Here is a 57671-nt window from a genome sequence, read left to right as displayed (position 1 = left end):
GGTCAATATGCATGAAGCGAAGTCCAATCTATCCAAACTTGGCGAAAAGGTTTGGCAGGGAGAACGCGTTGTCATTGCTAAGGCAGGTAAACCTTACCTCGATCTCGTGCCGCATAAGGCACAGTTGAAACCGCGCAAACCGGGGCGCTTCAAGGGGCAGATCAAATTGGCACCTGACTTCAACGAAGAGATTAAAGAAGTTACCTCAGGCTTTGAGGGGGAGGAATGAGACGTCTTCTCCTCGATACGCATGCTCTTTTATGGTGGCTTGGTGGTGACGCGCAGTTAGGGGCCAAAGCGCAGGCTATAATTGCAGATCCTCATAATGAGGTTTTTGTAAGTGCCGCCAGCTCTTGGGAGATTGCAATCAAGCAGAACCTCGGAAAGCTCGCAGCTCCCAAAGGACTGGCCAGTATCATTGAAGAAGAAGGTTTCTTGGGCTTGCCAATCTCACTCTTCCATGGTGAGCAGGCTGGCTATCTCCCAGAGCACCACAAAGATCCGTTTGACCGAATGCTGATCGCACAAGCACAGGCGGAAGGTTTGGAGATTGTGACTTCAGATGAGAAGTTTGAGGCTTATGGAGTGCGGTTGGTGGGAGCTGAGGAATAAAAATGTCTGGCTGATGAAGCCAGACATTAAAGAAGCTTCTTGAAGTTTTTCTTGTTATCGATTCAGTACAATCACCGTAGTTAACAAAACTGTCTAACAGGGCGTATCGTTCTAACAAACAAGACTTCTACCTTGGCTTGGGAGATTCCTGCTCTTCCTTGATTGACCGTTCAGGAGGAGGTGGTGGAGGAGGTGGAGGGTTTTTGGGTTTTTCATCGGTCATCTTCTAGGTCTTTCTCTACTGGTTTCCGTTCCGGTGTCCAACCTTCTCGAATGACGCGTTCAGGTGGCGGCGGTGGAGGTGGTGGAGCTTTGTCTTTGTCCTTGCCGGTCATTTTGTGTTCCCTGCTGAACTTGGGTTGGTCAGCTCTATTTTGTAAGTACTGTCATGGAACTCTTTTTTTAAACTTCCTAAATGAAAGCATCCAAATGTTATTAATGTCAGGAATAGTGATAGGCTCAAGAAGCGATTGGAAAAATGAATATTATAAGATCTATTGTCATTACTTTTTGAATTTGTATCGGTGCAAGTAATGTACTTATCAATTAGGTAGTTATAGATAGCATTGCTTGTCAGATTTTCAGCGTCTTCATAGTCTGCATAGTGTTTCTCTAAAGTCTTGGCGTACTCTCTTGTAGCTCCTGAACTCGGAAGAAACCGGTACTCAGAGCCATGCCATGCAAATATTAGATAAGTAATGCTAAACGACAAGAGTATAGCGTTTAATATCATTAGTAAAATCCAGGCAGTGTAGAAATCTGCGCTCGTCGGAGTGACGTTGGATAACATGTAAGAAAGTACGCCAATGTTGGAAACTATTATGGCTGCTGGAATCTGTATGCGTGAGTTGATACTTTCTCTCATTTGGATTTCATGAAAGTAAAGCTCTTTATAGATCTCAAAAATATCAATATGTTTCATGATTCGTGGAATGCTATATGTTGTTTTAAAGATAATAACCCAGAAACTAGAGCGTTAAACTGAGAATATTTAATCAGTTTATATTTTTCTTTTAGAAGGTTCTGGCGTCAGCAAAATAAAAAACGCCCGACTGGGTGAGCCGGGCGTTTTTATTATTTGTGATCTTAAAGAAGCTTAGTCTGCCTTGCCCCAGCCGCCGCTGGTTGGGGGGACGACTGTGATTGCTTCGCCTGCTTCCAGAATTGTCTGGTCGCAGCCTTTCAGCTCTTCCATCTGGCCGGAATTGCGGCGCACGTAGGTGCGGCCTTTCTGGCCATCTTCGCCGCCTTGCATGCCTTTGGGTGCTATGGTTCTGTGGGATGCGAGGATTGCGCAGTCCATTTTCTCCAGGAAGCGGATGGTGCGTTTGGTGCCGTCACCCGCATGCCACTTGCCTTTGCCGCCTGTTTCCTTGCGGATGTGGAAGTCTTCCAACAGCACAGGATAGCGGAACTCCAGAACCTCAGGATCAGTGAGGCGGGAGTTGGTCATATGGACGTGAACGCCATCAGTGCCGTTGAAACCGGGACCAGCCGGAGAGCCGGAGCAAAGGGTCTCGTAGTACTGATAGGTGTCGTTGCCGAAGGTCAGGTTGTTCATGGACCCTTGCGAGTTCGCCATGGCACCAAGGGCTGCGAACAGCGCGTTGGTGATGTGCTGTGAGGTTTCCACGTTGCCTGCCACAACAGCTGCCGGATAATGCGGACGCAGCATGGAGCCTTCTGGCACCACAATGTTGATTGGGCGCAGGCAGCCTGCATTCATCGGGATGTGACCTTCGACCATGACGCGGAAGCAGTAGAGAACTGCGGCGCGGGTGACGGGTTCCGGTGCGTTGAAGTTGTTTTCTTTCATCTCGCTGGTGCCAGTGAAGTCCACGGTTGCTTCGCGCTTGTCCTTATCAACGGTGATCTTGACTTTAATGGTTGAGCCCTGATCCGTTGGGTACTCGTAGGAACTGTCTGCCAGTGCTTCGATCACGCGGCGGACGCTTTCTTCGGCGTTGTCCTGCACGTGGCCCATGTAGGCTTGCACGGTTTCCAGACCGAAATGGTCTGTCATCTTGCGCAGTTCCTGAACGCCCTTTTCGTTTGCTGCGATCTGGGCTTTCAGGTCAGCCACGTTCTGGTGAACGTTACGAACCGGGTATTTGTGGTTGGTGAGCAGCTCGACCAACGCTTCTTCACGGAACTCGCCCTGATCCACCAGCATGAAGTTGTCGAACAGGACACCTTCTTCATCCACTGTTGTGGCGAGCGGGGTCATGGAGCCTGGAGCGGAACCGCCGACATCAGCATGGTGACCACGGGAGGCTGCCCAGAACAGGATTTCGTTGTTGGCATCGTCGAAGACCGGAGAGACAACGGTGATGTCTGGCAGATGGGTGCCGCCATTGTATGGGGCGTTGAGTGCGAACACATCGCCCGGTCTGATCTTGCCTTTATTGAGAGAAATGATCGCCTCAACAGAACGGTCCATGGACCCCAGATGCACCGGCATGTGCGGGGCGTTGGCAACCAGTGCACCGTTTCGGTCAAAGACTGCGCAGGAGAAGTCGAGGCGTTCTTTGATGTTTACGGAGTAGGCGGTGTTCTGCAGGGTCACACCCATCTGCTCTGCGATGGACATGAAGAGGTTGTTGAATACTTCCAACATCACCGGGTCGGCGGTGGTGCCGAGAGCGACTTTCTTCTCCAGCGGGATGGTGCGGGTTAGAATGATGTGGTTTTTGGCGTTGACCTCAGCATGCCAGCCCGGTTCCACGACGATGGTTGCGTGTGGTTCCATGATGAGGGCAGGGCCTTGCAGCTTCATGCCCGGCTGGAACGCATCACGCTTGAGGATGGAGGCATCCTGCCATTTGCCGTTCGCGTAGAACTGGGTTTGCTCTGCAATGGCAGGGGCGTTTGCTGCCAGCGCTACGTCTGGCTCCTGCAGGCCAGCGCCGCCGCCAATGGCTTCCACTTCGAGAGCTTCGACCACAATGGTCTTGTTCTCGTAGGCAAAGCCGAACTGTTTGATGTGGTTCTGAGTGAAGGACGTGATCATAGCGTCGAGATCACCTGTGTTCAGATCCACAGCGATTGGTGTGTCGGTGCCGTCGTAACGCAGGTGCGCGCGTGGGAGGACGGTGAGTTCGTCTTCCGCAACACCCTGATTTTCGACTTCGCTCTTGGCGTCTGTTGCAAGACGCTGAGCCAGTTCTTCCAGAGCGGAGAGGTTGTCGGTGTTCAGCTCTTTGACGACTGCTTGTTGGCGGGTGGCGCGGATATCCGCAAGGCCCATGCCGTAGGCAGAGAGGATGCCGGAGAGCGGGTGGACGATCACGGTTTTCATGCCGAGGCTATCGGCCACCATACAGGCGCTCTGGCCGCCAGCGCCGCCGAAGCAGGTGAGGGCATATTCGGTGACATCATAACCGCGCTGAACGGAGATCTTTTTGATGGCGTTGGCCATGTTCTCAACAGCGATCTTCTGGAAGCCTTCTGCGACTTCCTCGCCGGTTCTGCCATCACCGATTTCAGCGGCCAGTGCGTTGAACGCGTCTTCGACTTCTTCGATTGCCAGAGGCTCGTTCTGGTTTGGGCCGAAGATTTTCGGGAAGTAGTCAGCGTTGAGTTTTGCTGTCATGACGTTGGCGTCGGTGACGGTGAGCGGGCCACCGCGTCGGTAACACTTTGGACCTGGGTTTGCGCCAGCGGAGTCGGGGCCAACCTGGAAGCGACCGTCTTTGTAGTGGAGGATGGAGCCACCACCTGCAGCCACTGTGTGGATCATCATCATTGGTGCGCGCATGCGAACGCCAGCCACCTCGGTCTCAAACGCACGCTCAAACTCGCCGTCGAAGTGGGAAACATCCGTGGAGGTGCCGCCCATGTCGAAGCCGATGAGCTTTTCGAAGCCTGCCATTTTGGAGGTTTCAACTGCGCCAACAACGCCGCCAGCCGGGCCGGAGAGAATAGCGTCTTTGCCCTGGAAGAGGGAGGCGTCGGTCAATCCACCGGAGGACTGCATGAACATGAGACGGCAATCGGTGTTCTGGATGTCGAGTTCATTAGCAACCTGATCCACATAACGGCGCAGGATTGGAGAGAGGTAAGCGTCAACCACAGTCGTGTCACCACGGCCAACCAGCTTCATGAGCGGGGAGACTTCATGGCTGACGGAAATCTGCGGGAAGCCGACTTGCTTGGCGATCTCCGCCAGCTGCTTCTCGTGCTCAGGGAAAGCGTAGGCATGCATCAAGACGATGGCGATGGAGCGTGTGCCATCAGCGTAGGCTGCTTCGAGCTGGGCTTTGATCTGGTCAAGGTCTGGAGCTGCTTCAACAGTGCCATCAGCGCGGACGCGTTCATCTGCTTCCAGAACCTGATCGTAGAGGAGCTCTGGTTTGATGATTTCTTTGGCGAAGATGTCCGGGCGGGCTTGATAGCCGATTTCCAGAGCGTCGCGGAAGCCTTTGGTGATGAGCAGAAGGGTGCGGTCACCCTTACGTTCCAGCAGTGCGTTGGTCGCGACTGTGGTGCCCATTTTTACCGCCCGGATCTGGTCGGATGGGATGCGGGTGTCTTTGGCAACGCCCATGAGATCGCGAATGCCCTGAATGGCGGCGTCTTTGTAGGCCTCAGGGTTTTCGGAGAGGACTTTATGGGCGCGTATTTCTCCTTGAGGTGTGCGTGCAACGATATCTGTGAAGGTGCCGCCGCGGTCGATCCAGAAGTCCCACTTGCCCATTGTCATGTTTTGTCCCACCTCGATTTGAAATCTTATTCTGTGATACATCTACAAAATGTAGACATATTGTCAATGTGAATATGCGAGAGTCAGGAGAAACGCAGCGATTGGTATTGAAATTTACGTGGATCGGTCTTTTAAGAGAGGTTGTGTGATCTACGTAAACTCTCGACATTATGTTGCGCGAGATGATGCGAATCTGCGCAATTCTAACTTGGTGGTTGTGAGGTCGAAAATGAGTGATGCTTTAGAGCAGAAAAATACTGGCGGGCTGGGCGTTGGACCGGTCGTGTCCTCATCGCACCTTGCATCAGGTGAATTGCCTGCACTGTCTGAAGTGGAATTTGCGGTGACGATGATGGTGAATGCCTATCATCGTTGGATGGTGCGATGCATGGCAGCTGCAGGGCAGGAGGGGTTATCCCCTCTGGAAACGCTTGTGCTTCACTCGGTCAATCATCGTGAACGCTCAAAAACGCTGGCTGATCTGTGCCTCGTTCTGAACATCGAGGATACGCACACGGTGTCTTACGCTTTGAAAAAACTGGAGAAGGCTGGCCTAGTGCAATCCGGTAAGCGCGGTAAGGAGAAAATTGCCGAAATTACTGAGGAAGGGTGTGCGCTTTGCGATGCTTACAAGCAGCTGCGTGATGCCTTGCTGGTGAAGCCTGTGAAAGAACTTGGACTTGATGAAGCCGAGTTGTCCCGGCTTGCATCTGTTTTGCGTAGTGTGTCAGGTCACTATGACCAAGCCGCGCGGTCCGCTGCTGCGATGTAACCTGATCGCAGCAGGTATCTATCATTGCTTACTTAATCGACATGCTCATTGTGGGCGAGACCTGTGTCTCCCATGAGCAGTTTGATCCATCCGGGCATTTTGCCGGTTCTGCGCAGCGCACCATCTATGGAGAATTCTCCCCCTCCTGTCGTAGTGAAGCTAAGATAAGACGCAAACAGGATTAGCGGCAGCTCCCATGAGACGGCTGTAGCAAAGGAGACAAAACCGTGCTCCAGTGCCCCGCTCAACGTTGCTGCAAACAAGATATAGGCGGCTGCGAAGAAACAGGAGAGACGGGTGAGCAACCCGAGGCCGATACCAATTGCAATGGCCAGTTCTGCCAAGCCTGCGGCATCAATAATCATTGCAGGGTCGGGATAACCGAGTAGGGAGAAGAACTCTACATGCTCCATGTAAGGGAGAGATCCGGCAAACAACTTGTCGGTGAAGTGTGGCACCATCACAAAGCCAACCAGAATGCGGAAGAAGGTGAGTTGCCATTGCCAAAGTGTCAGGCCGCGGCCTGCTGTCTCAAATGAGTTGCGCTGGATTGTGCTGAGGAACCAGATGAGATTGACGAAGAAGGCAAAGGCAAGAGGCCAGCTGAGCAGGTATGCATAATAGAGTGAGGCAATCCGCCAAGCGACGAGTTGGCACAGCAACATGCACAAAAAGCCGAGTGTGAAGTTTTTCGGCACGACGATCACGACAAAGAAGAACGCCAGTGCAAGCCAGATCAGCATGGGCCGGAGTGCAGATTCTGGAATAGGTGACATGAGCACTTCCAGAGAGATGAGTGCTACGACGCCCAGCAAGAGAGCTGTGATGAGGGATTGAAGCAGCTGGAAGAACGACAAATAGTGGAAGGGCCGTGCAGTCTCAGCAAGATCCTCCTCTTCGCTCATGTCCTCAGTGTTTGCATTGCTCTTGTCTGCCATAGCTACCTCACAGCGAATCCCAAGCGTGGGTCATTTGTGTCAAGGTAGCGTGCTGCACCTAGCGAGAGATATCCTGCTATTCTCGCTAGGCTTATTTGAGAGGTTATCCGACGTAGGCAGCTTCGATCTGCTTGGCCTCTTGTGTTCCAAGCGTGCAGCGGACATTTGCGTGCGGATTGGCCGGATCAACGTTAGATGGTTTGCCGAAGTAATAACCTTGAACGATATCGCAGCCGCCGGCTCGCAGGATTTGGGCCTGCATTTCTTCTTCAACGCCTTCTGCTGTGATCAATACGTCAAGTGAACGGCCAAGACCGATAATCGCAGCAACGATTGCGTCGGTGTGGGCATCCTTGCCGATGTTCATGATGAAGCTGCGATCGATCTTAATTTTGTTGAACGGGAAGCGAGAAAGGTAGCTTAGGGAAGAATAGCCAGTGCCGAAGTCATCCATGGCGATGGAAACGCCCATGTTCCCGATTTTCTTGAGTGACTTCACCACGCTGGTGGTATCGGCAATCAGAAGGCTTTCGGTGATCTCGATCTCAAGGCGCTCAGGTGCCAGCCCAGATTCTTCGAGGGCTTCTGAAATCTTCTGCTCGATCAATCCGGTCTTGAACTGTGCAGGCGAGAAGTTGACGGCGACTTTCAGGCTTGGGTCAGCCCAGCTTGCCGCATCAGTGCAAGCCTTTTTGAGCACGTATTCGCCGAGCGCTTCAATAAGGCCTGTGTCTTCTGCGATCGGGATGAAGACTTCTGGTGAGATGCGGCCCTTTTCCGGATGGACCCAACGTAGCAGGGCTTCAAAGGCTTTGAGTTTGTTGTCTGCCAGACCAACCTGAGCTTGATACACGACTGAGAACCCGTCGAGCTTTAGGGCACGGATCATCTCTGTTTCCAGCTCGCGGCGACGTTCCAGCTCTTCATCCATGCTGGACTCGTACCAGGTGTAAGTGGAGCGTCCACCATTCTTGGAGCGGTAAAGCGCCAGGTCTGCGCAATGAAGGAGGCGGGAGGATCGCCATGCTGCATCGGTTGCCTGAGCGATGCCCATGGATAGGGAAATCTGGATCTCTTTGCTGTCGATGACGCAACTGGAGTTGGTGGTTGCCATGGCACGCTGGGCAAGCACGGTGATGTCGTGGCTGGTGTATTCCCCTTCGATCATCACGGCGAACTCATCGCCAGAAAGACGCGAGACGAGGTGATCGGTGAAGACGAGCCGCAACCGGTCCGAGATGATTTGGAGAAACGTATCGCCAGCCGCATGGCCGTGGTTGTCGTTCACTTCCTTGAACTTATCAACGTCAATGGCAATGACGTATACATTGGAAGCTGTGATGGATGCCTTTCGAAGTGCTTTGTTCAACTCGTCCGAGAAAACCGCGCGGTTTGGCAAGTGCGTCAGTGGGTCATTATGCGCGAGGAAGCGGATTGTTTTGGAGGTTTTCCAGCGATCATGCAGCCCTTTCCAGGCGAACATGATGGAGGCGATTGCTACGACGAGGACCAATAGGAATGCAAAGGCCGACCCGAAGGCGATTGCATCCATAAACACGACGGTGTTGAGTGCTGGTTTTGTGGTGAAGATAAAGCCACCACGGGCTTTGTTGTCATCATTCACATAAGGAATGACGACGCCAAATTTTGGTATCCGCCATTCAAACCAGTTGAAGTTGGAGTAGATCACCAACTGTCCTGAGTTGAGCGCTGAGTGCCATGCGTCATAGGCGGAGGGGTCGGACAGAATTTCGTTGACTCGGTCACTGGTCATATCCCGCGGGTGCACGGCCAATGGGCGGCCGGGAACGTTGACGACCAGCAGTTCGAATTCTTCAAACTGCTCGACCAGAGCTTGCTTAACCGCAGTGGCTTTGGTTGCTGGCAGTTTCCAACTTGGAGAGATGATTTCGGTGGTTGGGGCCGCGCTGGAACCGCGCAGGCCAAAGTTTAACGGAGAAGAGACATCCTTTTGTCCTGTGTCTTCACTGGGGGGTGCCTCAAGAGGATGGTGTGATTTGATGATATTCTTTGCTGTGTCGAATTCTTTTTGAGCTTCACTCTTGAATAAATAATATAAAGTCGCTTGGTCAATGGCATAAAAGCTTGTGGCAATGGCACCAATCACAGCAAACACTATGCCGGCGTAAAGTAATTTACGATGTGGAGGTATCGTTTCCACTTGAAATCCCCATCCCGAAACGCACGAAATAATGTGCGCTGGCAGCAGGCAACTGAGAAGTTAGTTGGCGCTGTTACCTGTATGTGTACTTAATTAATAGCGAATATATCTGTAAAACATTACCCATGTGTTTCATGGGGTCATATTTTGAGGGCAAGCTTGACTGAGGCTTGAACTGAAATCTGGTAATGGGCACTTATAGATAGCAGTGGGCAAATAAAACCCAAGGGAAACAAACTATTCAGATTGATAAATAATTTGTTAGGTATAAACCTGATTTGCGGTGACTAATTATTTTGCTGTCTATTCAGGCAAAATTGTCAGGCAGATTGAACAGAGAGCAGGATGCCAATGAATTTTTGGGGCAGCTTTGATAAGATTGTAGGCGCGTTGCAAACCGGTGGTGCTCAATTGGTTGATCGGCTGCAACAGCTCGTTCAATCGGTTGGTGAAGCACGCCGGAACGTTGCCTTTACGGTCGCTATGATTGCCTTGTCTGCAAAAATGGCAAAAGCCGATGGTGTTGTGACCCATGACGAAGTGATCGCATTTTACGATCTGTTTGAAATGCCAGCGGGTGAGGAGCGCAATGTTTCGCGGCTCTTTCAACTGGCTCAGCAGGACGTGGCGGGCTTCGAGACCTATGCTTCCAAGCTCTCGGTGTTGTTTGCAGAAGATGAGACGACGCGCACGGATGTGCTGGATGGCTTGTTTTATATAGCCAAGGCAGACGGCGTTATTCATGAAAGAGAAGTTGCCTACCTGAGCCGGATTGCTGAAATCTTTGGAATCGATGCTGTTGGCTTCTCGCAGATTAAAGCCCGTCATATAAGAGGTGACGGAGATCCATATCTGGTTCTTGGCATTGATATGGCGGCGAGTGATGAAGAGGTGCGTTCCTGCTATCGCAAGCAAGTCCGGGAAACACATCCTGATCGGTTGATCGGTCGAGGTGTCCCTGAAGAGTTCGTCAAGATTGCCAGTGATAAGCTGGTTGCATTGAATAAAGCGTATGAGCAGATCTGCGCGGAACGAGGAATATGAGCGTTAAAACTGAATGCGCAGTGCCTGCGCGTCTTCGTCCATCTCCCAATCACAATGAGCGCCGCGCTCCAACTGTTGATATGCTGATCTTGCATTACACAGCGATGGAAAGTGCCGAGAAGGCTATTTCCTGGCTGTGCGATCCGCGCTCTGAAGTTTCCTGCCACTATCTGGTTGATGAGCTGGGTATGGTTACGCAGATGGTACCGGAAAGTCGCCGGGCCTGGCATGCCGGTGTTTCCAGTTGGAAGGGCGAGGATGACCTTAATTCTCGCAGTATCGGAATCGAGATTTCCAATCTGGGAGATCAAGAAGAGGGAACGCGAGGCTATCCTGATGCGCAGATCGAGGCCGTGATCGCTCTTGCCAGGGATATCTGCGAGCGCAACAGTATTTCACCAGAGCGGGTGCTCGGGCATTCTGATGTGGCTCCGTCCCGCAAACAGGATCCGGGTCGTCATTTCCCCTGGGCGCGATTGGCTGAGGCTGGTGTTGGGCATTATATTGAACCAGTGGAGCTTGAAGCTTCGAGCTTCTTTCAGGAAGGTGATGAAGGGCAGCCGATTGAAGCTCTGCAGTCGCTTCTGGGGCTCTATGGATATGATGTATTGGTCAGTGGTGTGTTTGATGAGAAGACCAAATACGCAGTTGTAGCGTTTCAGCGTCACTTCCGTCCTGCGAAAGTTGACGGAATTGCTGATGCGCAGACCATTGCGACACTGCATAGCCTACTAAAAAAGCTAAAATCCTTCTGATTGTGATAGATGTCATTGAAATATCAGCAAAACAGGGGCTAATACGTAATTGAAATACGATTTGATTACGTAGCGGAATGTCTCTGTTTTGTTGAAAAGTTTCCTTAAGTAAGGCTGATATGCCCTGTGTCAGCCTTTTTTGTGCCATAAACTAAGGTTTATGCCAGTTTTTAAACATTAAAATTGTAACTTTTCGTGATCAGACCTGTCTGATTTTCGTCTCATCTTCTGAAGATAAACACTCCTGCTCAAAACATGATTGCCAGGAAATGAAGATGAACCTTACAAAAATAAAAAATAACGTAGTAATCCCCGTTCTTGCTGCAAGTGTTATGCTCGGCGGTGTTGTGAATACCAATGTCTTCTCAGATGAAGCTGAAGCAGCTACAAAAAAGGGAAGCTACGTCAAGCTGATCGAACAGAAAGCCAAGAAGCACGGTGTCCCGCACCATATCGCGAAGGCTGTTGTTGAAGTGGAAAGTAACTTCAACGCAAGAGCCCGCGGCCGTGCTGGTGAAGTTGGTCTCATGCAGATTAAGCCATCGACCGCACGTGGTATGGGTTATCGCGGCTCGACCAAGGCTCTTTATAAGCCAGAAAACAACATTGAATGGGGCATGCGATATCTGGCTGGTGCTTATAAGCGCGCTGGCGGAGATCTGTGTGGAACCATTTTGCGCTATAACGCTGGCCATTATGCCAAGCGTATGAACCGGATTAGTGCCAAGTATTGCAAGCGCGTTAAGGATATTATTGCACGCAGCTAGATGCATCTTGCATATTCGGGCGGGGGACGGTAAGTTCCCATTCAAAGTTTCTTAGAATTTTACGAATGTCTGACCGACGGTCAGTCTGTCTGCAAGGACATATCAGGGTGGTTGACCGGGCAAAGTCAACCACCCTAACTTTTAAAATTTTAGGCGAATTCCCCGAAAATTAGGCGAACTTTCGAGCTGCATTTGTTGGCGAAGCGGGCACCTTCACGCCATCCAGTAGTTTCCCATCATCAATAGGCTGACCGAGTGACGTTGTGACCGGAACAACGCCAGCCCAATAGGGCAGTGCGTAATCTTCCTCATCGTCAACTGGTGCGCCCTGACGGATTTTTGCTGAGGCATGTTCAATCTCGATTGCGATAACACCTGTCGAGATCTGTTCTTTCTCCGTCATCGGGCGGACCTCATCCCATCTGCCAGGCAGAAGGTGCTCGGTGATGGCCTTGAGGGAGTCCCATGCTTCCTGATGATCAGTTACCAGGCGGGCGGTGCCGTGAATGACGGCGGTTCGGTAATTGACGGAGTGGTGGAAAGCTGATCGTGCAACAACAATGCCGTCGATGAGTGTGAATGTCAGGCAGACTTGGGAGTCTTTGCTCATCTTCTTCACGATCCGCGCAGCTTTGGCGCCGTGAATGTAGATGGTGCGGTCCATAACCGCAAAAGCCATGGGAATGACCATCGGGCGGTCTTCATCCATGAAGCCAACATGGGCGACAAGGGAGCTCTCCAGAATTGGGAGGATTGTGTTCCAATCATAATCCGCGCGCAGACTTGTTCTGACACGAGCAAATTTAGGTGGCTTGGTTTCACGAGTGCTGGTGTTTGGTGCTGCTTCGAGTGTCATTTCTGCTGTCATTGTCTTAACCGTTTCTGGTCCCCGGTTTTGAGCGAAAACGGCAATATGGGACCAGTTGGCCCGGCAAGTGGTTTGAGTTTTTGCTCTGACTGCTTGCCGGGTTTTCTGTTTCATTTGTGCACCTTACCTCCGCTGCGGGGCGAAGAAGTATTGCGCTGATACGTATTCTCTGTAAAACTGGTCCTGCATATAGATCCGCTTAATCTAATTATGGGGTGCCAGTTGTTTGAGTATGTTGTGATGATCAATCGCGAGGTCAGCACTCCGCTATCGAGTCAGATTTATCAGCAGTATCGGAATGCAATTCTGAAGCGGCGTGTTCCTGAAGGAGAGCGGTTACCCAGCTCACGTCAATTGGCGACCAGCCTTTCTGTTTCTCGCAACACAGTGAACACGGCTTATGACCTGCTACGCTCAGAAGGTCTGGTGGACGTGCGATCTGGTGCTCGGCCTGAAGTCGTGGCCTTACCTGAGGTTGAAGGGGCTGTTGCTGAGGGTACGGTTCGTGAAACGGCGTCACCGCTTTCATCGCGTGGTAAGCGATTTTCTCTTAATCATCGTTACACCAGCCCGTCGGGGCGGGGTGTTTTCATGCAACCGGGTGAGCCTTCGCGAGAGTTGTTTCCCAAAGAGCAGTGGGCACGGAGTTTGCGACGTGCAGCGCGATTGCTCAATGGCAATGCCCTTGGGTATGAACACACTTCTGGCCTGCCGGAGTTGCAGCGGGTGCTGGCGCAATATCTAGCGCAGGAGCGCGGCGTGGTTTGCTCACCGGAGCAGGTTCTTGCATTCCCAACCACACAGTCGGCACTCTCGCTGATGTCCCAGTGTTTCTCAGAGGAAGGGGACGTGGCACTGCTTGAGGAGCCGGGGTATCTGGGCGCGCGATCTGCCTTCTTTGCTGCCGGACTAAAAGTACGGGCTTTAACAGAGATTGATCAGACTGAGCGTGCCTCGTTGATCTACGTGACGCCCTCGCACCAATACCCAACTGGCCGGCGTATGGAAATGGGCGAACGGTTGATGCTGTTGAAGCAAGCTCATGACAAAGGTGCGGTGATCCTGGAAGATGATTATGACAGTGAGTTTTTGTTTGAAGGGCGGCCTATTGCAGCATTGCAGGGGCTGAGCGACCGTCACTCCGTGATCTATATAGGAACCTCTGCAAAGTCTCTGATGCCGGGGATCCGACTTGCTTATGCTGTTGTCCCTAAAGAGCATGTGGTGGGGTTGGAGCTGGCGCAGCGGGCATCGGGTGCATTGGCGAATGTGCATGTGCAGATGGCTTTTGCAGACTTCATTGAGAGTGGGCACTTTCGGGCGCATCTGAATAAGATCCGCAGTGCATATCATGAAAACGGTGCTGCTCTTTGCCAACTTATTGGAGAGCGTTTTGGTAATCAGGTTGGTGTGTCCATGCCAACGGGAGGTCTGCAAACCTGTCTTTATCTGCCAGAGACTTGTGATGATGTTGCGGTTGCAGACCAGATGAACCAGAGAGGCTTCGGGGTTAATCCGCTTTCCGTATTTTATCTGGGTGCCCCTCAAAAGGGGCTTGTTGTCGGTTTTGCTGAGGCTAATGAAAAGCTGCGGTACGGGTTTGTTCAAGCCCTTGAGCAGGCGATGGAAACAGCTTGAGATCGTGTGCAAGCGTAATTCTTTGCTTGACCTTTTTCCTTAGGCTCCGTAGTTCAGGTGCACCAGTCGGCCGGACGGTTGCTGCTACAAGTGCTGAAAGGCCGTAGTGGAGGAAAGTCCGGGCTCCATGGAGACACGGTGCCGGATAACGTCCGGCGAGGGTGACCTTAGGGAAAGTGCCGCAGAAAGCAAACCGCCAGTGCATGCATTGGTAAGGGTGAAAGGGTGGGGTAAGAGCCCACCGCGTTTTTGGCAACAAAAACGGCATGGTAAACCCCACCGGGAGCAAGACCGAATAGGGGCGGCGCGGAAGTTTACTTCCAGTCATGTTTCCAGACCTGACCGCCCGGGTGGGTCGCTAGAGGTGTTCAGTAATGGGCATCCCAGATGAATTGCCGTCGCGTACAGGGGTAACACCTTGTGCCTTACAAAACCCGGCTTACAGGCCGACTGGTATTTTCCCAAAAAAGTAAGCACCGCTTTGGGAGGCGGTGCTTTGAAGGTGGTGGCAAACGTTGAGGGCTTTGCCACTATGTTTGACCTGAGAAGTCTTGAGCTAGTTGGGTTTAGATGCGGATGACGAGTTTGCCTTGGTTGGAGCCGTCGAAGAGTTTGTTGATGGCTTCAGGGGCTTGTTTTAGGCCGTCAACGATATCGAGGCGGTATTTGATCTGGCCTTTTTGAGCGTAGGCGCTCAGTTTCTCAAAGATTTCGCCGAAGCGGTGTTGCTGGTCGATGATCACGAGGCCTTTCAAAGTGAGGCGCCGGGCTATGGCGCGGACCAGATGTGGGCCGACGGATGGTTCTGTGTCGTTGTAGATGGAGATCAGGCCACACAAGGTGATCTTGCCGCCGATCTTCATGTTGTCGAGAGCAACTTCAAGAATTTTGCCGCCTACATTCTCGAAATGACGATCGATGCCGTCCGGTGCGTATTTTGCAATCATCTCTTCGAGGTTTTCGGTCTTGTAGTTGATGACTGCGTCGAAACCCAGTTCGTTCAGGAGCCAGTCTTTCTTCTCATCAGAACCAGTAACGCCGATGACCTTCAGGCCTTCTGCCTTTGCGATCTGGCCGACGAGGGAGCCGACGGAGCCTGCTGCGCCGGAAACCAGGAGGGTCTCTCCAGCTTTCGGTGTGTCGATCAGCTCCATGAAGCCATGGTAGGCGGTTGCGCCGGGTAGGCCGAGAAGACCCATGAAGTGTTCCAGTGGGAGATCGTCAGGCAGAGGGACCAGATCTTCACCGGTGGTGACGTAGTACTCACTCCAGCCAAACATGCCGTTCACTCGTGTGCCAACCGCAAAACTTGGGTTGTTGGAAGCTTCTACGATGCCGACGCCAAAGCTGCGCATGGTTTCGCCGATGCGGACTGGTGGCATGTAGCTGCCTTCATCATCGTCCAGCCAGCCGCGCATGGCCGGGTCCAGAGACATGTAGACCTGCTTGACCAGAACTTCGCCGTCTTTCAGGTCTGGCAGGTCTTCCTGCAGTACGTTGAAGTCGGTTGGCTTGATCATTCCATTTGGGCGGGATGCTAATGTAACTCGTGTGTTGTTCATATCATTTTCGCGCACAGCGCGTACCTAATTGTTTTATTGGAAGGTTTGATTGATCCAGAGCTGAGAAAACTGGTCTGGATCAATCCGTTTGGAAGTGTGGAAAGGATTATGCTGCTACGCGGAGGCCGGAGTATTTTTCCACGTAGTCTGCGTTGCTTTTGAGAAGCCCACGAAGCCCCTTTTTGAATTGGAACTTCATCAAAGGTGTCAGAAGTTTGCCGAGGATGCCCATCTTCGGAGTGAAGCTCATGGTCATGGTGATACGGGTTTTGTCTGGACCTGTTGGCGTGAACTCGAAGATTGCTCGGCCATCTTTAAAAGGTGCGTTGGTGTCGTAGATGTCGATGGTTATGCGCTCGTTCTCCAGATATTCGGAGATGCGTTCTTTCAGGAAAGTTTTGCCATCGGTGAAGTCGCATTGACGAACTGCGCCAACACCGGTTTCCTGCTTTTTGCCGAGCAGGTATGAGGCGCGCAGGCCGGGGTGGAACTTGTCGATATTGCCGTAATCGTTCCAGCTGTCCCAGACAGTGGAGACGGGGGCATTTATGGTTTGGTGAACTGCAATCGAAACCATCTGAACTCTCCTCATATGTGTTAAGGGGAGGCAGACAAAACAGAGGCCAGAAACCCTCTTGCGTCATTGGGGGACGGGTCTTGTCTGCTTCCTTGAGAGAATAGATAGCGTGGCTGATTTTAATCCGGTAGGTAGATAAATATGGACATGATGGTTCAAAAATGGACCATAGGTCAGTGGTGTTGCTATGAAGGTCCGAAGATTTAGGCAGATTGCCGTGTTGGGGTGATCACCAGTTCGCGGATGTTCACATTTTGCGGTTGATTGTAGGCAAATAGCGTGGCGTCGGCTATGTTTTGTGGGTCAAGTGCGCCGCCTATTTGTCGCTTCTGTTCTTCGTAATATTCGCGGATTTTTGCATCGCGCGTGCTGGAGGGGAGAGGTGTTTCTACCAGACCTGGCACGATGGTGATGATACGGACGTTGTGACCGGCCACCTCTTGCCGCAGTGCTTCACTGAGACCGTGAACAGCAACCTTGGTGGCCCCGTAGGCCGCGCGCATGGGGAAGGGCTTCTTGGCGGTCATAGAGCCGATGTTGATGATGGTGCCTGAGCCACGTTGGTACATTGCTGGCAGTACTGCGTGGATGCCGTTGAAGACGCCGCGCAGGTTCACGTCGATCATGGTCTCCCAGTCTTCAGGGTTCTGGTCTTTAAGCTCGCTCAAGAACATGCAGCCTGCGTTGTTGATGATGGCATCTGCCGGGCCTAACGCCTGTTCTGCATGGCGGATTGCTTTGATCATATGCTCGCGGTTTGTGACGTCGACTTTGCTGCAGATCGTATTGGGAAGGTCCATTGCCATCATGGGTTCCTTGTACAGTGCCAAGAGCAACAAGGGGTGCCCGTCTTTGCTGAAGGTTTTTGCAAGGGCTGCCCCGATGCCCGAACTGGCACCTGTGATCACAACAAGAGGCTTTGTCATGGGTCTGTTTATGTTCCGGTCATAGTGAGCGAGATGATCCTTCAATCCATTAGCCAAAATTGTTTTCTGAAGCTTGTTGGGAGCGCCTAAAGTTTGCTTCTATTCGTTGGTGTGCAACACTTAGCGCGTTGGGGATTACTGTTTTGCTGGAGGGGGGAATGTTATTGGGGGAGCTGGGTTCCACTTTAAAGCCGGAGATGGTGGTGATCCCTGCTGGTGTTCTGCATCAGAAAGATGATCGCAAAAAGGAGCGATGGACAGCTCAGATCCAGTCGTTTGCCGCCTCAAGGTATCCGGTTACTCAGGGGCTTTATGCAGCTGTTCTGGATGAGAGACCTGCTCAGTTTAGTGGCGATGACCTGCCTGTTGAGTCTGTCAGCTGGTTTGATGCGATCAGGTTTTGTAACCGCCTTTCTGAAAGCTACGGTCTGAAGCCTTCCTATCTTGTGCATGAGGATGGAGTGGTTGAACGATGCACCGTAAGTGATGGGTTTCGCCTGCTTACAGATGCTGAGTGGGAGTATGCCTGCCGGGCTGGTTCTCAAGGGACACGCTATGGTCCGCTTGAAGATATTGGGTGGTTTGCCGGAAACTCCTCTGGAACTTCGCAGGCTGTCGGGGGCAAGAAACCGAATGAGTTTGGGCTCTACGATATGCTGGGCAATGTCTGGGAGTGGTGCTGGGATCTGTATGATCCGGTTGTTTATGGAGAGTATCGCGTGTTTAAAGGCGGTGGTTGGGCAGATGATGAGCGCGGTTGCCTTGTCACCAACAGGCGGCGTAGTCATCCCACCTTTCGCGTTGAGGATCTGGGCTTTCGTATTGCGCGGTCTATGAGGTTGACTGGTTCAACCTGATCAAGTACCCATAAATCAAATCATGTATACAATGGAATACAATAATGGATTTTTGGGTTTGGGTTTCTTTTGTGCTGATTTCCGCGGCGAATATTGTCACGCCGGGGCCAGCGATCCTCAACACGGTGCGGCGGGCTGCGCAGTTGGGGATGAGCCGAGTTTTTCCGACTATCCTAGGTAATACGCTGGGGCTTGCGATTGCAGGTGCATTTTGCGCGGGCGGTGTGGTGAGCTTTGTGCTCACCTCTGAGGTTTTGTGGAGCTTGTTCCGGTGGTTAGGCGTTGGGTATCTGGTCTGGCTTGGGCTGAAGTTTATCTTCAAGCGTGAGGAGATTGATTTATCGGGTGATGTCAGCGTTTCTGTTTCTGGACTGACGCTCTTTTGGGAAGCATTTTTACTGGCGGTGACCAATCCCAAAGCGATCCTGTTCTTTGTTGCACTGTTCCCGCAAGTCATGAGCTCTGAGCTGGCCTTGCTGCCACAAGCGAGCATTCTGGTTGCAACATTTTGCGGCATATCTGTTCTGTCTTTGAGTGGCTATTCTGCGTTGGCCTCGTTGTTGCGGGCGCGCTTTATCACTCAGGCGCGGTATCGCCGATTCCGTGTTTTATCGGGCTTCGTTCTTTTTGGGTTTGCAGGGAAAATTGCAAGTGAAGTGCGGTAAAACCGGTTTGCTTTTGCTCTTATGGCAGTGTTCCAACTTGAAAGTTGAGGGGGCTTCGCGCAGATAGAAGGTAACTGCAAGGAGATCTTCTATGAGAACAGAATTTGATCAGGAACTGGAAGAACGCCTCGTTCGCTATGCGGCTATTGATAGCCAGAGCGATGAGACGTGCTCGGAGTCCCCAAGCTCTCAGATCCAGCTTGATGTACAAAAGGTGCTGCGTGCTGAGCTGATGGAGATTGGTGCCAGTGACGTTGAGCTGACCGAGTACGGCGTTGTTCTTGCCACCATTCCTGCGACTATCGAGACGAATGGGCCCGTGATTGGCTTGCTTGCGCATGTGGATACGGCCCCAGCCTACCATGCTGAAGGTGTGAAGCCGCGTGTTCATCGTGCTTATGATGGCTCAGCAATTTCCTTCCCGGATGCCTCTGAGCTGTCCCTGTCTCCTGAGAACTCCCGTTATCTTGGTGAGAAGATTGGTGATGACATTATCACTGCCAGCGGAAGCACTTTGCTGGGCGCTGATGACAAGGCTGGTGTTGCGATCATCATGTGTCTTGCACGTCATCTGCTTGCAAACCCGCAGATCCCTCATGGCAAGCTGCGCATTGCGTTTACGCCGGATGAAGAAATCGGGCGTGGTGTTCATGACAAGCTGCCGGGTGCTCTGGGTGCAGATTTCGCTTACACGCTGGATGGCGGCAAAGTGGGCGAGTTGAACTATGAGAATTTCTGTGCTGATGGCGCGACAGTAAAGATCACTGGTGTTTCCGTGCATCCTGGTTATGCGAAGGATAAGCTGGTCAATGCGTTGCATCTGGCAGGCAAGATCATCACCATGCTGCCGCAGGCCACGATGACACCTGAGACCACCGATGGTCGTGATGGCTTTATCTTTGTTGCCGACATGGTGGGCAATGCAGCTGAAGCAGAGTTGCATTTTGTGCTGCGTGATTTTGAGTTGGAAGGTCTTGAAGCAAAAGCTGATTTGCTGGAGCAGGTGTGTGCGGCTGTGCAGGCGAGCGAGCCGCGTGCTTCCATCTCTTGTGAGGTGAAAGAACAGTATCGCAACATGCATCATTGGCTGCGGGATGACATGACCCCAGTTGAGCTTGCAAAGGCAGCTTATGAGGACATGGGCTTGAGCGTATCTGCCAAGCCGATCCGTGGCGGAACTGATGGTTCTGTGCTGACTGCGAAGGGTACATCCTGTCCGAACATCTTTACGGGCATGCAGGAAATCCATGGCCCGTTGGAATGGATCAGCGTGCAGGATATGGCATGTGCGACACAGGTATGCCTTAAGCTTGTTGAGCGTGCAGCGAAGTAAACTGAACTTAGCAATCACGTCCTGAGAATAGGAAACCGCCGGCTACTTGGTCGGCGGTTTTTTCTTTGTCGTTTTTCGTCTGTCTGATGCCTTGAGCATGCGTTGGAAGGAGGGGCACTCCATGTGACTTGGGGCGGGGCAGTCGGCCACGTGGTGCAGGACATCGCGCAGGGCTGTAAGCTCCTTGATTTGCTCATCAATCAGATCAGCACGTTCACGGATCTGCTCTCGCGGGATCTGAAGCTGCCCTTTTTCTGAAAACATGCCTGCAATCTCTGTCAGCGAAAAACCACCTGCCTTGGCGAGTGTGATCAGAGAGAGTTTCGTCAGGATTTGCGGCTCGTACTGACGTCGGAGACCGTGCCGCGTTATGGACTGAATGAGCCCAACTTCCTCATAATATCGCAGTGTGGAGGGCTTCACGCCTGAGCGTTCGGTGATCTCTCCAATATCCAGCAGTTTCATACTTGACCTCAAGTTGACTTGAAGTCGTATCCTGATCTCAACAGGGTAATTTTGCAAGAGGATAAGCAAATGAAACAAGTGCACGTGGAGCCCGAACAACAGGTCTGGAAAGACCCCAGAGCAATTGCTCTTTTAATGGCGGCTACTTTAACAGTCATGGCGAACGCAACGATCAGTCCTGCACTTGCTGGATTGGAGGAGATGTTTCGGGATGATCCGAATGTTCTTTGGTTGTCCCGACTTCTGGTCTCAACGCCGTCGCTGACTGTTATTATCTGTGCCCCGCTGGCTGGAGTGATTGCAGATCGCTACGGTCGGCGGGCACTGTTGCTTGTAGGTGTTTTGCTGTTTGCTGTGATGGGAAGCGCTGGCATGGTCCTGCCGGATCTGACGAGCATATTGGTGAGCCGGCTGGGACTTGGCATTGCAGTTGCCATGGTGATGACGGCGCAAACAGCTTTGATCGGTGACTACTTTGTCGGCAACCAGCGCAGCTCGCTGATGGGATTACAGACTTCTGCTCGCAACTTTGGCGGCTTTCTCTTTATCTCAATGGCTGGATTGTTGGCCGTCACCTCTCCGCGGTTGCCGTTTGCAATTTATGGGCTCGCGCTGCTCATGGTGCCGTTCTTGTGGCGCTATATCAGCGAACCAGTGAAGCATTCTGCTGTTGCAAAGAAGGTTGCAAGTGCAGAAGACGATGGATCTCCGGCTTGGGTCTGGTTGTTGGCAGCGCTGGCTTTGCTACAAATGCTGACCAATATGATCTTCTTCCTCATGCCGACACAGTTGCCGTTCTTTTTGGATGCTCAAGGTTATGACAGTGCGAGTATGACAGGTGCTGCGCTGGGCGCGTTGATGTTGACTGGTGGCACAGCGGCTCTGCTTTATGGGCGGATTAAAGCACGTGTTGGTTACAGTGGTGCATTTACGTTGGCCTATGGGTTTATGGCGATTGGGTTGATGTTGCTGACCTTGCAGGAAACCTGGAGTGTGTTCCTTGGAACGGCCTCTATGGGGGCCGGGTATGCGCTTGCGATGCCGAACTTTCCGGCGATTGCACTTCAAGTGGCTCCGAGTTTCCGGCGTGGTATGGCAGGTGGGGTGCTGACTTCCTCCGTTTTCCTTGGCCAGTTCCTCTCTGTTTTTGTCAGCATTCCTTTGATTGCTGCGGTTGGATTTGCCGGGACGTTTCGGATTGTAGCCACTGTGCTGACCTGTATGGCGCTTATCGGCTTACTCGTCTTTATCTGGCGCTCAGTCCGCCGTGCGGCAACTGCGTTTGTGCGAATGGAAAACTGAGTGTGATGAGCTTACGAGAACGTCAGCTTTTGAATGTGTTATGCGCATTTTTTGTTGATGCTCTCGCTCGCTCTGGAATAGTACGTAGACCGCGCAAATCGAAGCTGTCATGGTGCTCCGATTGCCGCAAAATATATGCGGCGGGATGAGCGCTTAAAGCAGTGAGAGCGAGCCGGAATAAAGGTAAGCAGCTTTAGGCGATGTAATGCCTTTGACATGTAAGAGCAAAGGCATAACTGAAAGCAGTGCCTTTTGAGGCCTTATCTTGGAATAGCCGCATGAGTGATTTGCCGGTTTTAGGCGCAGCAATGTGCGTCAAACATCTTCCCCAACATCGTGAATGGTTGCTGGAACTGCCTCGGGACCTTGAGCTGCAGGATTTCTATAATTGGAACTTGCTGGACAACGGGTGCGATGATCTGGTCGCAGAAGCAAAGAAGCTTCTGAATGGACATGAGGGGCGTCTTGGTTTGCATGGCCCGTTCTGGAACTTAGATCTATCTGCGGCTGATCCGCTGTTTCAGCAGGCTGTCCGCAAGCGGTTGGATCAGGGCATCGAACTGTGCGCCAAGATGGGTGCAGACCAGATGGTGCTGCATAGTCCTTACACGATCTGGGATCACAACAACCTCGATCTTTATGACAATGGTCGCCAGATGAAGCTGGAAATGATCCATGCAAACCTGAAGGACGTTGTTGCCAAAGCGGAGGACATGGGTTGTGTCATCGTGTTGGAGAACATTGAAGATCTGGATCCGTCCTACCGATTGGAGATCCTGAAGAGTTTTGAGAGCGAAGCTCTGGCGCTTTCAATTGATACCGGCCATGCTCACTACATGCACTCCTGTTATGGCGCGCCACCGGTTGATTACTTCATCAAGTCAGCGGGTGATGCTTTGCAGCACGTGCACATTCAGGACATTGATGGCCATGCTGACCGTCACTGGAATCCGGGTGAGGGGTCTATTCCGTGGGCGCCTCTGTTTGCGGAACTGGCAAAACTGAAAAGCAACCCACGCCTGATCCTTGAGATCATGGATGAGACCACTTTGCGCAAGGGTGCAGATTATCTGGTTGGGCTTGGTCTCGCCAGATAACGGCTTAGTTTGCGTCTTCTGATGAGGTTTGAGGTCGGCAGAGCTGCCGGCCTCCTTTGTTTGAGCGATCAAAATAACCAACAAAACCAATTGTGATCGTGGTGCGTGACGTGTCTTTCCGGCAGAAATTATCGACTCAGAACAATCGTGGGTAGGTATGGGAAATTGCCCCACTGTGCTCTGAATGGGCATGGAATTTCATGGCCCGACATGGGAAAAACGGAGTTTTGCCAAGGCTGATAGGTTAAAATCACTAGAGCTAATCGGCGAAATTCTTTCTTCGCCCTTTGTAAAAACTGTGAGTACTTCTGGTTGTAATCGCAATTTGGATGCGTGTAACTCGCAGAAATCCCTGCGTAAACTCCTATCAATACTTCGTTTACCATAATTGGTGATAACTACCAGATGTTAAGGGGCATTCTTTTCGGTTTGGGCTGGTGGGTTCATTGACGTCCCATGGCATCCCATGGTATCCCATAGGCTCCCGGGATATTCCGGTTTGTACTTCAGTAATCTTGTTGTTTTTGCCTGATTTGAGCGCTGGCTCTCCAAGGAGTGGAGAGTTGTTTGATGTGCCGATGACAGATCAAGAAGATCTGGCTCATTAAAGAGAGGACCAATGGCTGGTTTTGTTTCGCACTTCACCAATCGGGTGGATGCAAAGGGTCGTGTATCGATCCCTGCGCCCTTCCGTGCGGCGTTAGCGAAAGACGGCTTTGAGGGACTCTACTGCTTCCCATCTCCTTTTCAGGAGGCGGTTGATGCAGGTGGTAACGGACTTACAGCTGAAATCCAAAAACGACTTGATGCGTTTTCGACGCTCTCAATGGAGTACGACGCTCTGTCCACGGCGCTTTATGGTGCCAGTGAAACCCTGAAGATTGATCGGGATGGCCGGATTGTTCTTTCTGAGATGATCCGCAACCACACCGGCATTGATGGCGAAGTCACCTTTGTTGGGCAGGGGTTTAAGTTTCAGATTTGGGAACCTGTGAGGTTCGCCAAGCACCGCGACGAGGCCATGAAGCGGGCGCTTGCAGTATTGTCCTCCGGCGGTGCGCCGGGGACAGCAGCCGGAGGGGCACTATGATGACGGGCGGCGACGGAGACAAATCCGGTATCGCTGGCGGACCAGCGCGTCACATTCCAGTCCTTCTGGAACGGGTGCGGGAGGCAATGGCCCCCGCGCCGGGTGATGTGATTATTGACGGCACGTTCGGTGCTGGTGGTTACTCCAGGGCTTTTCTTGAGGCTGGAGCCAGTGTGATTGGCGTTGACCGGGATCCGGATGCGATCCGTGACGGTCGCGTTCTGGAACAAGGGTCTGATGGGCGCTTGCAGCTGGTTCATGGTCAGTTTGTTGATCTTGAGGATCATGCACGTGCGCTTGGCTATGATGCTGTCGATGGCGTGGTGATGGATCTTGGCGTGTCTTCCATGCAGTTGGATCAGGCGGAGCGTGGTTTTTCGTTCCGGTTTGATGGGCCGCTGGATATGCGCATGGAACAGGATGGTCCAAGTGCGGCGGACGTGGTGAATACCATGGAGCGCAAGGACCTGACACGTATCATCGGAATGCTTGGTGAAGAGAAGCGTGCTTCCAGTGTTTCCCATGCCATTTGTCAGGCGCGTGAAGAGAAGCCTTTCGAGACAACGCTTGAGCTTGCTCGCGTTATTGAAAAGGTGGTGAAGCGTAATCCGAAAAAGGCAAGCATTCATCCAGCAACGCGGACCTTTCAGGCACTGCGTATCTATGTGAATGGTGAGTTGCATCAGGCAGCTGGTGCTCTTGCTGCGGCTGAGCGGATTTTGCGTCCGGGTGGGCGTTTGGTTGTTGTGACGTTCCATAGTTTGGAAGACCGCATCGTGAAGCGGTTCCTTGCGGATCGTTGCAAGACCCGTGGTGGTGGATCACGCCATATGCCAGAGATGGATATTCCTCCTCCGACTTTCGAGTTTATCGTGAAGGGCAATCAGGATGCCAGCGTTGAGGAGATTACTGATAATCCTCGTGCGCGTTCTGCTCGTTTGAGAGCTGGTCGGCGTCTGGATACGCCTTCGCGGGAATTAGATATTCATGCGGCAGGCGTTCCACGCCTTGCTTCATTCCACGGTCTAGGAGGCTAAGCTATGCTGCGCTTCGTAAATCTGTTCTTTGTTGTTGCGGTGGTTATTGGTGCTGCGCTCGTTTACGACATCAAGATGTCTAACGAAAACCTTGCCGATCAGGTGCGTCAGCTTTCTGCTGAGATTGCCAAGGAAAAAGACGATATCCGTTACTACAAAGCCCAGTGGAGTGTGCTTAATCAGCCCGGGCGTTTGCAGGGTATCGTTGATCGTTACAATGATATTTTGAAGCTTGAGCCACTGCGTGCGGAACAGATCACGACACTGAAGGCGTTGCCGGTTAGGCCTGTTCTGATGGAGCCAGTCTCTGCTGATGCGATGAGCGGTTACGCCAGTCGCGTTACATCTGTGCAGTAAGGGAGGGGCTCGTGGCCAGGAAAGCTGACAGCTCCTTTTTGCGGCGGTCTAATGTGAACCAAAAGCATGGCACAAGTGCGATCCGGCTTCGTGGTCCGGGACGCTCGCGCATTTTCTTTGCGATGACGATTTTTGTGTTTGTGTACGGGGCTATTGCTGGTCGTCTGATCCTGCTTGGTTTGCAGGATGGGGATCCTGCTGAGCGGTTCCTTGCTGCACAGAGTTCCGTTGCTCAGGCGCGCCCTGATATTGTTGACCGCAATGGTGAAATCCTTGCGACCGATATCAAGAGTGCTGCGCTTTATGCTGAGCCGCGCAAGATCCCTGATACGGATGAAGTCTTTGATGGACTGATCTCTATTTTGCCGGAGCTGGATACGCCTGTCATCAAGAAGCGTCTTGAGAGCAATGCGCTGTTTACTTGGCTCAAGCGTGAGATCTCGGTTGAACAACGTCAGGCTATACATGCGCTGGGTCTGCCGGGGGTTGGCTTCCGTGAGAGCAATAAGCGGTTTTATCCAGGAGGTCAGACGGTCAGTCACATTCTGGGGACTGTGAATGTCGACAACCAGGGCCTTTCCGGCATGGAGAAGTACGTCGATCAGGCGTGGCTGAAGGATCTGCAGGATCTTGGCTTTACGCAGGATCGGACCATGGAGCCGGTCAAGCTTTCGGTTGATCTGCGTGTTCAGCATGCGGTGCGCGATGAGCTGCGTCGTTCCATGGAATACTACAAGGCTAAGGCGGCCATGGGTGTGGTGCTGAAGGCTGACACTGGTGAAGTGATCGCCATGACGTCGCTGCCGGACTTTGACCCGAATAACCGTCAGCAAGCACTTGAAAAAGCACGTATGAACCGGGTGACCGGCGGTGTGTTTGAGATGGGTTCCATCTTCAAGGGCATTACTATCGCGATGGCGCTGGACAGTGGCAAGGTGAAGCTGGAGGATGGCTTTGATGCCACCAAGCCTATCCGTGTTGCAGGTCAGAAGATTGATGACTTCCACGGCAAGCGTCGTGTTTTGTCTGTGCCTGAAGTTTTCATTTACTCCTCCAATATCGGCACCATCAAGGTCATGCAGAAAGCGGGCATTGAGGAGCAGAAGGCATTCCTGAAAAAAGTGGGTCTGACTCAAAAAATGAACACGGAGATTCCTGGCGTTGCGCGGCCTCTGCTTCCACCGAAGTGGAATGACCTTGCCGCAATGACGATCTCTTTTGGTCATGGTTTGGGGGTAACGCCGCTGCAGATGGCTGTTGCGGGTGCAACGCTGGTCAATGGCGGTAAATATCTTGAACCAACGTTCCTGCCTCGCAGTGAGGAAGAAGCTGACAAGCTTGCTAAGCAGGTTCTGAAACCAGAAACCAGTGAGATCCTTCGGTATCTCAACCGTGAAAATGTCCTGCGTGGATCCGGGCGGCGTGCTGCTGTGCCGGGTTATGATGTTGGCGGTAAGACTGGAACAGCGCAGAAGGTTGTGAATGGCCGTTATGCTGAAGGGGTTTATCTGAATTCCTTCATGTCGGCGTTCCCGATGTCCAATCCTGAGTATCTCGTTTTGATTGTTTTGGATGAGCCGCAAAAAGTGGAGGGGCAACGTTATTCCACCGCAGGGTGGAATGCAGTGCCAACCACTGCATCTGTTATCCGCAGAATTGCACCAATGCTCGGCGTGGTGCCTGATTTCGCAGATGACGCAGAAACAATTCCGGTTTCCTATCAGAACCGGAACTAAACAGGAGAATTGAATGAGGCAATACACGGAGATTTTGGGGAAATATGAAGACAATTGTTCTCCAAATCTGGTTTGCCACATTCATGTCTCATAGGCCGGACATATCGACGCTATGTTGCTTAAAGACCTTACAAAACAAGAGATAAACTCCGCCGAGGGCGAAGGGCCAGACGGGGTTGATACTCTTAATATTTCAGGGCTTACTGCTGATAGTCGAGCAGTGGAGCCCGGTTTTGTTTTTGCTGCCCTTAAGGGCGCGAAAGTTGATGGTGCGCAGTTTATCGAACAGGCCGTGGACGCGGGTGCTGCTGCTATTTTGATTGATGCGGACAGACTTTCTGATGAAATTCGCAAGCAAGCCAAACAGGTTCCGTTGATCGCTGCACAAGATGCGCGCCGGGAACTTGCTTTGATGGCTGCGGCTTTCTCTGGCAAACAGCCGGAGAAGATGGTTGCAGTGACTGGCACTGCGGGTAAGACGTCAGTTGCCGTTTTCGTGCGTCAGATCTTTGAATATGCCGGGCTTGTTTCCGCCAGTCTTGGAACTATTGGAACCGTCACATCGACAGGGCAGAGCTATGGTGGATTGACCACACCTGACCCTGTGTCTTTGCATGAAGACCTTAAGCGTCTGGCTGAGGATGGGATTACCCATGCTGCGCTGGAGGCGTCCAGCCACGGGTTGGACCAGCATCGTCTTGATGGCGTGCGCCTTGTTGCGGCTGGCTTTACCAATCTTGGCCGAGACCACATGGACTACCACCCAACGGTGGAAGACTACCTTCAGGCAAAATTGCGTTTGTTCCGCGACTTGCTGCCGGATGATGGTGTGGTTGTCGTTGATCCGGAAACGCAATTTGCTGACCGCGTTCTGGCGATTGCGGAGGAGCGCGGCCTTAAGACGTTTACGACCGGTGTCTTCGGCGATGATCTGAAGGTGCTTAGCGTTCAGCCGGAAGGGTTTAGTCAGGTTCTTGAGCTGGAAACGGCTGAGGGTGTGTTCTCTGTTGCATTGCCGCTGGCTGGTGATTTTCAGGTGAGTAATGCGCTGATTGCTGCGGGTCTCGCGATTTCTGCTGGTGTGGAGCTTCAAACTGTTCTTGAAGCGCTGACTGTTCTGCGCGGCGCGCCGGGTCGAATTGAGCATGTGGGCACACGTGAAAACGGCGCTCTGGTGTTTGTTGATTATGCTCATAAGCCGGAAGCGCTGGAGAATGTGCTTGCAGCTTTGCGCCCCTTTGCGGCTGGTCGCCTGATCAGTGTGTTGGGATGTGGCGGTGATCGTGATGCGGGTAAACGCCCGTTGATGGGCGAGATTTCTGCTCGTCTTGCGGATGTTTCCATTGTGACTGACGATAATCCGCGCACGGAAGATCCTGACAAAATTCGTGAGGAGATTGTTGCTGCCTGTCCTGCTGCTCTTGAGATTGGGGATCGTGCACTTGCCATCCGCCAAGCGGTGAAGATGCTGCAGGAAGGTGATGTGCTTTGTGTGGCCGGTAAGGGGCATGAAATAGGGCAGATTGTTGGAACGGAAGTCCTGCCTTTCTCTGACCATGAAGAAATCCAGAAAGCGCTGGCTGAAGCTTCTGCTGAGAATGGTGCCTCTCCTGCTGTTGAGAATGATCTCCCTGAGATCTCGCTTGATCTGGATGAGATGGATCTTCTTGCAGATGAAGGTGATGAGCTTGCTGCTGCAGACGCGCTGGATGATGATGATCTATTGGCTGCGGTTCAGGCTGGTGTTGAGGAGCTGGAAGCTGCTCTGCCGGAAAATCCTGATGATGCGCAGGACCAAGAGGAAGAAGACTGGCTGGCGCTGGAAGAAGACGTTCTGGGTGCTGATGATCTGGCAGATGCAGAATTAGCTGATGTTGAAAGCCATGATCCTGATTTTGGCAAGGATGGCTTTCCGAATGTTGCGGAAGACACACCGGATGCACTTGAAGACGAGCTGCTGGGTGATTTAGCGGCTATCGAAGCCGAAGCCGAAGCCGAAGCCGAGGAGAAGGTTGAGACAGACGCAGAAGCAGAAGCAGAAGCAGACGCTGAGAGTGCTCCTGCACCGGAAGAAGAGACAAACGCGGATGCGGATGCATTTCTTGCGGATGAAGGTCTCGAAGAGGTTGCTCCCAAGGTCACTGAGGATGTATCGCAGTCCACTCAACCGGATGAGCAGGACGGCACAGAAGCATTAGGTGGATTACCAGCTTCTGAGGAGCCTGCTGAGAGGGCTGAGACCGCTGCTTTTGAGAGCAAAACCGAAGAAAAACCAAAGCTCAAGTCAGCGATAGACAAGCCTGAGTGGACTATCGTCCCCCATATCAACCTATTGGACCCGGACATTAAGTCGGAATATGAGCGGCAAATGATTGAACTGCCTGAAATAGACCGTGGGCCGCTGTGGCTGCTTAACGATTTTCTGGAGGCAGTAGATGGGGATGTTTACGGTGATCTGAGCGATGACGTAACCGGAATCTCTATCGATAGTCGGGTGATCCAACCCGGAGATGCCTTCTTTGCGATCAAGGGCGAGAACTTTGACGGTCATGCATTTGCCGGAACAGCTGTTGAGGCTGGTGCCGCCGTCGCTGTTGTTGCGCGTGACAAGCTTGCGGAGCTGCCGGAAGGTGGCCGATACGTGGCTGTTGATGATGTGCTTCAAGCGTTGGAGCGCCTTGGTGTGGCTGCCCGCGCTCGCTCCAAAGCACGGATCATCGCGGTCACTGGTTCTGTCGGCAAGACAGGTACGAAAGAAGCTTTGCGTCTTTGCCTGTCCAAGTCCGGTATAACCCATGCGCCTGTCGCGAGCTTCAATAACCATTGGGGCGTGCCGCTGACATTGGCGCGTATGCATGCTGATACTGAGTTTGGCATCTTTGAGATTGGCATGAACCATCGGGGTGAGATCACTCCACTGGTGAAAATGGTTCGTCCGCATGTGGCAATCGTAACCACTGTGGAACCCGTGCATCTGGAAGCCTTTAACTCAGTTGAAGATATTGCGCGTGCAAAGGCCGAGATTTTCAGTGGTATTGAGAAGGGCGGCGTGGCGATCCTGAACCGGGATAACCGCCAGTATGATTTGCTGCGTTATCTGGCAGCTGTGGCCGGGGTACGGAACATTGTTAGCTTTGGCATGCGGCCGGGTGCTCAGTCTATCGCCAAGAAAGTAGCTGCAAACCCAGATTGTTCTTGTCTGAATGCTAATATTCTCGGACAGGAAATTTCCTACAAGATCGGCGCTCCGGGCGCACACCATGTGATCAACTCACTGGGCGTGCTGACTGGGGTCATGGAGCTGGGGGCAAACCTAGCGTTTGCTGGTCTGGCTCTGGCGGAAATGTCTGCCCCGAAAGGGCGTGGTGCGCAGACCGTTCTTGATGTGAATGGTGGCACGGCGTTGCTTGTTGACGAGAGCTATAATGCCAACCCGGCGAGTATGCGCGCAGCCATCGAACTGGTGGCTGGACTGCCAGTTGCGAAGAATGGCCGTCGTATTGCCGTATTGGGAGATATGCTCGAATTAGGTGCAGATTCCGACAAGTTGCACGCAGACCTTGCGCGTGAACTGGAGCGCGCAAAGATCGACGTGGTTTATTGTGTGGGTACTCACATGAAGGTGCTCTGGGACCTGTTGCCTGCACAGACCAGAGGCGCCTATTCAGAGATCTCCGACAAACTGGAAAAAGACCTGTTGTCGGAAGTGCGTCCCAACGACATCGTGATGGTAAAGGGCTCCCTTGGAACCCGTATGGGTCCACTTGTGGATGCCTTGAAGAAACGTTTTCCTGAACCGGCTGCAACCGGTAAGTCCTGAGGTTGACTAAATGCTATATTTGCTGGCGGAGCTTTCAGAGGTTTATCCTTCCCTGTCTGCGCTGAATGTTTTTAAATACATTACGTTCCGTACCGGCGGCGCGATTATGACTGCTTTGCTGTTTGTGTTCCTGTTTGGCCCACGCATCATTGATGCGTTGCGTTCGCGTCAGGGGCATGGGCAGCCTATTCGTGAGGACGGACCTGCGAGCCATCTGCTGACAAAAAAGGGTACGCCAACCATGGGCGGCCTGATGATCCTTTCCGGGATGATTGTGGCGACGCTGTTGTGGGCTGACCTTCGCAACCCCTACACTTGGATCGTTCTGGGTGTGACTGTTGGTTTCGGCCTTATTGGTTTTTATGACGACTATCTGAAAGTCACCAAGTCTTCGCACAAAGGCTTTGGCGGTAAAGCGCGTTTGGGTCTTGAGTTCCTGATTGCAGGCCTTGCTGCTTTTGCGGTGACGCTTCTGGATGCCGAGCCATTTTCTACCAGTATCGGCTTTCCGTTCTTTAAAGAGCTGACGCTGAACCTTGGTCTGTTCTTCATCCCATTCGCTGCCTTTGTTGTTGTTGGCGCGGGCAATGCGGTGAACCTGACTGATGGTCTGGACGGTCTTGCGATTGTGCCGGTGATGATTGCTGCAGCGGCTTTTGGTCTGGTTGCATATTTGACTGGTAACGCTGTGTTCTCCAGTTACTTGCAGATCCACCATGTCGCGGGCACTGGTGAGCTTGCTGTTGTGTGTGGTGCAGTGATTGGAGCTGGGCTCGGGTTCTTATGGTTCAACGCTCCACCAGCTGCGATCTTTATGGGTGATACAGGTTCTCTGGCTCTGGGTGGTATGCTGGGCGCGATTGCTGTTGCGACCAAACACGAGATTGTTCTTGCGATCATCGGCGGTTTGTTTGTGCTGGAAGCGGTTTCTGTGATTGTGCAGGTGGCGTCGTTCAAGCTGACTGGCAAACGTGTGTTCCGTATGGCGCCAATTCACCACCACTTTGAGCATTTGGGCTGGACTGAGAGCCAGGTGGTTATTCGTTTCTGGATCATTGCTGTTGTGCTGGCCCTTGTTGGTCTTGCCACACTGAAGCTGCGCTAGGAGGTTCGACACATGATCCCTATCCGTCATCTTGCAGGCAAAGAAGTCGCGTTGTTCGGGCTCGGAGGGTCCGGGCTTGTGACTGCGCGTGCGCTTGAGGCTGGCGGTGCTCGGGTTGATGTGTGGGACGATAATGAGGCCAGCGTTGCCACCGCTGAAGAATACGGGCTTGCTGCGATCGATCTGCGTGAAGCGGATATGTCCCGCTACGCAGCACTGGTTGTTGCGCCGGGTGTTCCGCTGACGCATCCGACACCGCACTGGAGTGTGGAGCGGGCGAGGCAGGCTGGTATTCCGGTGATTGGGGATGTGGAGCTTTTCGTCAATGAGCGGGAAGCGGTTTGTCCTGAGGCGCCGTTCGTTGCCATCACTGGGACCAACGGCAAATCCACCACGACAGCGCTGATCTCTCATGTGCTCAAAGAATGCGGCATGGATGTTCAGATGGGGGGCAATATTGGCCGTCCGGTTCTGGATCTCGAAGAGTTTTCCGAGGATCGTGTCTATGTGGTTGAGGTCTCCTCCTACCAGATCGATCTTGCGCCAAGTCTTGTGCCGGATATCGGGGTAATGATGAACCTGTCGCCGGACCATCTGGACCGGCATGGGAACATGGAGAATTACGCGTCCATCAAAGAGCGGATCGTTAAAGCGGCGCGTCTTGCTGTTGTTGGCGTGGATGATGAATTCAGTGCAGCTATTGCGCAGCGCCGTGCAGAAAGCGGTGAGCCGGTTGAGCTGATCTCTTGTCTGGGGCCTGTCGAGTTTGGCGTTTATGCTGAAGACGGTAAGGTCTTTGAGGTTTTTGATGAAGAGCAGGTGGTTGTGGCTGACCTGTCTTCCTCCAACACTTTGCGTGGCTCTCATAATGGGCAGAATGCCTCTGCTGCTGTTGCGGTTTGTGCAGCACTTGGGCTGGAGCTTGACGAGATTGCGGCTGCGCTTGCGACCTTCCCGGGTCTTGCGCATCGTTTGATGCTGGTTGCTGAAGCAGGCAAGGTTTTGTTTGTGAACGACAGTAAGGCGACCAATGCAGAAGCTGCTGCGCATGGGCTGGCAGCGTTTGACCGGATTTATTGGATTGCTGGCGGTCGTCCGAAGGCGGGCGGGATTTCTTCGCTTAAAGCCTACTTCCCGAAGATTGTTAAAGCGTACCTGATCGGCGAAGCGGCGGAAGAGTTTGAGCAGGAACTAAGCGGCTCAGTTGAGGCACACAAGTTCGGCAGTCTGGATATGGCTGTTGAAGCGGCAGCGCGCGATGCGGCGCGTGACAAGAGCAAAGAGGCAGTGGTTCTGCTGTCTCCAGCTTGTGCGTCCTTTGACCAGTTCAAGAGCTTCGAAGTTCGCGGGGATGCATTTGAGAGAGCGGCTGTTGCTGCTGCCAAAATGCTGAATGGTGAGGGGGCACGCTGATGGTTTCACGTACAGATCGCAGTGCGTTTGCAGAATGGCTCTGGACGATTGATCGTTACATGCTGATCGGCATCTTCACGCTGATGGTGTCTGGTCTGGTGTTGTCTCTTGCAGCGAGCCCTCCTGTTGCTGAACGCCTCGGGCTTGAGAGCTTTTACTTTGTGAAGAAGCAGGCGCTTTTCCTTATCCCAAGCGCCGCTGTGATGCTGGGCGTTTCTGCGCTTTCGCCGCGTTATATACGCCGCGTGGCGTTGGTGGTGTTCTGCGTGATGTTGGTGCTGTTGTTGGGCACGCTGTTTTTCGGGTCTGACATTAAAGGTGCGCGGCGCTGGGTGAGCTTGTTTGGTGTTTCCATTCAGCCATCAGAGTTTATCAAGCCTGTGCTTGTGGTGATCATTGCGTTCCTGTTGTCTGAAGGGCGCAAAGCGCAGGACATTCCGGGGCAGCTGATCTCCATTCTTCTGTTTGGCATTGTGGCCGCCATGCTGGTGGCGCAGCCTGACTTTGGGCAGACCATGCTGCTGACTATTGTGCTGTTTGCGTTGTTTTTCCTGAACGGGCTTTCCTGGCTGGCGATTGTGCCGCTCGGCGTTATGGGCATTCTTGGCGTTGCTGCAGGCTTTACGTATCTGCCGCACGTGCGCGGGCGTATCATGCGTTTTCTGGATCCGTCTTCCGGAGACACCTACCAGATCGATAAGGCCATCGACTCCTTCATTGCTGGCGGGTGGCTTGGCCGTGGTGTGGGTGAAGGTACGGTGAAACGGATTTTGCCGGATAGCCATACAGACTTTATCTTTGCGGTGGCTGCGGAAGAATACGGCATCATCGTTTGTGTGGTGCTGGTGACCGTGTTTGCGTTTGTCGTGCTGCGCGGTCTTTACATGGCAACGCAGGATCAGGATCCGTTTGGCCGTCTGGCGTCGTCCGGTCTTATCGTCATGTTTGGCCTGCAAAGCACCATCAATATGGCGGTGAACCTCAACCTTATGCCTGCGAAGGGAATGACCCTTCCGTTGATCTCATCAGGTGTGTCGTCGTTGATGGCGATTTCCCTGACGATGGGTTTTGTGCTGGCGCTGACGCGGAAACGCCCGCAGCCGCGCAAGAACCCGATTATTACCGTTACCCGTGCTGCCCCTGTGCAGCCTGCCTAAAAGAGTTTTGCCTGTGTCGGAGAGTGAAATGAAGCCAAAGATTATGCTCACTGCTGGAGGAACGGGTGGTCACCTGTTTCCTGCACAAGCGCTGGCCTGTGAGCTGAAGCGCCGTGGGTATGGTGTTGAGCTGATCACGGACAGTCGCGCAGACAAGTACGGCAGTGCTTTTCCAGCAGATAACGTGCATCTGGTCAAAAGCGACACCATTCGTGGCAAGAACCCGATTTCTCTCGCCAAAACGGCGATCAAGCTTGGCTTGGGTACGTTGCAGGCCATGAAAGCAATCCGCGCAGCTAAACCTGCTGCGATTGTTGGCTTTGGCGGGTATCCGACCTTTCCGCCAATGTTTGCTGGCCGTCTCTTAAGTGTTCCATCCATTTTGCATGAAGCCAATGCTGTGATGGGTCGGGCGAACCGGATGCTGGCCAAAGGCGCAAGTGCCGTTGCAACCAGCTTTCCGCTTAAAACATTGCCTGCTGATCTGGCTGCTAAAGCGACCATGACCGGCAATCCACTGCGTGACAATGTGATCGCGGTGTGTGGTCAGGCCTATAACGCACCAGAAAAAGGTGGCGCTTTTCATCTGCTGGTGTTTGGTGGCTCGCAGGGTGCGCGCGTGTTCTCTCAGATTTTGCCAGAGGCGTTGAAGCTGATGGCGCCGGAAGATCGCGAGCAGCTGGTCGTTGTGCAGCAGGCGCGACCTGAAGATCTGGAAGGACTTGAAAGCTCCTATCGCGAGATGGGTGTTGCGGCGCAGGTTGCGTCCTTCTTTACTGATTTGCCTGAGCGTATTGCGGCGGCTCATCTGGTTATCAGCCGTTCCGGTGCTGGTACTGTATGTGAGCTGGCAGCGATTGGGCGTCCTTCTATTCTGGTGCCTTTACCGGGTGCTCTTGATAACGATCAGGGCATGAATGCGAATGTGCTTGCTGAGGCAGGTGGCGCATGGCCGATCCCACAAAAAGAACTTGATCCGCAACGACTGGCCCGTGAGCTGAAAGAACTCATGGATAATCCGGGCCGTCTTGCACAGGCAGCACACGCAGCACAGGCGCAGGGCGCGCCGGAAGCTGTACAGCGCCTTGCGGATCTGACCGAAACACTTGTTGGTGCTGCACCGGCGAATGAACAAAGAGAGATTACCTCATGAAAATGCCAGTAGACATTGGGGGAGTGCACTTCGTCGGTATCGGCGGCATTGGAATGAGCGGTATTGCCGAAGTGCTGCATAATCTTGGCTACCGTGTTCAGGGCTCTGACATGTCCGAGAATGCAAACGTGCAGCGTTTGCGTGATAAGGGCATCAAGGTCATGGTCGGTCATGCTGCAGAGAACCTGGAAGGCGCTGATGTTTGCGTCATCTCTTCCGCTATTAAGGGTAGCAACGTTGAGCTCAAGGCTGCACGCGAAAACAACATGCCTGTTGTGCGCCGCGCCGAAATGCTGGCTGAGCTGATGCGCTTTAAACAAGCGATTGCCATTGGCGGCACACACGGTAAGACGACGACGACCTCCATGGTTGCGGCGCTGCTGGATGCTGGCCACATGGATCCGACTGTTATCAACGGCGGCATCATCAACGCATACGGTACCAACGCCCGCATGGGTGAAGGAGACTGGATGGTGGTTGAGGCGGACGAGTCTGATGGGACGTTCGTCAAGCTTCCTGCTGATATTGCTGTTGTAACCAACATCGATCCTGAACACCTTGATCACTACGGTGATTTTGATGGTGTCCGCGCTGCGTTTGCCCAGTTTGTTGAGAACGTTCCGTTTTACGGTTTTGCGGTTATGTGTCTGGATCACCCAGAGGTGCAGAGCCTTGTGGGTCAGATTGAAGACCGCCGGATCATCACTTATGGCACGAACCCACAGTCTGATGTTCGCTTTACTGATGTCTCGACTAAGGGTGGCAAGTCCATCTTCACCGTGATCATTCATGATCGCCGCGGGGATAAGGTGACTGAGCTCAAGGATCTGGTGTTGCCAATGCCGGGTCTGCACAACGTTTCCAATGCGACAGCTGCGATTGCTTTGGCGCATTCTCTCGGTATTTCTGATGCGAACATCCGCAAGGGTCTGGCAGGATTTGGCGGAGTGAAGCGTCGCTTTACGCATACCGGGACGTGGAACGGTGTGGAGTTCTTTGATGACTACGCGCACCATCCCGTGGAGATCAAGTCCGTCTTGCATGCGGCGCGCGAGGCAGCTGAAGGTAAGGTGGTTGCTGTGATGCAGCCCCACCGCTTTACACGCTTGCAGAGCCTGTTTGATGATTTCTGTGCCTGCTTCAACGATGCAGACAAGGTGGTGATTACCCCTGTGTTTGCGGCTGGTGAGCAGCCGATTGAAGGGGCTGATCAGGCTGATCTGATTTCTGGTCTGCGTGCTGGTGGTCACCGTTCGGTTCACAGCATTGCCGGTCCTGATGAGTTGGCTGGCAAGATTGCAGAGCTGGCGGAGCCAGGTGATCTGGTGATTTGCCTTGGTGCAGGGAACATTACTCAGTGGGCTTACAAGTTGCCTGTAGAGCTGGAAGCGCTTTCTCCCAAAGGAGAGACTGTATGAGCCAAACTGTAAGCTACCCTGATCTGCTGCCACGGCTTGGTGATGCTGTCGAAGATATCCGTGGTCGTCTGATCCCGAACCAGCTGCTTTCTGCGGTGACATGGTTTCGGGTGGGTGGCCCTGCGCAGTTGATGTTCCAGCCTGCTGATGAAGCTGATCTGGCTGTGTTCATGAAGGCACTGCCTGAAGATGTGCCTGTGACTGTGGTTGGGCTTGGTTCTAACCTGCTGGTGCGTGATGGCGGCATTGAAGGTGTTGTTATTCGTTTGCCAATCCGCGGGTTTGGTCAGGTCGAGTATCTGGGCGGACATAAGCTGCGGGCAGGGGCGTGCGTTCCTGACAAGAAGCTGGCGGAAGAAGCGGCGAAGACCGGTACTGGTGGCTTCGCGTTCTACACCGGTATTCCAGGTGCTGTTGGTGGAGCGCTGCGCATGAATGCAGGGGCTCACGGCACCGAGACAAAGGACCGCGTTGTTAACGTTAACGCGGTGACACGATCCGGCGAAATCCTGACTCTTTCCAATGAGGAAATGGGCTATGCGTATCGCCATTCTTCTGCGCCAAAGGACCTGATTTTTACCAGTGCGGTGTTTGAAGGTTTTGCGCAAAGTGAAGACGAGATCCGGGTGGAAATGGCTGAAGTTGTTGCTCATCGTGAGAAAGCACAGCCCATTCGCGAGAAAACCGGTGGCTCAACTTTCAAAAATCCTGAAGGCAACAGTGCCTGGAAGGTGGTTGATGCAGCTGGATGCCGTGGATTGCAGATCGGCGGCGCAAAAATGTCGGAATTACACTGCAACTTTATGTTGAACGTTGCAGACGCTACCGCTCACGATTTGGAAATGCTTGGCGAGACTGTTCGCCGGGATGCTCTGGCAAAGACAGGGACGCGTCTGGAATGGGAAATCAAGCGTCTTGGGACGTTTGTGGACGGAGCGGCGATTGAGCCGTTTTTGGGTAAAGCGGACTAACTCCGTTCACGTGTTGTTTTAGGCGTTTAAATCAGGATTGGGTTTTGTGATGACCAAGCATGTTGCAGTTTTGATGGGTGGATGGGTTGCTGAGCGACCTGTTTCTCTGTCTTCAGGCAAAGACTGTGCGGACGCTCTGGAAGCGGCTGGTTATCAGATCACGCGTGTGGATGTTGACCGCAACATTTCTGCTGTGCTTCAGGAGTTGAAACCGGACGTGGCATTCAATGCGCTGCATGGGCCGTTTGGTGAAGACGGAGCTATTCAGGGTATTCTGGAAGTTCTCGATATTCCGTACACCCATTCTGGCGTGATGTCGTCTGCGCTTGCCATGCATAAGGAAAAGGCGAAGGCCGTGATGATGGCAGCTGGTGTTTCGGTTGCCAATGCCGTTGTGGTCAGCCGCGCGGATGCTGCGCGCCGTCATGTGATGGAACCGCCTTATGTGATCAAACCAATCAATGAAGGATCGTCCTTCGGTGTGCTGATTGTGAAGGAGGGGCAAGAGCATCCTCCGCAGGAATTGACACGCGAAGATTGGCAGTATGGTGATTTGCTCATGGTCGAGCGTTACATCCCAGGTCGCGAATTGACGTGCGCGGTGATGGGTGATGTGGCGTTAGGGGTACTAGAAATTGTACCGCTGGGTCACACTTATTACGATTATGACGCAAAATACGTCCCAGGCGGTTCACAACACATACTTCCTGCGGAAATTTTACCATCTGTTTACCAAGAAATACAAAAATCAAGTCTCAAGGCACATCAGGCTCTGGGGTGTCGCGGCGTTACACGCGCCGACTTCCGTTTTAACGAAGGACCCGGTGGCCTAGGAGAACTGATTTGTCTTGAGGTGAACACTCAACCCGGCATGACGCCAACATCACTGCTCCCGGAAATCGCGGCACATGCCGGGCATGATTTCCAAGAATTGGTGAGTTGGATCGTGGAGGACGCAAGTTGCGGAAGATAAAGGCAAAATTTGATGCATTGCGGGAACGCACAGGCGTCTGGAGCTATCGCTTCAGAAGTCGTGGCGTATCGCGTTTGCACCAGAGACCCGCTTGGGGGGTCACTGGATTTTTTGCACTTATCCCATCCTGGGCACCAACTGCGGGTGCTTTTGGCTTCCTTGCTTTGTCCGCTGCCTATGGCATTACGCTGGGTGGACACGCACGTAATGTGAGCGAATCAGTTACATCCTCCGTTGGTTTCGCGGTGAATGAGATCAAAATGGAAGGTTTGCAGCGTGTTACTGAGTTTCAGGTGCTGGAAGCGCTTGAACTTCACGAACGCCCTTCTTTGATGTTGTTTGATGCAGCTGACGCGAAAGAGCGTCTGGAAGATATTGCCTGGATCCGGAATGCGGCCATCCAGAAGTTCTACCCCGGTACGCTGCGTGTGATGATCAAAGAGCAAGAGCCTTATGCGCTCTGGCAGCGTGGGGACATTACGTCTGTCATCACCAAAAAAGGCGAGGTCATTACCGATGAGGTGGATGGCCGTTATGCGAATTTGCTTCGCGTGGTCAATCACGGTGCGCAGCTGCGTGCTGGTGAGATCATGAGCGAGCTGGACAATTTCCCAGGTATCCGTGCCCGGGTGCGCGCTGCAAAGCTGCGCTCCGAACGACGTTGGGATCTTGCCTTGGAAAACGGAATTACAGTGCGTCTTCCAGAATTTGATGTTGGCGATGCGCTGGCTGAACTTAAGAAGCTAGATGATCAAGGTGGTTTGCTCTCCCGCGATATCGTTGCGGTGGACCTGCGTTTGCAGGATCGCGTTGTGGTGCGTCTTTCGGATGACGCCGCCATTCGCCGCAAAACCACCATCGAGCAACGGGGTACGCCCTCCAACTCCGGGAGGGACACATGAGCTCGAATAAGAACGTGATTTTTCTGCCGCGGATGCGGCCTTTGCCAAGCCGCAGATCTGTTGTGGTTTCTGTGCTGGACGTCGGCTCCACGAAAGTGTGCTGTATTATCGCGAAATTGGTGCCCGGTGACGAGGAAGACCTGATGCCGGGCCGTTCGCATGGCATTGAGGTGCTGGGATACGGTTATCAGGCGTCTGCTGGCATGAAGTCTGGCGTTGTTGTGGACATGGATCAGGCTGAACAGGCGATCCGCCGCGCGGTTGATCAGGCCGAGCGTATGGCCGGTGTGATGGTGGAAACGCTGCTGGTGACCGTCAGCTGTGGCCGTCTGCAGAGCGAGATCTTCTCCGCCACTGTGCCGCTTGGAACTGAAGGTGTGACTGAGGCCGATATTCAGCGTGTGCTGGCTGCCGGGTCTACCCATACGGCTACCGAGGGACGAGCGGTGATGCATGCGCTGCCGATCTCCTACGGGCTGGATGGTAACCGCGGCATTCGCGATCCGCGTGGCATGATGGGCCGCAAGCTGGGCGTGGACATGCAGGTGGTTTCAGCAGAAGTGCCGCCGGTGCGTAATCTGGAGCTTTGTATTGAGCGTGGACACCTGCAAGTGGAGTCACTGGTTGCGACGCCTTACGCGGCAGGCCTTTCCACGCTGGTAGAAGACGAGATTGAGCTGGGTGTGGCCTGTATTGATATGGGTGGTGGCACAACCACGCTTTCGATTTTTGTTGATGGGCAGATGGTGCATCTGGATGCGCTGGCTGTTGGCGGTAATCACGTCACCATGGACGTGGCGCGCGCGCTCTCCACACGGATGGAAGCTGCTGAGCGTTTGAAAGTTTTACATGGGTCGGCCCTGCCAAGTGTGGTGGACGACCGTGATTTTATTCAGGTGCCGCCCGTGGATACGGATGGCGATCTGCCAACGCAGATCCCCCGGGCGATGCTGACGCGGGTTATTCGCCCGCGCGTTGAAGAAATATTGGAGATGGTGCGAGACCGGATTGTCGCTTCTGGTTTTGCAGGCCGAGTGGGCAAACGTGTTGTGCTGACAGGTGGGGGCAGTCAGTTGACTGGTCTTTCTGAAACGGCACGACGCATTCTTGGGCGCAGTGTGCGTCTGGGGCGTCCGCTGGGTATTTCCGGTTTGCCAGAGGAAGCCAAGGGTCCGGCGTTCTCGGCAGCTGTGGGCCTGCTGATTTATCCGCAGGTGGCACAGATTGAGCAATTCGAACCCCGGCACCAACGCCGTGGCCTTAAAGGGCGCGGGAGCTATCTGGCTCGAGTTGGTCAGTGGATTAGAGAAAGTTTCTAGTGGGGATCGCATAACCCCCACTATCACGAGTTTCGCCAGATGCGGCGGACGCACGAGAGGAAGAACGACGTGCCCGACTTCGGGCATGTTATTAGGGTCGCGAGGTTAATATGACAATCAACCTGAAAATGCCTGATATTCAGGAATTGAAGCCCAGGATCACCGTATTCGGTGTTGGTGGCGGTGGCGGAAACGCCGTAAATAACATGGTAACGAGCGGTCTTCAGGGCTGTGACTTTGTTGTTGCAAACACGGATGCGCAAGCATTGGCACTTTGCCAGGCTGAGCGTGTTATCCAGATGGGCGTTGCTGTAACTGAAGGTTTGGGCGCTGGTTCCCAGCCTGAAGTTGGTGCAGCTGCTGCTGAAGAAGTTATTGACGAGATCAACGATCACCTGTCCGGCTCGCATATGGTGTTTATCACCGCGGGTATGGGTGGTGGCACCGGTACCGGTGCTGCGCCAGTTGTTGCTCGTGCTGCGCGTGAACAAGGTATACTGACCGTCGGTGTGGTTACCAAACCCTTCCAGTTTGAAGGGTCCAGACGTATGCGTGTTGCCGAAGCCGGCATCGAAGAGTTACAGCGTAATGTTGACACTCTTATTGTTATTCCAAACCAGAATCTGTTCCGCATTGCGAATGCACAGACCACCTTTGCCGATGCCTTCTCCATGGCTGACCAGGTGCTGTACTCCGGTGTTGCGAACGTCACTGACCTGATGGTCAAAGAAGGTCTCATCAACCTCGACTTTGCTGATGTACGCTCCATAATGCGTGGCATGGGTAAAGCGATGATGGGTACCGGTGAAGCATCCGGCGAACAGCGTGCCATCCAGGCTGCTGAAGCTGCGATTGCTAACCCGCTGCTTGACGAGACTTCTATGAAGGGCGCGCGCGGTCTGCTTATCTCCATCACTGGTGGTAACGATCTGACGCTGTTTGAAGTTGATGAAGCTGCTACTCGTATCCGCGAGGAAGTAGATCCAGAAGCGAACATCATTCTTGGTGCGACCTTCGATGAATCTCTGGACGGTATTATCCGCGTTTCTGTTGTTGCCACTGGCATCGACAAAGAGCTGCGTGAAGATATCTCTCCTGCAGAGGTTCGTATGGCTGAACTCACAGAGCGTCTGCAGAGCGCTACTACGCCTACGCCCAGTCCAGCGGTAGCTGCGCCGGTAGAAGTAGCTCCTGCACCCACCCCAGTTCGTGCGATGCGCGCGATGGGCTCCGCAGCAGCCGAAACACTTATGCACTCTGAGCCGGTTGCTGTTGCAACTGACCCGGAAGTGGAAATTGCTCCTTATCAGGCCCGTCGTTATGAGCCTGTGCAGGAATATGATGCACTTGAGGAACCAACGCAGGCTTTTGACGAGCCTACCAATATTCCTGAGCCATTTATTCCACCTGTTGCACAAAAGGCAGAGCCTCAGTCACGTATGCCACGTGTTGAAGACTTTCCGCCAATTGCACAGCGTGAAATTCGTGCGCACACGGAAACTCCTGCTGCAGCGCCTGCTCCACAGCCGGCAACTGCAACTCCTCAGCCAGCACCAGCCACTATGGCTCAGCCGGTTGAAGAGCATGATGAGCATCATCTGGAAGAAGAGCGCCGCCCAATGGGTCTTCTGCGCCGTTTGACTGGTGGTCTTGGCCGCCGTGAAGATGAGCACATGGAGCACCATGAACCAGTGCAGGCAGATGCGTTTGCTGAGGCTCCACGCCAGCCAGCAGCGCCTCGTCCTACTGAGACCCAGAATCACGGTGCAGCCGGGACTCTGGACGCTGGTGGACGCCCTGCGCCTGCACGCTCTCAGATGATCGAAGATGATCAGTTGGAAATCCCGGCGTTCCTGCGCCGCCAAGCCACCTGATTATCAACAGAACTCGCGCCTCTCGAGCAGCAATCCGGATTTTTCCGGGTTGCTGCTTTGCGTTTTTAAGTGAAATTGTCGGTAAATGTACCTAAAATTTTCAGGACGTTACAAACCGTAATAAAGCTTTATTTTATTTGGTAAGCTCCAAGAGCTATGTTCCAGCCAACCCGCAGAGGGTATTCGAAAGTAGTGGCTCATGAGGTTCAGTATGTACCTGGAGCGGAATGATAAAGGCTGGAACAATATGGGAATGCGTGTCGAAAAACAGACAACGCTTGCAGACAGTGTAACCTTGAATGGTATTGGGGTTCACTCCGGCGGTCCAGCTTCCATTACTCTTCACCCTGCAGACGCTAATTCCGGCATTGTTTTCCATCGTAGCACCAAGGGCGGCTACGTGCAGACGGAAGCAAACTGGAAGGAAGTCACTGCAACTTCTTTGTGCACCGTACTTGGTGATCCTCATGACAGCGGCATCTCTACCGTTGAGCACCTGATGGCTGCTCTGCGCGGTATGGGCGTTGACAATGTGACCGCTTACATTGACGGACCTGAGATGCCAATCATGGATGGTAGCTCCGAAGCATTCGTTGAAGCTATCGACCGTGTTGGCCTGAAAACGCTTGGCACAAAGCGTCGTTTTATCCGCATCAAAGAAAAAGTTCGTTACGTTTCCGGTGATCAGTGGTGTGAACTCAACCCGTTTGACGGCACCCGTTTTGACATCACCATCGATTTCGATCACGAGAAAATTGGTTGTCAGCAGCTCAAGTTTGACCTGACACCTGATTACTTCCGTGATGAGATTTCCCGTGCCCGTACCTTTGGTAGCGTGCAGGATGTTGAGAAGCTCTGGAAGCTTGGCTTTGCCATGGGCTCCTCTTTAGAGAACTCCGTTGCTCTTGACGGTGATCGCGTTCTGAACCCTGAAGGAACCCGTTGGGCAAACGAATTTGTACGTCACAAAAGCCTTGATGCAATCGGTGATCTTGCTCTTGCTGGTCTGCCTATTTTGGGCGAGTACCGCTCCTACAAAGGCGGTCACCGTATGAATCACTGCATCCTTGTGGAGCTTTTCAAGAACCCGGATGCTTTTGAGATTGTTGAAGCTGATGTTGCTCTGGAAGACCGTCATGGACGCGAAAAAGGTCATGCCGAATTGATTGGCGGACTGCAGGCTGCAGCATTTGGCCCTAACGTCTCCTGAGGCTAAAATAGTTATTCAACGGTTTTTGCCTCTATTCCGACATAAATTCGAGGCAAATGCTGTGGTACTACGTGACGTTATCCAAACATTGAGATAGAAGCGTGAACTGGGAGGGATTTTACCCGAATCCCAACACGATAGGAGTCGGAAACATTGCTGCGTTCAGATGCTGCCGGGACTGCTTTGGGGGCTAATCGCCTCAAAAGAGCGATTAGATATACCTCTTTGGCGTTGGCACTCGTTATTGCGGGCTGTGCAACCAAGGATGATGTTGACGATCTTGCGTTGGATGATACGCCTGCGGAAGTGATGTTCAATGAAGCTTTGGCTCTTCGCGCTTCTGGCGACACACAAGCAGCAGCGAAAAAGTTCTACGAGCTTGACCGCATCTATCCTTACTCCGAATTCGCGCGTAAATCGCTGATCAACATTGCTTACCTGAACTTCAAAATGGGTAAGTATCCTGAAGCGATTTCTGCCGCTGAACGTTTCACTTCGCTTTATCCTGGTAATAAGGATTCTGCTTACGCGCTCTACATTATTGGTGAGTCCTACTTCCGTCAGATCCCAGATGTGGGTCGTGATCAAGCTGTGACTGCCAAAGCGCTGGAAGCAATGCGTGAAGTTGTTCAGCGCTACCCAGATTCTGAATACACTAAGCAGGCTCGTCAGCGTATCCGCGCGACGGAAGATCAGCTGGCTGGTAAGGAAATGGAAGTTGGCCGCTACTACCTAGCACGCCGTAACTACCTTGCCTCCATCAATCGTTTCAAGACTGTGGTGAGCAATTATCAGACCACCCGCCACGTTGAAGAAGCGCTCTATCGTCTGACCGAAAGCTATTATGCGCTTGGTGTGACGAACGAAGCACAGACAGCTGCAGCAGTGCTGGGACACAACTTCCCGCAGAGCCAGTGGTACAAAGATGCGTTTTCTCTTTTGAAAAAGGGCGGTCTGGAGCCACATGAGAACAAAGGCAGCTGGCTTAGCAGGGCATTTGGGGATATGAAACTCCTTTAAGCCTTTCAAGGAATCGGAGTTTCCTAGACTACCATGCTGGCATCGCTTTCTATTCGGGATATCGTTCTCATTGATAAGCTGGATTTGCATTTCAGCGACGGCATGAGTGTTCTGACGGGTGAAACCGGTGCAGGTAAGTCTATTCTTCTCGACAGTTTGAGCCTCGCCCTTGGTGGGCGAGGGGATGCCGGACTGGTTCGGCATGGTCAGGACCGCGGTCAGGTGAGCGCGGTTTTCGACGTTCCAATGGCGCATCCTCTGCGCACCCTTCTTCAGGAAAATGAACTAGAACACGATAGCGATATCATCTTGCGCCGCGTGCAGGCGTCTGATGGACGTACACGTGCGTTTGTGAACGACTCACCGGTAAGTGCTGGTTTGCTGCGGCAGATCGGAGAGTTGCTGGTTGAGGTTCATGGACAGCATGATGACCGTGCACTGATTGATCCTGAGAGCCATCGTCAGCTGCTGGACAGCTTTGGGGGGCTGGAAGGTGATGCTGCGAAGGTGGGGCAGAGCGCGAAAGCGGTTCGTAGTGCTGAGAAGGCTCTGAAGGATCATGTTGCTCGCATTGAGGAAGCCCGTCGTGAGGCGGATTATCTGCGCTCCAGTGCTGATGAGCTGAGCGCGCTTGACCCTCGTGATGGGGAAGAGAATGAGCTTGCTTTGCGTCGTCAGGATATGATGCAAGTGGAGAAGATCGCGGGCGATCTGCGCGAGGGCTATGAGGCGCTTGACGGACCAGCCTCTCCAATCCCTGAGCTTTCCAGTTTATTGCGCCGTCTTGAGCGTAAGGTTGATCTGGCGCCGAACTATCTGACAAGTGTGGTTGAAGCTATCGGCGGTTCTCTGGATCAGCTGGAGGAAGCGCGCGGTGGTTTGGAACAGGCGCTGCGTGATACCGATTTTGACCCGCAAGAGCTGGAGCAGACGGAAGAGCGTTTGTTCGCATTGCGGGCTGCGGCTCGTAAATATTCTGTGCAGCCGGATGACCTTGCTAAACTGCGGGCGCAGATGGAAGGTGATCTTTCCGATCTGGATGCTGGTGAAGAGAAACTGCAAGCGCTGGAAAGCGCTGTGGAGGCCGCCAAGCAAACTTATGACAAGTTGGCGGCTGCGCTCTCAAAGAAGCGCCAGAAGGCTGCTAAGGGACTTGAGGCTGCTGTTCATGCTGAGCTTCCAGCCCTGAAGCTGGAACGGGCGCGGTTTATCATCAATATCGAGAGTGATGTTGAGCAACGCGGGCCGTCCGGTATCGACACTGTCGAGTTTTGGGCGCAGACCAACCCGGGCACCCGTCCAGGACCGATGTTCAAAGTTGCTTCTGGTGGTGAACTCTCCCGCTTCCTATTGGCGTTGAAGGTGTCGCTGGCAGACAAAGGGTCTTCTCCGACACTGGTGTTTGATGAGATTGATACCGGTGTGGGTGGTGCAGTGGCTGAGGCGATTGGCGTGCGTCTTGCCCGCCTTGCGAACAGTGTTCAGGTGCTGACGGTAACGCACGCACCGCAAGTGGCAGCGCGTGCCAATGGTCACTTCCTGATCCGCAAGGATGAGGTGGAGAAAGACCGTGTTGCGACCCGTGTCACTGAGATCGCTGAGAGCGACCGTCACGAAGAGATTGCCCGGATGCTCGCTGGTTCCACTATCACCGAAGAGGCCCGTGCCGCAGCCAAGCGTCTTATGGGCCAAGAAGAGCTGATTTAACGCGCTCTTCCTCTTTGCCGGCATGTGTTCCCCTTTAAATTTGCCTTCTTACCACCAGTAGGCGGGATAGGCTGAGCGTTTGCTGAGTTTTAGGAAAACCCACGCCACGATCACCAGTAATACAGCGCCTGTTAGTGTTGGAAACAGCAGGAAATCCCAGCCTGGCTGAGCCAGAAAGATGATGACCGGGTTTGAGCCTGCTGGCGGGTGAACGGTGCGCGTTGCCATCATCAACGCAATTGCCAGCCCTGCTGCCAAAGCAAGTGCCCACCAAGTGGGACCGAACAATGTAAGGAGCAGCAGTCCGACAAACGAACTCAGACCATGGCCTGCGATTATGTTTCTTGGCTGTGAGAAGGGTGCTTCTGGAAATCCAAAAATGAGAACGCAGGATGCGCCGAAGGAGCCGAGCAGCAAGGCAGCTTCGAGGCTACCATCCATCAATGCCAGAATTGCGATGGCAACAATCCCGCCAAGCCCTCCAACGAGAATGTGACTGAGTGGATGTTTTGCAGGCAAAGGGTTGCCAGAGGATCTGAAGATATTCTCAAACTGTGCCATTGGGATATCCGTGCATTCATGTTTATTTTTAAGGAGACCGATTGGTCTACTTGTGTAAGTAGACAATTCGGTATACCTCTGTCAATCAGATTTAAATATGGAGTATCTGGTATGTCCGCGAAGCGTCAGAATTTGGTGCTCGGTGCCTTTGAATTGTTTTATGAGAAGGGCGTGCATGCTGTGGGCATCAACGAGGTGCTTGCGGCCTCGGGTGTCGCCAAGAAAACGCTCTACAACCACTTTGCCAGCAAGGATGAGTTGGTATTGGCTGTGCTGGACTATCGAAATGATGCCTACTTGAAGTGGTTGGGCGAGCGTCTAGAACGTGTCGACACCGGTGCTGGCAAAATCGATGAATTATTTGATGCTCTTGATGACTGGTTCAATGACCGAGAAGAGGCGTTGCATGCTTTTCGTGGGTGCTTCTTTATCAATGTGAGCGGTGAGTATGGGCAGCCGGAGAGTGCGATCTATCAGAAATGCGTGGAGCACAAGCAGGCCGTCGAGGAGCTGATTCTTGCTGCTGTTGCGCTTCTGGGGTTGTCTGAGGATGACAGTGTGGAATTGACAGATGCGCTCAGTGTTTTGAAGGATGGAGCAATCACCAGAGCACGTGTGCAAGCGGATCTTGGTGCGGCTCAGCGGGCAAAGAAGACTGCCCGTCGTTTGCTTGCTGGCTTTCTAGGGGCTTGAAGCTTAGCTGGATGTACTCTTCTGGTGTTGATCAGCACTCGTACTCCGCTTCCATATAGATGGTGAAGCGGAGGGCTAGAATTATAGCGAGAGTTTGGGTGGCGGAGATGCCGAGCATGATGGCGATCTGGTACTGGACGGCCTCGATCGGGTTGAAGCCACCGAGGATCTGACCTGTCATCATTCCGGGTAGCGAGACCAGCCCCAGTGTTGCCATGCTGGCGATAACGGGAGAGGCTGCGGCACGCAGGGAGGCCTTGACGAGTGTCCTTCTGGCTTCGAGCTTGGTGGCGCCCATGGTGGTGAGCAGTTCGATGTGTTCCTTATCTTCCGGTGTTCTCAGATTAAAGCGGCGCAGGGCAATGACTAGTGAGCCCAAAGCATTGCCAAGCAGCATGCCTGCAATGGGGATGGTTATCTGTGCGGAATACCACGGCACAGGGCGGCTGAGGATGAGGATGAACATCAGCAGCACGGGCAGCATGGCAATCAGGACTGCTGCGGTGAGTGGTGCTGCTGATTTGAGGCGGGGCATCTGAGCGCGGCCAGCCGATGTGATCGCGGCGATCGTCGCCATGGCAACCAGCCAGAGCAGGTTGAGGGCCAGATTGTCCAGATCGAAGACAGTTTGCAGGTAGAACCCGATGACCAACAGCTGAATGCTCATGCGGGCGATGGATATTGCCAGATCCCGGGAGAGGTCCTTCAGGCCCATGGTCCAGAGTAGGGACAACGGGATGATCGCTATGAGATAAAAGAGAGCCAGATCACTCCACGCGACATTTGAGGTCATTGCGCATGCTCCTGTGGGCCTGGCTGTGCAGGTTCGGGCAGTTCAATTACCTGATCAATCTTGCTTTGAAGGTGGGCGTCATGGGTGACAGCCAGTAGTGTCCCGGCGTTATCCATCAGCAGGTCGCCACAGGCGAGGGCATGGGCTTTGTCGAGGGCAGCTGTGGGTTCGTCTGCAATCCATAACGGGCGCTGGAGGAGAAGTGCACGGGCGAGTGCGAGGCGTTGACGTTCTCCGCCAGAAAGGCTGCTTGTTGCCTGATCGAGTGTTGCGTTGGGCAGACCTGCTGCTATGAGAGCCTTCAGCATCTGAACATCTGATGGCCTGCGTTTGTGGTTGGCTTGCAGCTCAAACGGAGCCAGCAGGGCATCGTGAATGTGATCTGCCAAAGGGCTGACGCGTTGAGGCAGCCAGTTGAGCTGTTTGTGAAGCTGCGTTCGTCCGCCTGCTGTGTATGAGACGCCGTTGAAGAGCATCTCTCCTGCCTCTGGTTTATCCAGCCCTGCGAGAATGCGAAGGAGAACTGTTTTGCCACGACCGGAAGGAGCGCTGAGGCACAGTTTGTCGCCTTCATAAAGCTTGAAAGAATAGGCGTGAAAGAGCTGGCGCCCTTGCTTGATGACTGAGATGTTTCGCGCCTCAATGAGAGGCACACGCTTCGCGTCTTGAGGGGCAGTCATTGGAACTCCTGATTGCAGGAGGGAGAGTTCCCTAGTTACCGCTGAAAATCAAGGAGGGAGTGGTGGGCAGAGCGTTTTGGGAGTGGACCTTATTTGGATGAGCCAAGGTCATGTGCTTATTGAATGTGAGGGGCATGGTCTGAGCCGATGCCCCTTACAAAATCGCCCAATTAAGAAGTTGGGGTTTTAGCTTTGTTCATCAGCTTAATCTCAGCAGGGGTCAGCTTACGGGAGCCTTTGCCGCGCTTGAGAATGAAGTTAACCGGGTTTGGATAGTGGTCCAGAGTTGCACCGGTTGCTGCGTCAACGCCGACGCCGATTACACCACCAAGCAAGACATTACCAGCCATGCCAGCTGCGCCCTTGCCGCTGACGCGGGTCTCAACATCGATGACCTGTGTCTGATAGCCAGGCGCAGATGCGGTCAGCGTAAATTCTTTTTTGCGTGGTACGTTGATGACGCATGGACCAACACAAGAATGAGCTGTTGTTGAAGTAATCTTCGCGTGCTCAGGCTCCACGTAGATCTTGATGTCTTCAGTTGTGCCGCGAACAACTGTGCCGCAACCTGCGAGAAGAACGCTGGATGCAACAACGCCAACTACTAGATAAGTTTTCAATTCCATATACCCCATAATTACGTGGGGGCTTAGTAGGCTCGTGACACAATTCAGTCAAATTTCTTAATGAATTATCTGGTGATATCTTTAACGAATAAGTTGTAGGTAGGGATTTATTAAATTTTAGATTATTCTGAAATGCGTAGAATAATTCAGCTTTTCTGCGCAAACATTGTTTCATTTTCCTAAGATATTCTTAAATTACGTAGCGTATTCAAATAATTAACTTGATATCTCTTAAACTCTCCGGCAACCAAGAATTTGTGTCTGCGCAGAGCCCCATCTGAAAACTGAAAGTAAATTAGGGGTAGCGCATAGATGGAGGCCGGTAGATGTTTATCTCGTTCGCCCGCTTACAGATCTATTTTGTCATCGCGCTGCTGCTGATTGCGGTGGTCTATCCGCTGTATCTGTTTGGATCGGTGATGGGCCTTGATGGATTCGATTTGCGCAGGGTGGGCGGTGACTTCTATCAGTTTCTGCTGGCCTCTCGCATGGCTGTGGCAGGGCAGGCGGCGCAGCTTTATGACTTTGGCTGGTTCTATGGCGAGGTACAGCGCAATGTGGCTGGTGGCTCTGGCTTTTATGCGTGGGTGCATCCGCCAAGTTTGCTGGTCTTTCTGGTTCCGTTGTCTGGATTGACTTACCTGCAGGCTTACAGCCTCTGGATGGGAATGGGAGCGTTGCTCTCGTTTGGTGTTGCTTTCAGCCGAAAAGCACCTATTCGAGCTTTCACCTTCTTCATTTTTGCCCCAGCAACTCTGGTGAACCTGTTTTACGGTCAGTTTGGGATGTTGGCTGGCGGGTTCCTTTATGGCGGGTTGCGCTTGCTGGATCGGCATCCGGCGTGGGCGGGTGTGTTACTTGGGTGTGTTTCCATCAAACCTGAGCTGTTTATGCTGATCCCGATTATACTGATTGCGCACCGCAGTATTATCGCGCTGTGTGCCTGTGTGGCGACGGTGGCGTTTCTTGTTGATGCCTCTGCTGTGTTCTTTGGGTCTGGTCTTTGGTGGATCTATCTGGATACGGTTCCGTCCTTGCTGGCAACTGTCATGGACCAGGGTGATGGCAGTTTCCTTTATCTGATCCCGTCTGCATTTGGTGCGATGCGTGCGCTTGGATTTTCTGCGACGGCTGGATATCTTGTGCAATTGCCCTTTACGGTTTTGGCGTTCGTGGTGGTGTTCTGGCTGTTTATGCGTGAGCGTGAACCGATTGCCCGCAATCTTGCCGTGACACTTTGTGTTTTGCTGGCAACGCCTTTCCTGTTTCTCTGGGACTATGCAGTGCTTTCTCCGGCGCTCTACCTTTATGCGACGCGGACCGGTCTGTTTGATGATGATGCGGATTCTCCTTTTGTGGCGCCGCTCCTTTTGTTTGCGGTTTATCTTCTGCCAATCGTCAATATCGCGCTGGCGGCCCATGGCTTCCCGGTGGGACCAATCTTTACGGCGCTGGCACTGGCTGCGGTGCTAACGCGGCTGGTGGGTGTTGATGACATGCAAGTTAGTGTAGCGGACGATATTGAGGAGGGGGATAACTCCCTTTCGGATGAGCGTAAAAAGGATGAAGGGTTTGGGGCGACCTGAGCCTGTGCCGCCCTTATACATAGGAACGCAGATTTCACGTAAAAAACGCAGATCAACGCAAAATCACGCAAAGCAACGCAAACTGCGTAAACTCGTGGGCTAACTTTTCTTGGGCTCAGGGTAATTCCTGTCTAAATCTTGGCTGTTCCGGGTGGTGTGTTATTCCCGGTGGCGATAAGACTAATCCCCAGTTGATGATTAAACAGGTGAGTAGACCGGTGAGCCTTGCTGATACCTCTCAAAAAGAAATTGAAGCCCTGAACGCGGAAGAAGCTGCGCTGGAGCTGGAGCGGCTGGCGGGGCTGATAGCTGAGTATGACGCAGCCTATCACACCAAAGATGCGCCGATTGTTGATGACGCGACCTATGATGCGCTGCGCCGCCGGAACGAGGCTTTGGAAGCTAAGTTTCCTGAGTTGGTGCGGGCAGACAGTCCGAGCAACCGGGTTGGTGGTGCTGTTGCTGACGGGTTTGGCAAGGTCACTCATGCGGTGCCGATGCTCTCATTGGACAATGCTTTTTCTGATGAGGATGTGCAGGACTTCATTGGCAAGGTGCGCCGCTTCCTGAAATACGATCCGCTGATGGGGGCCCTCGCGGTGACGGCTGAGCCGAAGATTGATGGTCTTTCCCTTTCCTTGCGCTATGAGAGCGGCAAGCTGGTTTATGCAGCGACCCGTGGTGATGGTACCACGGGTGAAAATGTGACTGCTAACGCGCTGACCATTCAGGATATTCCGCAGGAGTTGCCTGCGGGTGTGCCGGATGTGGTTGAGGTGCGCGGTGAAGTTTACATGAGCCATGCGGACTTTGCGGCGCTGAATGCGCGTATGGAAGCCAATGGCGGCAAGGTGTTTGCAAACCCGCGCAATGCGGCGGCAGGGTCCTTGCGCCAGCTGAACTCTGAGATCACCAAGACACGTCCGCTCAAGTTCTTCGCCTATGCCTGGGGCGATATGAGTGAAGTTCCGGCTGATACGCAGATGGGCATGGTAGAGCTGTTTGGCAAATGGGGTTTCCAGATCAACCCGCTGATGAAGCGTTGCGAGAGCGCCGAGGAACTCTTGCGTGTCTATCATGGGATTGAGGAGGATCGCTCTGGTCTTGGTTATGATATTGACGGTGTGGTTTACAAGGTGGACCGGCTGGATCTGCAGGGCCGTCTTGGTTTCGTTTCGCGCTCACCGCGTTGGGCAATTGCTCATAAATTTCCAGCAGAGCGCGCGTTTACAACGCTCAACGCCATTGAAATTCAGGTAGGCCGGACAGGTGCTCTGGCGCCAGTTGCGAAACTAGAACCTGTCACGGTTGGCGGTGTTGTGGTTTCTAATGCCTCTCTTCACAATGAAGATTACATCAAAGGCATTGGTCAGGATGGTGAACCCATTCGAGATGGCAAGGACATCCGCGTTGGCGACACGGTAATCATCCAGAGAGCCGGTGATGTTATTCCACAAATCGTGGATGTGGACTTGGGTAAGCGGGCTGAAGATGCAGCTCCGTTTGAATATCCTGAGAAATGCCCGGCCTGCGGTTCTCATGCTGTTCGCGAAGTCAACCCGAACTCCGGCAAGGTAGATGCTATTCGGCGTTGTACCGGTGGTTTGATTTGTCCTGCGCAAGCGATTGAGAAACTTAAGCATTTTGTTTCTCGCAATGCCTTCGATATTGAAGGACTGGGCGAGAAGCAGGTGGAAGCGTTCTACGAATATGACATGGATAAAGGTGGTATTCGCACACCAGCGGACATCTTTACGTTAGCGGAACGGGATAAGGGGTCTCTCAATAAACTGCGGTCTCGTGAAGGATTTGGGGCTGTTTCTGCGCGCAAGCTGTTTGAAGCTATTGATAGCAAACGGCAAATTGAACTGAACCGTTTGATTTTCGGGCTTGGTATTCGCCATGTTGGTGAAGGAAATGCCAAGCTTCTGGCGCGTGCGTACTCTTCCTGGAGTGCATTTGCTGAGGCTATGATTGCAGCAACTGACACAACTTCAGAGGCTTATCGCGAACTCAACGACATTGACGGAATTGGCGGTACGGTTGCCAATGCTCTGGTGGAGTTCTTTGCAGAGGAACATAATCGCGACGCTCTTGCTGCGCTGATTGACCAGATCACACCGCTTGATGTGGTTGTTGCGGATAGCTCTGACAGTCCAGTTGCGGGAAAAACGCTTGTGTTTACAGGTAGTTTGGAGCGTATGAGCCGGGATGAAGCAAAGGCTCGTGCGGAAAGTCTGGGCGCGAAAGTGTCTGGCTCTGTTTCCAAGAAAACTGATCTGGTGATCGCAGGTCCGAAGGCTGGGTCCAAACTCACCAAAGCGCAAAGCCTTGGCGTTCAGGTTATCTCCGAAGATGACTGGTTCGAGCTGGTCGGCGATCAATAACAAAAGAGCGAGGGAGCTTTGGGGCTCCTCTCGCTGCATTGGTAGGTTTGCGGCAAAACCTACTTCTGCGCCAGTGTTGCTCTTAGGCGGACAGATGCTTCGGCACGTCCGCCGATATAGAGCATCATGTTTTTGCCGTCTGTCTGAACGCTCATTGGGATGGTTTTTTCAATCTGCTTCTTCAGCGGGTCGTAATCTGCTTCAGCCTTCTCAAGCGCTTGCAGGGCACTGTCGTATTCCCGGATTTTCTTTTTGACCGCTGGCTGAACCTTGAGCAGCTTTTTGAGCTCTTTCGCCGTATCGCGATAGTTGGGATCAGTCTTTGGGTCTTTATCCTGCTGCTTCAGCTGGCTTTCCAGCACTTTGAGCATTTTGTGTTTTGCCGAGATATCCTCTTCCAGTGATTTGGAAGCCTGTACAAAACGGTAGGTTCTTGCTTTTGCTTTTTCAAGCGTAGCGATATTAGACCGTGCCTTCTTCATCTCAGCTGCGTCTTCGACATGGTTGTCGTAGGTCAGCCGGATTGCAGCCTTGCCTTGAAAGATGAGTTTGTCGAAGCTTGCAGTGTCCGCAGCATGTATATCCATTCGGCGTCTGATTTCTGCCCAGATGCTTGTGCGGTTTTTATAGAACTCGTCGTAGTTTTTATATCTGCAAATGACCTTCGGCATATCTCAAGCTCCATTCCAGTTGCGGTCAGATGTTCTTCAAGAGCAACATCCATGAGGGTGAGAGTGGGCAGGAAATCTTAGCGACATCTCTCAGGAAACCGCGGTAATTGAGCAAAATTTGAGGATGTGATTGAGAGCTTGAAGGGGCTTTCCATTAGAAACACCAGTGGGGCACGGCGGCGCCACCGGCGTTTCCTAAGGTATTTTAATGAGTTGCCTAGCCAATTTGCTTGCGGATCTCTGCCAGCATTGCCAGATGGGTATGGATGAAGGCAACCAGAATAGTTGCTGTTGCCACATCCACGTTCACGGGCTTTTTACCTGCTTCCGGTGATTGAACCTTCAGCAAGTCCTCATGACCAGTGATTTCAGCGGAGATGTATAGACGGTCAAAATCCTCACCGTTTTCGGCTTCCAGCTTCTTGTAGATGTCTTCCAGAGCGGCCGGACGCGGGGGAGGTGTGGCACCTGTGGATTCAATTACTTTTGAGACTGCAGTTTGTTCTTCGCTTTCCAGCTCTGCAAACTGGCGCACCAATGGATTGCTGGCCTTCATTGTCGCCATTTCACTGATGGCAAGTGAAAATGGGCTGATTGTCAGCGTCTTGTTGGTGTAATCGGTGGAGCCGTGGTGGTTGGCCTGGGCGGAGGAAACCAGAGCAGGTGCTGCCAGTAAGGAACCGGAGATGCCAATGAGGGCGTTCCGGCGTGTCATGTGTAACTTACCAGTATTCATAGTTTTTCTTTCAGGTTGTTACAGTGTTTTTTGTCTTTCGGAAGTGAAGATATTCCCGTTGCTAAACTGAGTTATTCCCTGTGGAAGGTATACGCATACTTCCTCTTCAAATCGCTAAGGCAGCTCCCGGTTTTTCAAGTATCCGGGATCTGGCTTGATAAAACATCACAGAGCAAAGCAAGTGTGAGGCAAGAGTTACTGAGTGAAGATGTCTCACCTTACAAAACGATGTGTATCTCTTTGCTGACGCCTCGCTTCTTCAATGTTGTTGCTATATTGTTCTTCGTTAAGTATTGGAGATTCTCCCTCTGATTTGAGAGGGGTATGCGTTCAAAGGATCTAACGAGCTCAATGGCAAACTCTTCTGGCCCACACCATCGCGAAATACCTGCTCACCCTGCTGATCCTCTGGCTGCACCACAGCCCAAGGCAGGTGGTATAGCGGCGAGGGCCATGGCTGCACGGCAAACCAACGCCCCAGCCTACATGGAAGGATTGAATGCAGAACAACGACTTGCTGTTGAAACGATCAACGGGCCGGTGCTTGTGCTTGCAGGTGCCGGGACAGGTAAGACCCGTGTTCTGACAACACGTATCGCGCATATTCTGGCAACAGGTCACGCCACTCCGGGGCAGATCCTTTCTGTGACCTTCACCAACAAAGCTGCCCGCGAGATGAAAACGCGTATTGGCGCTTATATTGGTGATGGCGTTGAAGGTATGGCCTGGCTCGGCACATTCCACGCGATCTGTGTGAAGATTTTGCGCCGCCATGCTGAGCTTGTTGGATTGAAGTCGTCCTTCTCAATTTTGGATACGGATGATCAGGTTCGTTTGATCAAGCAGATCATTCAAGCGGAAGGTCTGGATGAAAAGCGTTGGACGGCAAAGACTTTTGCCGGACTGCTGGACAGCTGGAAGAACCGCGGGCTTACACCCTCACAGATTTCAGCTGGTGAAGCTCAGTCCTTCGCTAATGGCTTGGGGCGCAAGCTTTATGAGACTTATCAGGAACGACTATCTATTCTGAACGCCTGTGATTTTGGTGATTTGCTGCTGCACTGCATTACGATCTTCAAAGAGCATGACGACGTTCTGAAGAGCTTCCAGCATCGCTTCCGTTATATGCTGGTGGATGAGTATCAGGATACCAACATCGCGCAGTATATGTGGCTGCGCTTGCTGGCGCAGGGCAATCCGAATGTGGCCTGTGTTGGTGATGATGACCAGTCCATTTACGGATGGCGCGGTGCTGAGGTCGATAACATTCTGAGATTTGAGCAGGATTTCCCGGGTGCGACTGTAGTGCGTCTTGAGCGGAACTATCGCTCGACCAGCCACATCCTATCTGCTGCCTCTCATCTGATTGCCCACAATCAGGGCCGTCTTGGTAAAACCCTTTTCACTGACCAGATGGGATCTGAGGAAGAAGAGAAGGTGCAGGTGACCTCGGCCTGGGATTCTCAGGAGGAAGCGCGTTCCATTGGTGATGAGATTGAAGCGCTCCAGAACCATGGGCATTCCCTAAATGAGATGGCCATTCTTGTGCGGGCGTCCTTCCAGATGCGCGAGTTTGAAGATCGGTTCGTCACACTTGGTTTGAACTACCGAGTT

At 52.9% G+C, this 57671-nt stretch carries 50 protein-coding genes and 1 other RNA gene (2 of these 51 cut by a window edge); 35 read left to right on the top strand and 16 right to left on the bottom strand.

The genetic code is table 11. The features are described from left to right. Together BM231_RS07165 and BM231_RS07160 are read left to right on the top strand one after the other, a co-directional pair. Positions 1-229, top strand: the 3' portion of a protein-coding gene (locus BM231_RS07165) for a type II toxin-antitoxin system Phd/YefM family antitoxin (RefSeq protein WP_093518059.1). The gene continues 5 nt to the left of window position 1, outside the view; 229 of the gene's 234 nt are visible here — the last part of the coding sequence; its start codon lies off the left edge, out of view; the stop codon is at positions 227-229. After that, the gene (locus BM231_RS07160) at positions 226-612 is read left to right on the top strand and encodes a type II toxin-antitoxin system VapC family toxin (RefSeq protein WP_093518057.1); all 387 of its coding nucleotides are present in this window, start codon (positions 226-228) and stop codon (positions 610-612) included. Before BM231_RS07165 ends, BM231_RS07160 begins: the two co-directional genes overlap by 4 nt. 212 nt (positions 613-824) lie before the next feature. Here BM231_RS07160 and BM231_RS27455 read toward each other — a convergent pair whose 3' ends face one another. From BM231_RS27455 to BM231_RS07150, 3 genes are all read right to left on the bottom strand, one after another. Continuing rightward, positions 825-947: a hypothetical protein gene (locus tag BM231_RS27455; RefSeq protein WP_280142328.1), complete on the bottom strand. Its 123-nt coding sequence runs from the start codon at positions 945-947 to the stop codon at positions 825-827. Continuing rightward, positions 944-1534 carry a hypothetical protein gene (locus tag BM231_RS07155; RefSeq protein WP_093518055.1) on the bottom strand — a complete coding sequence of 197 codons (591 nt, stop codon included), beginning with the start codon at positions 1532-1534 and terminating at the stop codon, positions 944-946. The genes BM231_RS27455 and BM231_RS07155 overlap by 4 nt, the downstream gene beginning before the upstream one ends. A 174-nt stretch (positions 1535-1708) precedes the next feature. Then, complete coding sequence (locus BM231_RS07150; RefSeq protein WP_093518506.1) at positions 1709-5308, bottom strand: hydantoinase B/oxoprolinase family protein; 3600 nt, start codon at positions 5306-5308, stop codon at positions 1709-1711. A 235-nt stretch (positions 5309-5543) separates the two neighbouring features. On the opposite strand from BM231_RS07150, the gene BM231_RS07145 reads away from it, so the two are divergent. Further along, the gene (locus BM231_RS07145) at positions 5544-6086 is read left to right on the top strand and encodes a winged helix DNA-binding protein (RefSeq protein ID WP_093518053.1); all 543 of its coding nucleotides are present in this window, start codon (positions 5544-5546) and stop codon (positions 6084-6086) included. 32 nt (positions 6087-6118) lie between these two features. Here BM231_RS07145 and BM231_RS07140 read toward each other — a convergent pair whose 3' ends face one another. Both BM231_RS07140 and BM231_RS07135 read right to left on the bottom strand, forming a co-directional pair. Continuing rightward, on the bottom strand, positions 6119-7024 hold the full coding sequence (locus BM231_RS07140; protein WP_093518051.1) for a DoxX family protein: 906 nt from the start codon (positions 7022-7024) through the stop codon (positions 6119-6121). A gap of 103 nt (positions 7025-7127) precedes the next feature. Then, positions 7128-9206 (bottom strand): putative bifunctional diguanylate cyclase/phosphodiesterase, encoded by a 2079-nt coding sequence (locus BM231_RS07135; protein ID WP_208860164.1) that lies wholly within the window; start codon positions 9204-9206, stop codon positions 7128-7130. Positions 9207-9557: 351 nt separating this feature from the next. Between BM231_RS07135 and BM231_RS07130 the strand changes: the two genes are divergently transcribed. The 3 genes from BM231_RS07130 (at position 9558) to BM231_RS07120 (ending at position 11772) form a co-directional block, all read left to right on the top strand. Continuing rightward, positions 9558-10250, top strand: coding sequence for a J domain-containing protein (locus BM231_RS07130; protein WP_063319488.1), 693 nt, complete (start codon positions 9558-9560; stop codon positions 10248-10250). Further along, on the top strand, positions 10247-11005 hold the full coding sequence (locus tag BM231_RS07125; protein WP_093518049.1) for a peptidoglycan recognition protein family protein: 759 nt from the start codon (positions 10247-10249) through the stop codon (positions 11003-11005). The genes BM231_RS07130 and BM231_RS07125 overlap by 4 nt, the downstream gene beginning before the upstream one ends. 269 nt (positions 11006-11274) lie before the next feature. Further along, entirely contained in the window at positions 11275-11772 is a 498-nt protein-coding gene (locus BM231_RS07120) for a lytic transglycosylase domain-containing protein (RefSeq protein ID WP_093518047.1), read from the top strand. A 169-nt stretch (positions 11773-11941) separates the two neighbouring features. Here the strand turns inward: BM231_RS07120 and BM231_RS07115 are convergent, their stop codons facing one another. Beyond that, entirely contained in the window at positions 11942-12754 is an 813-nt protein-coding gene (locus BM231_RS07115; RefSeq protein WP_093518045.1) for a pyridoxamine 5'-phosphate oxidase family protein, read from the bottom strand. A 108-nt stretch (positions 12755-12862) separates the two neighbouring features. On the opposite strand from BM231_RS07115, the gene pdxR reads away from it, so the two are divergent. Then, complete coding sequence (pdxR, locus tag BM231_RS07110; RefSeq protein ID WP_208860163.1) at positions 12863-14278, top strand: MocR-like pyridoxine biosynthesis transcription factor PdxR; 1416 nt, start codon at positions 12863-12865, stop codon at positions 14276-14278. A gap of 62 nt (positions 14279-14340) precedes the next feature. Continuing rightward, positions 14341-14736: RNase P RNA component class A (gene rnpB, locus BM231_RS07105), an RNA gene on the top strand. A 108-nt stretch (positions 14737-14844) separates the two neighbouring features. On the opposite strand, the gene BM231_RS07100 is transcribed toward rnpB, so the two are convergent. The 3 genes from BM231_RS07100 to BM231_RS07090 form a co-directional block, all read right to left on the bottom strand. Further along, a complete protein-coding gene (locus BM231_RS07100) occupies positions 14845-15840 on the bottom strand; it encodes an NADP-dependent oxidoreductase (protein ID WP_093518041.1) in 996 nt (331 codons plus the stop codon). 106 nt (positions 15841-15946) lie between these two features. Next, the gene (locus tag BM231_RS07095; protein ID WP_093518039.1) at positions 15947-16417 is read right to left on the bottom strand and encodes an SRPBCC family protein; all 471 of its coding nucleotides are present in this window, start codon (positions 16415-16417) and stop codon (positions 15947-15949) included. Positions 16418-16620: 203 nt separating this feature from the next. After that, positions 16621-17343, bottom strand: a complete 723-nt coding sequence (locus BM231_RS07090) for an SDR family oxidoreductase (RefSeq protein WP_093518038.1) — start codon at positions 17341-17343, stop codon at positions 16621-16623. Positions 17344-17501: 158 nt separating this feature from the next. Here BM231_RS07090 and BM231_RS07085 point away from each other — a divergent pair, with 158 nt between their 5' ends. The 3 genes from BM231_RS07085 to pepT all read left to right on the top strand — a co-directional run bounded on the left by BM231_RS07085 (position 17502) and on the right by pepT (position 20198). Further along, positions 17502-18200: a formylglycine-generating enzyme family protein gene (locus BM231_RS07085; protein WP_093518037.1), complete on the top strand. Its 699-nt coding sequence runs from the start codon at positions 17502-17504 to the stop codon at positions 18198-18200. Between the two features lie 44 nt (positions 18201-18244). After that, complete coding sequence (locus tag BM231_RS07080) at positions 18245-18865, top strand: LysE family translocator (protein WP_093518029.1); 621 nt, start codon at positions 18245-18247, stop codon at positions 18863-18865. A 91-nt stretch (positions 18866-18956) separates the two neighbouring features. After that, positions 18957-20198, top strand: a complete 1242-nt coding sequence (gene pepT / locus BM231_RS07075; protein ID WP_093518028.1) for a peptidase T — start codon at positions 18957-18959, stop codon at positions 20196-20198. Between the two features lie 42 nt (positions 20199-20240). Here the strand turns inward: pepT and BM231_RS07070 are convergent, their stop codons facing one another. Then, the gene (locus tag BM231_RS07070; protein ID WP_093518027.1) at positions 20241-20663 is read right to left on the bottom strand and encodes a helix-turn-helix domain-containing protein; all 423 of its coding nucleotides are present in this window, start codon (positions 20661-20663) and stop codon (positions 20241-20243) included. A 69-nt stretch (positions 20664-20732) separates the two neighbouring features. Between BM231_RS07070 and BM231_RS07065 the strand changes: the two genes are divergently transcribed. From BM231_RS07065 to recN, 20 genes are all read left to right on the top strand, one after another. After that, positions 20733-21965: an MFS transporter gene (locus BM231_RS07065; protein WP_093518026.1), complete on the top strand. Its 1233-nt coding sequence runs from the start codon at positions 20733-20735 to the stop codon at positions 21963-21965. Positions 21966-22243: 278 nt separating this feature from the next. After that, positions 22244-23062: a sugar phosphate isomerase/epimerase family protein gene (locus BM231_RS07060; protein ID WP_093518025.1), complete on the top strand. Its 819-nt coding sequence runs from the start codon at positions 22244-22246 to the stop codon at positions 23060-23062. 619 nt (positions 23063-23681) lie between these two features. Next, the gene (locus BM231_RS07055) at positions 23682-24152 is read left to right on the top strand and encodes a division/cell wall cluster transcriptional repressor MraZ (protein ID WP_063289948.1); all 471 of its coding nucleotides are present in this window, start codon (positions 23682-23684) and stop codon (positions 24150-24152) included. Then, a complete protein-coding gene (gene rsmH / locus BM231_RS07050) occupies positions 24152-25189 on the top strand; it encodes a 16S rRNA (cytosine(1402)-N(4))-methyltransferase RsmH (protein ID WP_208860204.1) in 1038 nt (345 codons plus the stop codon). The genes BM231_RS07055 and rsmH overlap by 1 nt, the downstream gene beginning before the upstream one ends. Positions 25190-25192: 3 nt before the next feature. Continuing rightward, a complete protein-coding gene (gene ftsL, locus BM231_RS07045; protein WP_063289946.1) occupies positions 25193-25546 on the top strand; it encodes a cell division protein FtsL in 354 nt (117 codons plus the stop codon). Positions 25547-25557: 11 nt separating this feature from the next. Continuing rightward, complete coding sequence (locus BM231_RS07040; protein WP_167550277.1) at positions 25558-27282, top strand: peptidoglycan D,D-transpeptidase FtsI family protein; 1725 nt, start codon at positions 25558-25560, stop codon at positions 27280-27282. A gap of 112 nt (positions 27283-27394) precedes the next feature. Continuing rightward, positions 27395-31102 carry a UDP-N-acetylmuramoylalanyl-D-glutamyl-2,6-diaminopimelate--D-alanyl-D-alanine ligase gene (locus tag BM231_RS07035; RefSeq protein ID WP_093518023.1) on the top strand — a complete coding sequence of 1236 codons (3708 nt, stop codon included), beginning with the start codon at positions 27395-27397 and terminating at the stop codon, positions 31100-31102. A 10-nt stretch (positions 31103-31112) separates the two neighbouring features. Then, positions 31113-32207 (top strand): phospho-N-acetylmuramoyl-pentapeptide-transferase, encoded by a 1095-nt coding sequence (gene mraY / locus BM231_RS07030; RefSeq protein ID WP_063289943.1) that lies wholly within the window; start codon positions 31113-31115, stop codon positions 32205-32207. 12 nt (positions 32208-32219) lie between these two features. Then, entirely contained in the window at positions 32220-33620 is a 1401-nt protein-coding gene (gene murD / locus BM231_RS07025) for a UDP-N-acetylmuramoyl-L-alanine--D-glutamate ligase (RefSeq protein ID WP_093518022.1), read from the top strand. Then, the gene (locus BM231_RS07020; RefSeq protein ID WP_093518021.1) at positions 33620-34777 is read left to right on the top strand and encodes an FtsW/RodA/SpoVE family cell cycle protein; all 1158 of its coding nucleotides are present in this window, start codon (positions 33620-33622) and stop codon (positions 34775-34777) included. Before murD ends, BM231_RS07020 begins: the two co-directional genes overlap by 1 nt. Positions 34778-34805: 28 nt before the next feature. After that, positions 34806-35930 carry an undecaprenyldiphospho-muramoylpentapeptide beta-N-acetylglucosaminyltransferase gene (murG, locus tag BM231_RS07015; protein ID WP_093518020.1) on the top strand — a complete coding sequence of 375 codons (1125 nt, stop codon included), beginning with the start codon at positions 34806-34808 and terminating at the stop codon, positions 35928-35930. Then, the gene (murC, locus tag BM231_RS07010; protein ID WP_093518011.1) at positions 35927-37348 is read left to right on the top strand and encodes a UDP-N-acetylmuramate--L-alanine ligase; all 1422 of its coding nucleotides are present in this window, start codon (positions 35927-35929) and stop codon (positions 37346-37348) included. Before murG ends, murC begins: the two co-directional genes overlap by 4 nt. Further along, positions 37345-38319, top strand: a complete 975-nt coding sequence (murB, locus tag BM231_RS07005) for a UDP-N-acetylmuramate dehydrogenase (protein ID WP_093518009.1) — start codon at positions 37345-37347, stop codon at positions 38317-38319. The genes murC and murB overlap by 4 nt, the downstream gene beginning before the upstream one ends. Positions 38320-38368: 49 nt before the next feature. After that, positions 38369-39292 carry a D-alanine--D-alanine ligase gene (locus BM231_RS07000; RefSeq protein WP_093518007.1) on the top strand — a complete coding sequence of 308 codons (924 nt, stop codon included), beginning with the start codon at positions 38369-38371 and terminating at the stop codon, positions 39290-39292. Continuing rightward, entirely contained in the window at positions 39280-40194 is a 915-nt protein-coding gene (locus BM231_RS06995) for a cell division protein FtsQ/DivIB (RefSeq protein WP_208860161.1), read from the top strand. The genes BM231_RS07000 and BM231_RS06995 overlap by 13 nt, the downstream gene beginning before the upstream one ends. After that, on the top strand, positions 40191-41513 hold the full coding sequence (ftsA, locus tag BM231_RS06990) for a cell division protein FtsA (protein ID WP_063289938.1): 1323 nt from the start codon (positions 40191-40193) through the stop codon (positions 41511-41513). The genes BM231_RS06995 and ftsA overlap by 4 nt, the downstream gene beginning before the upstream one ends. A gap of 110 nt (positions 41514-41623) precedes the next feature. After that, positions 41624-43387: a cell division protein FtsZ gene (gene ftsZ, locus BM231_RS06985; RefSeq protein ID WP_093518005.1), complete on the top strand. Its 1764-nt coding sequence runs from the start codon at positions 41624-41626 to the stop codon at positions 43385-43387. 247 nt (positions 43388-43634) lie between these two features. After that, a complete protein-coding gene (gene lpxC / locus BM231_RS06980; protein ID WP_093518500.1) occupies positions 43635-44597 on the top strand; it encodes a UDP-3-O-acyl-N-acetylglucosamine deacetylase in 963 nt (320 codons plus the stop codon). A gap of 153 nt (positions 44598-44750) precedes the next feature. Then, complete coding sequence (locus BM231_RS06975) at positions 44751-45617, top strand: outer membrane protein assembly factor BamD (RefSeq protein WP_093518003.1); 867 nt, start codon at positions 44751-44753, stop codon at positions 45615-45617. A 33-nt stretch (positions 45618-45650) separates the two neighbouring features. Continuing rightward, complete coding sequence (recN, locus tag BM231_RS06970; protein ID WP_093518001.1) at positions 45651-47324, top strand: DNA repair protein RecN; 1674 nt, start codon at positions 45651-45653, stop codon at positions 47322-47324. Positions 47325-47372: 48 nt separating this feature from the next. On the opposite strand, the gene BM231_RS06965 is transcribed toward recN, so the two are convergent. Next, on the bottom strand, positions 47373-47885 hold the full coding sequence (locus BM231_RS06965) for an HPP family protein (protein WP_093517999.1): 513 nt from the start codon (positions 47883-47885) through the stop codon (positions 47373-47375). Between the two features lie 111 nt (positions 47886-47996). On the opposite strand from BM231_RS06965, the gene BM231_RS06960 reads away from it, so the two are divergent. Next, the gene (locus tag BM231_RS06960; protein WP_093517997.1) at positions 47997-48578 is read left to right on the top strand and encodes a TetR/AcrR family transcriptional regulator; all 582 of its coding nucleotides are present in this window, start codon (positions 47997-47999) and stop codon (positions 48576-48578) included. Positions 48579-48609: 31 nt separating this feature from the next. Here BM231_RS06960 and BM231_RS06955 read toward each other — a convergent pair whose 3' ends face one another. The 3 genes from BM231_RS06955 to BM231_RS06945 form a co-directional block, all read right to left on the bottom strand. Then, positions 48610-49371: an ABC transporter permease gene (locus BM231_RS06955; protein WP_093517995.1), complete on the bottom strand. Its 762-nt coding sequence runs from the start codon at positions 49369-49371 to the stop codon at positions 48610-48612. Continuing rightward, entirely contained in the window at positions 49368-50051 is a 684-nt protein-coding gene (locus BM231_RS06950) for an ATP-binding cassette domain-containing protein (protein ID WP_093517993.1), read from the bottom strand. The genes BM231_RS06955 and BM231_RS06950 overlap by 4 nt, the downstream gene beginning before the upstream one ends. A 170-nt stretch (positions 50052-50221) precedes the next feature. Then, a complete protein-coding gene (locus BM231_RS06945; RefSeq protein ID WP_244527147.1) occupies positions 50222-50677 on the bottom strand; it encodes a translation initiation factor 2 in 456 nt (151 codons plus the stop codon). Positions 50678-51003: 326 nt separating this feature from the next. Between BM231_RS06945 and BM231_RS06940 the strand changes: the two genes are divergently transcribed. Further along, entirely contained in the window at positions 51004-52263 is a 1260-nt protein-coding gene (locus BM231_RS06940) for a glycosyltransferase family 87 protein (RefSeq protein ID WP_093517980.1), read from the top strand. A gap of 218 nt (positions 52264-52481) precedes the next feature. Beyond that, positions 52482-54650 (top strand): NAD-dependent DNA ligase LigA, encoded by a 2169-nt coding sequence (ligA, locus tag BM231_RS06935; RefSeq protein WP_093517978.1) that lies wholly within the window; start codon positions 52482-52484, stop codon positions 54648-54650. 59 nt (positions 54651-54709) lie between these two features. Here ligA and BM231_RS06930 read toward each other — a convergent pair whose 3' ends face one another. After that, a complete protein-coding gene (locus BM231_RS06930) occupies positions 54710-55321 on the bottom strand; it encodes a hypothetical protein (RefSeq protein WP_093517976.1) in 612 nt (203 codons plus the stop codon). A 217-nt stretch (positions 55322-55538) separates the two neighbouring features. Then, complete coding sequence (locus tag BM231_RS06925) at positions 55539-56036, bottom strand: DUF4142 domain-containing protein (RefSeq protein ID WP_208860158.1); 498 nt, start codon at positions 56034-56036, stop codon at positions 55539-55541. 372 nt (positions 56037-56408) lie between these two features. Between BM231_RS06925 and BM231_RS06915 the strand changes: the two genes are divergently transcribed. After that, positions 56409-57671: the 5' portion of an ATP-dependent helicase gene (locus BM231_RS06915; protein WP_093517972.1), read on the top strand. Its footprint extends 1176 nt past the window's final position; 1263 of the gene's 2439 nt are visible here — the first part of the coding sequence; it begins with the start codon at positions 56409-56411; its stop codon lies beyond the right edge, outside the window.

Origin of the sequence: Pseudovibrio ascidiaceicola (assembly GCF_900114245.1) — a bacterium.
Lineage (GTDB): Bacteria > Pseudomonadota > Alphaproteobacteria > Rhizobiales > Stappiaceae > Pseudovibrio > Pseudovibrio ascidiaceicola.
This window is presented reverse-complemented; position numbering and strand designations above follow the sequence as displayed.

Excerpts from the sequence above, each read along its gene's own strand:
- BM231_RS07160 (WP_093518057.1), top strand. The coding sequence starts at position 226 with ATGAGACGTCTTCTCCTCGATACGCATGCTCTTTTATGGTGGCTTGGT.
- BM231_RS27455 (WP_280142328.1), bottom strand. The coding sequence starts at position 947 with ATGACCGGCAAGGACAAAGACAAAGCTCCACCACCTCCACCGCCGCCA.
- BM231_RS07155 (WP_093518055.1), bottom strand. The coding sequence starts at position 1,534 with ATGAAACATATTGATATTTTTGAGATCTATAAAGAGCTTTACTTTCAT.
- BM231_RS07150 (WP_093518506.1), bottom strand. The coding sequence starts at position 5,308 with ATGGGCAAGTGGGACTTCTGGATCGACCGCGGCGGCACCTTCACAGAT.
- BM231_RS07145 (WP_093518053.1), top strand. The coding sequence starts at position 5,544 with ATGAGTGATGCTTTAGAGCAGAAAAATACTGGCGGGCTGGGCGTTGGA.
- BM231_RS07140 (WP_093518051.1), bottom strand. The coding sequence starts at position 7,024 with ATGGCAGACAAGAGCAATGCAAACACTGAGGACATGAGCGAAGAGGAG.
- BM231_RS07130 (WP_063319488.1), top strand. The coding sequence starts at position 9,558 with ATGAATTTTTGGGGCAGCTTTGATAAGATTGTAGGCGCGTTGCAAACC.
- BM231_RS07125 (WP_093518049.1), top strand. The coding sequence starts at position 10,247 with ATGAGCGTTAAAACTGAATGCGCAGTGCCTGCGCGTCTTCGTCCATCT.
- BM231_RS07120 (WP_093518047.1), top strand. The coding sequence starts at position 11,275 with ATGAAGATGAACCTTACAAAAATAAAAAATAACGTAGTAATCCCCGTT.
- BM231_RS07115 (WP_093518045.1), bottom strand. The coding sequence starts at position 12,754 with ATGAAACAGAAAACCCGGCAAGCAGTCAGAGCAAAAACTCAAACCACT.
- BM231_RS07100 (WP_093518041.1), bottom strand. The coding sequence starts at position 15,840 with ATGAACAACACACGAGTTACATTAGCATCCCGCCCAAATGGAATGATC.
- BM231_RS07095 (WP_093518039.1), bottom strand. The coding sequence starts at position 16,417 with ATGGTTTCGATTGCAGTTCACCAAACCATAAATGCCCCCGTCTCCACT.
- BM231_RS07090 (WP_093518038.1), bottom strand. The coding sequence starts at position 17,343 with ATGACAAAGCCTCTTGTTGTGATCACAGGTGCCAGTTCGGGCATCGGG.
- BM231_RS07085 (WP_093518037.1), top strand. The coding sequence starts at position 17,502 with ATGTTATTGGGGGAGCTGGGTTCCACTTTAAAGCCGGAGATGGTGGTG.
- BM231_RS07080 (WP_093518029.1), top strand. The coding sequence starts at position 18,245 with ATGGATTTTTGGGTTTGGGTTTCTTTTGTGCTGATTTCCGCGGCGAAT.
- pepT (WP_093518028.1), top strand. The coding sequence starts at position 18,957 with ATGAGAACAGAATTTGATCAGGAACTGGAAGAACGCCTCGTTCGCTAT.
- BM231_RS07070 (WP_093518027.1), bottom strand. The coding sequence starts at position 20,663 with ATGAAACTGCTGGATATTGGAGAGATCACCGAACGCTCAGGCGTGAAG.
- BM231_RS07065 (WP_093518026.1), top strand. The coding sequence starts at position 20,733 with ATGAAACAAGTGCACGTGGAGCCCGAACAACAGGTCTGGAAAGACCCC.
- BM231_RS07060 (WP_093518025.1), top strand. The coding sequence starts at position 22,244 with ATGAGTGATTTGCCGGTTTTAGGCGCAGCAATGTGCGTCAAACATCTT.
- BM231_RS07055 (WP_063289948.1), top strand. The coding sequence starts at position 23,682 with ATGGCTGGTTTTGTTTCGCACTTCACCAATCGGGTGGATGCAAAGGGT.
- rsmH (WP_208860204.1), top strand. The coding sequence starts at position 24,152 with ATGACGGGCGGCGACGGAGACAAATCCGGTATCGCTGGCGGACCAGCG.
- ftsL (WP_063289946.1), top strand. The coding sequence starts at position 25,193 with ATGCTGCGCTTCGTAAATCTGTTCTTTGTTGTTGCGGTGGTTATTGGT.
- BM231_RS07035 (WP_093518023.1), top strand. The coding sequence starts at position 27,395 with ATGTTGCTTAAAGACCTTACAAAACAAGAGATAAACTCCGCCGAGGGC.
- mraY (WP_063289943.1), top strand. The coding sequence starts at position 31,113 with ATGCTATATTTGCTGGCGGAGCTTTCAGAGGTTTATCCTTCCCTGTCT.
- murD (WP_093518022.1), top strand. The coding sequence starts at position 32,220 with ATGATCCCTATCCGTCATCTTGCAGGCAAAGAAGTCGCGTTGTTCGGG.
- BM231_RS07020 (WP_093518021.1), top strand. The coding sequence starts at position 33,620 with ATGGTTTCACGTACAGATCGCAGTGCGTTTGCAGAATGGCTCTGGACG.
- murG (WP_093518020.1), top strand. The coding sequence starts at position 34,806 with ATGAAGCCAAAGATTATGCTCACTGCTGGAGGAACGGGTGGTCACCTG.
- murC (WP_093518011.1), top strand. The coding sequence starts at position 35,927 with ATGAAAATGCCAGTAGACATTGGGGGAGTGCACTTCGTCGGTATCGGC.
- murB (WP_093518009.1), top strand. The coding sequence starts at position 37,345 with ATGAGCCAAACTGTAAGCTACCCTGATCTGCTGCCACGGCTTGGTGAT.
- BM231_RS07000 (WP_093518007.1), top strand. The coding sequence starts at position 38,369 with ATGACCAAGCATGTTGCAGTTTTGATGGGTGGATGGGTTGCTGAGCGA.
- ftsA (WP_063289938.1), top strand. The coding sequence starts at position 40,191 with ATGAGCTCGAATAAGAACGTGATTTTTCTGCCGCGGATGCGGCCTTTG.
- ftsZ (WP_093518005.1), top strand. The coding sequence starts at position 41,624 with ATGACAATCAACCTGAAAATGCCTGATATTCAGGAATTGAAGCCCAGG.
- lpxC (WP_093518500.1), top strand. The coding sequence starts at position 43,635 with ATGGGAATGCGTGTCGAAAAACAGACAACGCTTGCAGACAGTGTAACC.
- recN (WP_093518001.1), top strand. The coding sequence starts at position 45,651 with ATGCTGGCATCGCTTTCTATTCGGGATATCGTTCTCATTGATAAGCTG.
- BM231_RS06965 (WP_093517999.1), bottom strand. The coding sequence starts at position 47,885 with ATGGCACAGTTTGAGAATATCTTCAGATCCTCTGGCAACCCTTTGCCT.
- BM231_RS06960 (WP_093517997.1), top strand. The coding sequence starts at position 47,997 with ATGTCCGCGAAGCGTCAGAATTTGGTGCTCGGTGCCTTTGAATTGTTT.
- BM231_RS06955 (WP_093517995.1), bottom strand. The coding sequence starts at position 49,371 with ATGACCTCAAATGTCGCGTGGAGTGATCTGGCTCTCTTTTATCTCATA.
- BM231_RS06950 (WP_093517993.1), bottom strand. The coding sequence starts at position 50,051 with ATGACTGCCCCTCAAGACGCGAAGCGTGTGCCTCTCATTGAGGCGCGA.
- BM231_RS06945 (WP_244527147.1), bottom strand. The coding sequence starts at position 50,677 with ATGGAATTGAAAACTTATCTAGTAGTTGGCGTTGTTGCATCCAGCGTT.
- BM231_RS06940 (WP_093517980.1), top strand. The coding sequence starts at position 51,004 with ATGTTTATCTCGTTCGCCCGCTTACAGATCTATTTTGTCATCGCGCTG.
- BM231_RS06930 (WP_093517976.1), bottom strand. The coding sequence starts at position 55,321 with ATGCCGAAGGTCATTTGCAGATATAAAAACTACGACGAGTTCTATAAA.
- BM231_RS06925 (WP_208860158.1), bottom strand. The coding sequence starts at position 56,036 with ATGACACGCCGGAACGCCCTCATTGGCATCTCCGGTTCCTTACTGGCA.